The organism is Nocardia sp. NPDC005366 (assembly GCF_040606855.1).
GTDB lineage: Bacteria > Actinomycetota > Actinomycetes > Mycobacteriales > Mycobacteriaceae > Nocardia.
In genome coordinates this window covers 57,672-113,544 of record NZ_JBEXFQ010000001.1, presented here as the reverse complement: position 1 = coordinate 113,544, position 55,873 = coordinate 57,672, and the positions used below count along the sequence as shown (strand labels likewise).

Here is a 55,873-nt window from a genome sequence, read left to right as displayed (position 1 = left end):
TATTCGGGTGCGGGGAACCGGCGTCGCTGGTCGGTGCTGCGAGCCGATGAATAGAGTTCACGCCCCGGCCATTTCCGTTTGGTCACATCGGGACGAATTGGGGATTACCGAGCCCTCACCATCGGCGATGGTCGAATATTCCACGTAATCAATTGCGGCTCAATGGATTCGAGACTTCTCACAAGTGTTGCCGCAGGAGCGTGATCGCCCATGGGTCGTTACCGCGTAATGGATGACCAGGAATTTCGCGCCCTCGCGTTAACACGGACCGCACATGCCGACCGCAGTGCGACACCTCGGCGAAACACAAGGGCCGAGGGTAGATGTCGACGGGCGCGAGGCGCGCGAGTCAGCGATCACCTACGGCCATGATCGACATCGGCGAGCCGGGTAGGGCCGTCCGCGCGCGATGTGCTGGGCGGCCGGACCATGGCTCGATCGATGTTCCGGCCCTGACACGCCGGGCCGCCTCCGTCGCAGTTCGGATAACTACTGGTTTGCTCGATGGGAGCACACCACGCGAAAGGAGCTGTTCGCCGATGACGCGTCTCGTTCTCGCTGCCGCGATCACCGCGTGCGCCCTCGGAATCTGCGCCGCCCCCGCCACCGCGGAACCCGCCCCGGTCCTACCCGCCGATCAGAGCATCTCGGTCACGCCGGTCGCCGGACTCGCGTTCACACTGGTCCGCGCGGGAATCAAGGGGATGGCACTGACCATCGTGCCGATCCACCAATTCCCGGCCTTCGACAATGTCATCACCCGCGAAAGCGGGTGGGATGTGTTCGCCACCAACCCGAGCAGCGGCGCCTACGGGATCGGGCAGGCACTGCCGCCGGAAAAGATGCGCACCCACGGCATCGATTGGCGATTCAATCCGATGACCCAGATCCGCTGGACCTACGACTACATGGTCGACCGGTACGGCAGCCCCGAGGGCGCATGGGCGTTCTGGCAGGAACACCACTGGTATTAGACCGTCGATTCGAGTCGGCTGACCGCGCGGGCCTGTGCGGAGCACGGCATAGCCTTCCGCCCAGAGCGTAATGGGCGCGGCGGGGCGGGCGCTGACCGTACGCTCGGATCATGACCGAGCATCCGAGATTGCACGCGATTCCCGGGGGACGTGACGACCGACCTCGGCAGCCGCGGCGCGAGACCCCGCCGGAACCGCTGTGGCGCGAGGTCCTGGGTGAGCGCCTGCGCGCATTGCGCAGGGAGCAGGGCGAAACTCTCGCCGAAACGGCCACGCGGGCGGGTATCTCACCACAATATCTGTCCGAGGTGGAGCGCGGTCGGAAGGAACCGTCGAGCGAGATGATCGCCGCGTTGACGGGCGCGCTCGGCACCACCCTCGGCGGACTCACCGAGCAGGTGGCCGACGAACTGCGGGCGCGACGCCTGACCGCCGTACCGCAATCGGCGCCCCGGTCGAACGCCGCGCCGACGCTGCGACTGCTGGCGGCCTGACCGTGCGGGATCAGCCGCGCGGCGCCATCACCAGATCGGCCAGCCCGTAGTCGACCGCGGCTTGGGCGGTGAAGACCCGGTCCCGATCGGTGTCGTGACGCAGCCGTTCCGCGGATTGCCCCGTATGCCTGGCCAGGATGGATTCGATCTCCGCGCGCATCCGCACCAGTTCGTCGGCCTGGATGATCAGGTCGGGGATCGCGCCCTGACCGCGCGCGGCGGGCTGGTGCAGAACGACTCTGGCGTGCGGGAGCATGGCGCGATGCCCCGGCGAGCCACCGGCGAGCAGCACCGCGCCGACCGCGATGGCCTGGCCGACGCAGGTCGTGTGCACGGGCGCGCCGATGTGCTGGATGGTGTCGTAGACAGCCAGCATCGACGGCAGATCCCCGCCCTCGCAATTGATGTAGAGCTGGATCTCCCGTTCGGGACTTTCCGATTCCAGGTGCAGCAGTTGGGCGATCAGCGCGTTCGCCACTCCCGAATCGATCGGGGTGCCGAGGTAGACGATCCGCTCGGTGAGCAGATGCGAATAGATATCGGTGATCCGCTCCCCGCCGCGCGGATGCTGGGCGATGACATTGGGAATGGTGTAGCTGCTCATGAGATTCCGATCCGGTGCCGTTGCGGAACGATCTGCGCGAAAGAGTCCACGATGTGGTCGACGAAGCCGTACTCCCTGGCCTGGCTCGCGGTGAACCACCGGTCGTGCAGCGAATCCTCGTACACCCGGTCGAAGGGTTGGCCGGTGTCCTCGGAGATGATGCCGAGGACGGTGTCGACGGTGTAGCGCAGATCGTCGGCCTGCACTTCGACGTCGACGGTGCTGCCACCGATGCCAGCCGAACCCTGGTGCATCAGAATCCGCGCGTGCGGTAGCGCGAACCGTCGCCCGCGATCTCCCGACGACAGCAGGAATTGTCCGGCGCTGCAAGCCAACCCGAGCGCCAGCGTCGACACCTCGCACGGGATCAACCGCATGACATCGCGGATGGCGAGCATCGCGGGCACCGATCCGCCCGGTGAATGGATCCACAGCGAGATCCCCGCCTCGCCGTCCTCGGCGGCGAGGGTGAGCAACTGGGTCATCAGCAGTGTCCCGTTGTCATCGTCGAGCGGACCGTCGAGCACCACTATCCGGCGGCCGAGCAGTTGCTCCCGTGCGCGCCAACTGAACATCGGATTCTTCTCGTCGTGAGCCATGTCTCCACGGTGCACCGCGCGGGTCCGGGAAATCGCCCCGCGCTGCCCACGGCAGATCCGCTCACAGCAGCGAGGAGCGCACGGCGCGACGCTGTTCGGGATCTACCCGCAGACAGCGCCACCGGACGCCGACCCGACCAGTTTGGTGTATTTCGCCAGGACACCCCGGGTGTAGCGCGGCGGCAACGGCTGCCAGTCGACGCTGCGGGCGACCAACTCCGGTTCGTCGACGTCGAGGTCGAGCGTTCCGTTCGCGACGTCGAGGGTGATCCGATCGCCGTCGCGGATGAACGCGATCGGGCCGCCGTCCACCGCTTCGGGGGCGACGTGGCCGACGCAGAGGCCGGTGGTGCCGCCGGAGAAGCGGCCATCGGTCAGCAGCAGCACCTCCTTACCGAGTCCCGCGCCCTTGATCGCGGCGGTGATGGCGAGCATCTCCCGCATACCGGGACCGCCCTTGGGGCCCTCGTAGCGGATGACGACCACGTCTCCGCCGGTGATTGTGCCGTCCTCCAGCGCGTCGAGCGCGGCCCGCTCGCGTTCGAAAACCCTTGCGGTGCCGGTGAATACACTCGAATCGAAACCCGCCGACTTGACCACCGCGCCGCCGGGGGCGAGCGAGCCGCGCAGTATGGTGATGCCGCCGGTCGGATGGATGGGAGAGGTCATGGCGCGCAGCACTTTTCCATCCGGATCGGGTGGGGCGATGTCGGCGAGGTTCTGCGCCACCGTCTTTCCGGTCACGGTGAGGCAATCACCGTGCAGCAGACCGGCATCGAGCAACGCCTTCATGATCACCGGCACGCCGCCGATCCGGTCGACATCGGTCATCACGTAGCTGCCGAACGGTTTCACATCGGCCAGGTGCGGCACCCTCGCGCCGACCCTGGCGAAATCGTCGAGATCGAGCGCGACCTCCGCCTCGTGCGCGATGGCGAGCAGGTGCAGTACGGCATTGGTCGAACCGCCGAAGGCCATGACCACCGCGATGGCGTTCTCGAACGCCTCGCGGGTGAGGATGTCGCGGGCGGTGATACCGCGCCGCAGCAATTCGACGACGGCTCGACCGCTGCTGCGCGCGAATCCGTCGCGGCGGCGATCGGTGGCGGGCGGCGCCGCGCTGCCCGGCAGCGACATGCCGAGGGCCTCGGCCGCGCTCGCCATGGTGTTGGCGGTGTACATCCCGCCGCACGCGCCCTCGCCTGGACAGATCGCGCGTTCGATCGCGTCGACGTCCTCGCGCGACATCAGCCCGCGCGAACATGCCCCGACCGCCTCGAAGGCGTCGATGATGGTGACCTCGCGCTCGGAGCCGTCGGACAGTTTGGCGATACCGGGCAGAATCGACCCCGCGTACAGGAAGACGCTGGCCAGATCGAGCCTGGCCGCCGCCATCAACATGCCGGGCAGCGATTTATCGCAGCCAGCGAGCAACACCGAGCCGTCGAGCCGCTCGGCCTGCATCACCGTCTCCACGCTGTCGGCGATCACTTCCCGCGAGACCAACGAGAAATGCATACCCTCGTGGCCCATCGAGATTCCGTCGGACACCGAGATGGTGCCGAATTCCAGCGGATAGCCGCCGCCTTCGAAGACGCCGTCCTTACACGCCTTGGCCAGCCGGTCCAGCGACAGATTGCACGGCGTGATCTCGTTCCACGACGACGCGACACCGATCTGGGATTTGGCGAAATCGGCGTCGCCCATCCCGACCGCGCGCAGCATTCCGCGCGCCGCGGTCTTCTCCAGTCCATCGGTGACATCGCGGCTGCGTGGCTTGATGTCGGCTCCGGGCCGGTTCGTGGTGGTCATCAGTGCAACGTACCGCCGTCGCACCGGTTCGGAGGCGTTCACCGCCGTCGTAGTGCTGATTCCTCGCCCGTGCCTATCGTCGACTCCATGGCGACACCCGATTTCATCCACACCATCCGCGCGAGCGCGGGCCGACAACTGCTCTGGCTGCCCGGCGTATCCGCGGTCGTCTTCGACGAGGCCGGACGCGTGCTACTCGGCAGGCGCGCGGATTCCGGACGGTGGGCGATCATCGCGGGGATGCCGGAGCCGGGCGAACAGCCCGCGGTGTGCGCGGTGCGCGAGGTCTACGAGGAGACCGCCGTGCGATGCGTCGTCGAGCGCATCGTGCTGGTGCGCGCGCTGCCGCCGCATACCTATCCGAACGGCGATATCTGCCAGTTCATGGATATCACCCTGCGCTGTCGCGCGGTGGACGGCGAGGCCAGGGTCAACGACGACGAATCACTGGAGGTCGGCTGGTTCGATCCGGCCGCGATGCCCGAACTGGCCGCGCACGACCGGTTCCGCGTCGAGCAGTCGCTGACCGAGGAACCCGCGTGGTTCGAGCCCGCGAGCTGAGGCGGGTTTGCGTCGCGGCCGGTAGCCGGCGCGCGACGAGTCAGTCGTGAGCGTGGATCCGCGCCTGCACCTCGGGCCTGCGCAGTGGCGGGATCGTCTTGGGCGGCATCTTCCGCTCGGGTAACCGGGCGAGCAGCCGGTTGGTCGCCGCGGCGATCTCGGCGACGGCGTCATCGACAGCGGGGCGCGTGGCCTCGGAGATACTCGACAGACCGCCGACCTTGCGGACGTATTGCAGGGCCGCCGCGGTGACTTCCTCGGGTGTCGCCGCAGGCTCCAGCCCGCGCAGTGGGGTGATATTTCGGCACATATCCCGAGGCTAGCGCGGTCGACGTTGCCTCGCCCATGCTCGCGACACCGGGCGAACACGTTCGGCGGAGGTTCGTATCCGGCGTCAGCACACGCGCAGCGCCGTCACCTTCCAGCCATCGGCGCGGGTGCAGGCGATTCTGGCGGCCACCGCGAAGTGGCGCGTGCCTCGGTGGTAGCGGGCGTAGACCTCGGCGGCGGCCGGGTCGACCATCGCGATATCCACCCGTGCCAGCACGGCGACCCCGAGTTCGCGCGCGGGGACAAGATCACCGCCGACCAGACTGCGCAGCGCCGCCACGACCGGCGGATACGCGACGGCGCTCAGCTGGCCGACCGGTCTGCGGTGATCGAGTACTTCGAGGACGACGCGCAGCGCTCGCTCGGCGAATTTCCTGGCCGAGGAGTATCCCTCGCCGACCGTCCGCGCGGGCAGCACCCGCTGGCGCGCCGTGCGACGCACCGTCGCGGATCGGCACGGCGCCGCCCGTCCATGCCCCGGCGGCGCGGCGCGGATATGCGCGCCACGCAGTGGTGGTTCGAAACTCGGGGCCGACGACAGCGCCCCATCGCTTTCGGTCAACCGGATTCCCCTGATTCGGATTCGGACCGCACCCGATGTGATCGCGCCGATTCTGCGGTGGGTTCCGATGGCGCACCCGAGTAGCGCACTACCTGATTCGCCCCCACGACGGGCGCGAATCGCTTGCCTTGACGTCGGCGTCAAGCCTTAGCGTCGGTAGCGGACGCGGAAATGCCGCGCCGACAACGGAATGCGGGAGACATCATGCTGCGAACCGAGGCCGTCACGACGGTGACCGATGCGACCTTCACCCGGGAGGTCATCGAGTCCGGAATTCCGGTTCTCGTCGAATTCACGGCATCCTGGTGCCCACCGTGCCGGATGATCGCCCCGATACTGGCCGAGATCGCCGAGGAGCAGCTGGGGCGGCTGAAGGTGGTCGCGCTCGACGTCGACGCGAATCCCGAAACCACCGCGGCATACCGGGTGCTGTCCATGCCGACGCTCATGGTCTTCCGCGACGGCGAACCGGTGCAAGCCACCGTCGGCGCGCGTGCCAAGCGACGCCTCATGGCGGATCTGGCCGACGTGCTCTGAGACGAGCTCAGATCTTGCGCGCGACACCGCCGTACGCGCCCGACTCCCACGCGTTCTCGCCGACATCGGACGGATTCTCCGGACGCCACAGCGGCAGATGCACGAGGCCGGGTTCCACCAGCGACCAGCCGTCGAAGTAGGCGGCGATCTCGTCATGGGTGCGCAGCACGATTTCGGTCGAGGTCCGCCCGGACAGCTTCTGCGCCTCCAGCACCTCGGCGGGCTGGCCGTCGGCGGTGGCGTGCGTGATCGCCAGGTAACTACCCGGTGCCACGGCGTCGCGCAGCACCGCGACGCATCCGGCGGGGTCCGCCTCGTCCGCGACGAAATGCAGGACACCGAGCAGCAATACGGCGACGGGTTTCTCGAAATCGATCAGCGCGCGCACCTGCGGGTCGGCCAGGATCCGCGCCGGCTCGGCCGCGTCGGCGTGGATGACGGCGGTATTCGGATCACCGTCCAGGATGGCGCTGCTGTGCGCGACGGCGACCGGATCGATATCGACGTAGACCACCCGCGCCGAGGGATCGACGGCATGGGCGACCTCGTGGACGTTGCCGACCGTCGGAATACCCGAGCCGATGTCGAGGAACTGGTCGATCCCCGTTTCGGCGAGGAAGCGCACGCAGCGGCGCAACAGTTCCCGGTTCGCGCGCATGGTCTCGGCGATATTCGGGGTGAACGCGGCGATCTGCTGTGCGAGAACGCGGTCGATCTCGAAGTTGTGCATGCCGCCGACGAAGTAGTCGTACACCCGGGACGCGCTGGGCCGATCCAGGTCGATCCCCTCCGGAGCCCAGCTCGGTCTGGTCATGGATCCCCAAATCCTCTCGCACCGACCCTGTTTCGCCGAACACCATGTCGGCGGGTGCATCGTATCCCAGCTCAGCGCGATACGGGCTTCGTCCACTAGTATCAGGCCCTATGGGTTGGGATGCCGGGCCCGCACCACATCCTCACGGCCCGCACGCCGATCTCGCCGACAGATGGGCCGCAGCACTCCGCATGGGGGCTCGCGATCACATCGTGCCGATGAGTACGGCCGAAGCGCGCCTGCTGCTGGTCGAGCTGGCCGGCGAACTCGGCGATGCCGCGAGCAGCTCCCCGCTGCCCACCGCCCGCGTCGCCGCGGTCGGCGCTCGTCTGGCCCGCTCGCATTTCATCGGCAACGACGTGCTCGGACGCAGCGTCGCCGTCCTCATCGAGTATTTCGGCAGTGCCGCAGGGGAATTACTGGCCGCGTTCACCACCGGTTACCTACGGGCCTTCCGCAGTTGGCTGCTGGCCGAACAGGAAAGCGTCAGATCGGCCGAGATCGCCGCGCGACGCGACGCGCAGGAACAGCTGCGCGCCAGCGAGGCCAGATTGCGCGCGGTATTCGCCCAGGCCGGGGTCGGTACCGGAATATCGGATATGACCGGGCGGATCATCGAGGTCAATACCGCGTTCGCGCATATGCTCGGCTACGAACCCGCCGACATGTGCACGCTGTCGGTCACCGACCTCACCCATCCGGACGACCCACCGGCGATGTGGGAGGTCTACGCGGCGCTGATCCGCGGCGAACACGACAACGTCCAGGTGGAGAAGGCCTACACCCATCGCCTCGGCCATGCCGTGTGGACCAACCTCAACGTCTCGCTCATCCGCGACGCGGACGGCGCACCGCAGTACACACTGGTGCTGGTCGAGGATATTTCCGAGCGTCGCGCGCTGCGCGAGCGGTTGCACTACCGCGCCCACCACGACCAGCTCACCGGACTGCCGAACCGGTCCCGGTTCTTCGACGCGCTCTCGGTGGCCTTCGCCGACCCGTCCGCAGCGGTCGGCCTCTGCTACGTCGACCTCGACCATTTCAAGAGCGTCAACGACACCTTCGGCCACGCGGCCGGTGACGAACTGCTCGTCCAGGCCGCCGCGCGCCTGAGCGCCTGCGTCTCGCTCCCCGAGGATCTGGTGGCCAGGATGGGCGGCGATGAATTCGTCGTCCTCGTCCCGCGTCCGCGTGGTCTCGGCGAGGTCACCGGATTGGCCCGCCGCGTACTCGACGCGCTGGCACGGCCTTTCGATATCCACGGCAACCATGTGACGATCACCGCCAGCATCGGGGTGATCGAGGACCGCGGCCAGCACACGTCCGCCGACGAGATGGTGCAGGCCGCCGATACCACCATGTACTGGGCCAAAGCGGCGGGACGCGACTGCTATTCGGTTTTCGACGCCGACCGCGGCAGGCGGGAGAACACCAGGGCCGAACTCTCGGCGGCCATGCCCGCGTCCTTCACCCGTGGCGAATTCTTCCTCGACTACCAGCCCATCGTCGCACTCGGCGATCAACGCCTGGTCGCGGTCGAGGCGCTGGTGCGCTGGCGACATCCCGAACTGGGGGTGCTCCCACCCGGCCGGTTCGTCGATCTCGCCGAGGACAACGGCCATATCGACGCGCTCGGGGCCCTGGTACTCGAATTGGCCTGCCGCGACAGCAGACGGTGGCACGACCTGTTCCCGGAGCAGACACCGACGGTGAGCGTGAATGTCTCCGCCGCCGAGGTAGCCGATCCGAACTGGTTGGCACGGGTACAGCGGATCATCGCCGATACCGGGATCCCGCCGAACCGATTACAGCTGGAACTGACCGAACGCACGTTCATGGAAGCCGAGGGGTTGCCGCTGCAAGCGCTGCGCACCCTGTCCGAAACGGGCGTCCGCATCGCCATCGATGATTTCGGCACCGGCTACTCCAATCTGGCCTATCTCGGCCAGCTTCCGCTGCACGTGGTCAAACTCGCGGGCCCGTTCGTGCAGCGCATCCGCACCCCGGAGACGGTCAACGGCACCGATCTGCTCGTGCTGGACACCATCATCGGGCTCACTCACGCACTCGGACTCAGCGTCACCGCCGAATGCGTGGAAACCGCGTACCAGGCCGAACGCCTGCAGGCCCTCGGCTGCGATACCGCCCAGGGCTGGCATTTCCATCGGCCGATGCCCGCGCACCGGATCACCGATCTGCTCGCCGAGCCCGCGATCGATCATTCGCGGTGATGGGGCCGGGACCGGCGGTCGGGAAAACCCGCTGGGCGCGGCGGCCCGCGCACTGGCATCCTGACTAGGTGAACGCCGGGGAGATCACCATCGACTTCGCGCCCGAGCAGGATCTGTTCATCGGCGCGGCGCGAAGGGGTGGGCAATCCGCCGCCAGGATCGACGGAGTTTCGACACTCGGGCACCTGGTGGAATCGCTCGGGGTGCCACTCACCGAGGTCGGGGCGCTGCTGGTGGACGGTCGGGCGGTCCTCGCCTCGCACGTGCCCGTCGCGGGCGAACGGATTTCGGTGCGGGCGGTCACACGTCCGCAGCGGCGTGCCGAACCGCTGCGATTCCTGCTCGATATCCACCTCGGCACCCTGGCGCGGCGACTACGACTGCTCGGCATCGATGCGGCGTACGAGAATCCCGATATCGGTGACGCGGCGCTGGCGACCCGGTCGGCGACCGAGCGCCGCGTGCTGCTCTCCCGTGATCGCGGCCTGTTGCGGCGGCGCGAAATCTTCGCGGGCGCGTACATCTACAGTCACCGGCCCGCCGATCAACTCGACGATGTGCTGTCCCGCTTCGCCCCTCGGCTCGCGCCGTGGACCCGCTGCACCGCGTGCAACGGGGCTCTGCGCGCCGCCGACAAGGAGTCCATGCGCGGGCAACTGCCAGGCAGCACCGAGCAGACCTACGACACTTTCGCACAATGCGTGGAATGCGGGCAGGCGTATTGGAAAGGCGCCCACCACGCGCGCCTGGACGAGATCGTCGCGAACGCCGAGGCGAAATTCGGTATCTGACCGGCTATTTCGTCGACGACTACGGACCGGGTTCCGCACCGCCGAGCCCGGACGACATCGCATGGATGGGACCGGTTCGCCGCCGCACCGGAATTTGCTGAGCCCACTCACACCCAGGGATGACGAACCAGACATCCGCGTTATAACATCGGCGCGCTAAGCACATCGCACAAGGCGGGACAGAACGTGACCAGTGGTGTTCAACGGGCCGCGTCGTCGCGCCGAGACCGTCAGCGTCGTCGGACGACGGCACCGGCTCCGACGCTCGCGAGTTTGCTGGCCGCCGCGGCCGAGGCGAATCCCGATGGGATCGCGGTGCTGTGCGACGGCGTCACGCTCACCTACCGCGAGCTCGACGCGCGCTCATCGCAATTGGCCCGAATGTTGCTGGAACGCGGCGCCCGCCCCGAATCCGCCGTCGCGGTGGCATTGCCGCGATCCATCGATTCGATTCTCGCGGTGTGGGCGGTGGCGAAGACCGGCGCGGCGTTCGTCCCGATCGATCCCGGTTTTCCCCGGTCCCGCATCGAATTCCAGGCGCGCGACTGCGGCGCGTTGCTCGGCCTGACGCTGACCGAGTACCACCCCACGCTGCCCTCGGAGGTCGACTGGCTGGTCCTCGACGATCCGCGTCATCTCGCGCGGGCCGCCGACCAGCCCGCCAATCCGCTGTCGTATCTGGATCAAGCCGTACCGTCGCGGCAGGCGAATCCCGCGTACGTCATCTACACCTCGGGTTCGACCGGCAGGCCGAAGGGTGTCACCGTCACCCATGCCGGGCTCGCCGCGCTCTGCGCCGAGCAGATCGCCCGCTTCGGCCTCACCGATACGGCCCGGATCCTGCATTTCGCCTCGCCGAGTTTCGACGCGTCCATCCTCGAACTGCTGCTCGCCTTCGGTTCGGCGGCCACCCTCGTGATCGCGCCACCGACAGTATACGGCGGCGCGGAACTCGCCACCCTGCTGGCACAGCACGAAGTCACCCATGCCTTCCTGACCCCATCGGCCCTGGCCTCGATCGACCCGGCCGGGCTGAACACACTGCGGGTGGTGATCGTCGGCGGTGAGCCATGTCCCCCGGCGCTGGTGCGACGCTGGGCCTCCGGCGGCCGTCGTTTCCACAACGCCTACGGGCCCACCGAGGCCACGATCGCGGCGACGATCAGCGGGCCGCTGACGGCCATGATGCCGGTGACGATCGGCTCGGCGGTCCCGGGTACGCGCCTGCAGGTTCTCGACACCCGGCTGCGCCTGGTCGGCGTCGGGGTGGCGGGTGAGCTCTACATCTCCGGCCCCGCCGTCGCACGCGGCTACCGGGGCCGCCCCGATCTGACATCGCAGCGTTTCGTGGCCGACCCGCACGGTGGGCCCGGCGCGCGTATGTACCGCACCGGCGATCTGGTGCGCTGGACGACCGGGGGCGAACTCGAATATCTCGGGCGCGGCGACGACCAGGTCAAGATCCGCGGCTTCCGTATCGAACTCGGCGAAATCGACGCCGCGCTCACGGAGTTGCCCGGGATCAGATCGGCGGTGACCGTCGACCGCAAGACCCCGGCGGGTGACGCCGAATTGGCCTCCTTCGTCGAGACCGAATCCGGGTACGCCCCCGACCCCGCCGAACTCGCGAACGCGCTGGCCGGTCGGCTGCCCCGGTTCATGCTGCCGAGTTCGATCACCGTCGTCGACCGGATTCCGCTGACTCCGACCGGTAAGACCGATCGGGCGGCGCTGCGAGCCAGGGTCATCGAGCAGCAGACCTCGCGACGGCTGTCCGGCCTCGGGGAGGAACTGGTCGCGGCGGTCTTCGCCCATGTCCTCGGGCGGGAACTGGTCGGCGCGGACTCGGATTTCTTCACCGCGGGCGGCAATTCGATCCTCGCGACCCAGGTCGCGGCGCGGCTGAGTGAGACCTGCCGACTCCAGATCCCGGCCCGGCTGGTTTTCGACCATCCCACCGTGGCGACCTTGGCCAAGGCCATTCAGTCGCAGCGATTCGACACCGCCCGTCCGGCCCTGCTCGCCCGTCCCCGCCCCGACCGGGTTCCGCTCTCACCCTCGCAGTTGCGGTTCTGGCTGCGCAACCAGTTCGACACCGACTCGGCCGTGGACAATATCGGCTTCGCCATGCGGGTATCGGAGGAACAGTTGGAGGTCGCCGCGTTGCGGGCCGCCTTCTCCGACATCATCGTTCGCCACGAGGCGTTGCGTACCCGCTATCCCGCCGACGCCGACGGACCCCGCCAAGAGGTGCTCGGGGCCGACAGTGTGATCGGCGATTTCGCCGTCGAGGAGGTCGCCCCGGAGGCGGTGGACGCCAGGGTCGCGGAAATCCTCGGGCGTGGTTTCGATGTCGCGGCCGAGGTGCCGCTGCGCATCGGGTTGTTGCACAACGCCGACGGGTACGTCCTGGTTTTCACGGTGCACCACATCTGCGCCGACGGATCGTCGCTGGCGCCGCTGGCGGGCGATATCGCGACCGCCTACGCCGCGCGCCGCGCCGGTGCGGCGCCGAGCTGGCGACCGCTGGACGTGCAGTACGCCGATTACGCCCTGTGGCAACAGGAGGTACTCGGCGACCGCGACGACCCGCAGTCGGCGCTGTCGCGTCAGCTGGACTACTGGACGAGCGAACTGGCCGGGCTGCCCGATGAACTCGATCTGCCCGCCGACCGGCCGCGCCCCCCGGTGGCGACGCTGCGCGGAGCGGCGGCGCAGCGCAGCACCTCCGCCGAACTGCATCGCGCACTGCTCGCCGTCGCCCGGTCGAACCAGGCGACGCTGTTCATGGTGATGCGCACGGCGCTCGCGGTCCTGCTGGCCCGGCTCTCGGGAACCTCCGATATCGCCATCGGCGTGCCGATGACCAATCGCGCCGAACCCGCGCTCGACCATCTCGTCGGCATGTTCGTCAACACCACGGTGTCCAGGACCAGAGTCGAATCCGACGAGAGTTTCGCGGATCTGCTCGCGCGCGCGCGGGATCGCGATCTCGCCAATTTCGCCCACGCCGAAGCGCCGTTCGAACATATCGTCGACGCGGTGGACCCGGTCCGCTCACCGGGACGTCATCCGCTGTACCAGGTCGGTTTCGCCTTCCAGAATTTCGCGCAGGCCAGCCTGGAACTGCCCGGTCTGAGTTTCTCCTTCGTCGACGTCGACGCCACCACAGCCAAGACCGATCTGCATATCGTCGTGGTCGACACCGTCGGGGTTGACGGCGGACCCGGCCCCATCATCATCCGATTCTGCTATGCCACCGACCTTTTCGATGAGCCGACGGTGCAGCGATTCCTCGACGGGTATCTACGGGTGCTGCAGGAGGTGGCCGCCGATCCGGCCGCCGCGGTGGGCGATCTCGATATCGTCGACCCGGCGCAGCGGCAGCGGCTGCGCGCGTGGTCGACCGGACCCGAGGTCACGGTGGCACCCGAACTGCTGCATACCGCCCTCGCACGGCAGGCCGCCGCGACCCCGGACGCGGTGGCGGTGGTGTTCGGCGCCGATTCGGTGACCTACGCGCACTTGCACGCGCGCGCGAATCGACTGGCGCGCTGGCTCATCGAACAGGGGGTCGGTCCGGAGACGGTCGTCGCGGTGGCCATGCGCCGATCGATCGACCAGGTGGTCGCGCTGTACGCCATCGTGGCGGCGGGCGGCTGCTGGGTGCCGATCGACCCGGATCATCCGGCCGACCGCATCGGTTACGTACTGGAGGCCGCCGCACCGCGCTGCGTGCTCACCACCGTCGCGGACGCGATGCCGGGCGCGCAGCCGGTGGACGCCATCGACCTGTCTCGCTTCGACGCCGAACCCGTCGGCGACGCCGAACGCCGCGCCCCGCTGCGCGGCGACCACCCCGCCTATGTCATCTTCACCTCCGGGTCGACCGGTCGACCGAAAGGCGTCGTGATCAGCCACGACGCGATCGTCAACCAGTTGGCCTGGATGCACGAGACCTACCGGGTCGATGCCGAGGACAGATATCTGCAGAAGACCCCGGCGACCTTCGATGTCTCGCTGTGGGGCTATTTCCTGCCGCTGCGGGCGGGCGCGCGGCTGGTGCTCGCGGGTCCGGACGAACATCGCGATCCCTCGGCGCTGTGCCGGTTGATCGCCGAACACCGCATCACCCTCACCGATTTCGTTCCCTCGATGCTCTCGGTTTTCGCCGCGCACGCCCCGGCCGCCGAATTGGTCTCGCTACGAGCCATTTTCGTGATCGGCGAGGCGCTGCCCCCGGAGACGGCGAGCGCCTTCGCCGCGATCAGCGACGCCGAGACGCACAATCTGTACGGTCCCACCGAAGCCGCGGTGAGTATCACCGAGCATCGGGTGCGGCCCGCCGATACGATCGCGAACGCGGTGCCGATCGGTGTGCCGGAATGGAATTCGCGTTGTTTCGTCCTCGACGGGCGGCTGCGGCAGGTGCCCGTCGGCGCGGTCGGCGAACTCTACCTGGCCGGAATCCAGTTGGCCCGTGGCTATCACGCGGCCCCGGGACTCACCGCGGGACGTTTCGTGGCGAATCCGCTCGATCCCGGCGGCGAGCGCATGTACCGCACCGGCGATCTGGTGCGCTGGAATTCCGGGGGCGCCCTGGAATACCTCGGGCGCACCGATTTCCAGGTGAAGGTGCGCGGGCATCGCATCGAACTGGGCGAGATCGAGACCGCGTTGCTCGCCGACCCGACGGTCGGCCAGGCCGCGGTGGCGGTCCAGCCTTCCGACAGCGGTGACCGCCTGGTCGGCTATGTGGTGCCGGTACCGGGCGGCTCGGTCGATCCGGAGGCGTTGCGGCGCTCGGTCTCCCGGGTGCTGCCGAACTATATGGTTCCCGCGGCGGTACTCGAACTGCCGTCGTTCCCGGTCAACACCAGTGGCAAACTCGATCGAAAGGCGTTGCCGCAACCGGTTTTCACCGCGCGTGAGGGCGCACCGCCGACCACCGCGCTCGAACGCGATATCGCCGAGGTGTACGCCGAGGTCCTCGCGGTGTCACCGATCGGAGTCGAGGACGATTTCTTCGCCCTCGGCGGCTCCTCGCTCCTCGCCTTCACCCTGCATCAGCGGCTCTCGGCCCGAATCGGGCGCGCGGTGCCGATGTCGGCGCTGCTCGCCCATCCCACCGTCGGGGCGCTCGCCGGATTCCTCACCGGGGCCGCGGCCCCCGACCGCGAGAACGGCCCGGCCGAGGACGCCGTACTCGATCGGGACATCACCCCGGAGCACTGCGCACCGGCCGTCACCGGGAACCCGCGCGAAATCCTGCTCACCGGCGCGACCGGATTCCTCGGCGCCCACCTGCTGCGCGAACTCCTCGACACCACCGACGCCCGCGTGTGGTGTGTGGTGCGCGCCGACAGCGCGGAGGCGGGCGCGAACCGCATCCGGCGGGCCCTGACGCGTTTCCGGCTCTGGGACGGCGAGAGCGCGGATCGGATCGTGGCCGTGCCCGGCGATATCGCCGAGCCCCGGCTCGGACTGTCCGCGGCGGATCACGACCGCCTGGCTTCGACGATCGAGGTGATCTACCACAACGGCGCACGGGTCAACCATGTCGATCCGTACCCCCGGCTGCGCGACGTCAATGTCGAGGCGACCAGGGAGATCCTGCGGCTGGCGACCACCCATCGGCTCAAGCCGGTGCATCACGTCTCCACCATCGGCGCCACCGTCGGCACCGCGCCGGTCTTCGGCCCCATCGAGGAGTCCGTCCGCCTGCGCGCCGACCAGTTGCCCGATAACGGCTATGCCCAATCCAAGTGGGCCGCTGAGGAATTGGTCCGGGAAGCGGGGGCGCGCGGAGTTCCGGTCGCCGTCTATCGCCCCGGCACCATCTGCGGCGATCCGCGATCCGGGGTGAACAGTCCCGACGATTCGTTCTGGAATATGATCCGCGCCGCCGCCATCCTCGGAACGGCCCCCGAGGTCGGGGATACCACCGTCTCGATCGTGCCGGTGAGCTACGTCGCGCGCGCGATCGTCGCCATCTCTCGCACCGAACGGCACGACACGGTCTACCACCTGGTCAACCGTGTTCGCGTGCCGGTGCGCGAGGTCTTCGACAGTCTGCGCGAACACGGCCTCCCGGTGGCGACGGCGTCATTGGAGACGGTACAGGCCGCTCTCGACCGCGAATCCCGGCTGCGCAACAGCGCCGGTGACGATTCACTGGTCCGGGCGGCCCTGCTCACCGCCGATTACGAGGCATTCGCCGCGCAGTTCGAATGGGCCGACGAACGCGCCAGGTACGCGCTGCGCGGCACCGATATCGAATGCCCCGCGGTGGACCGACGGGCGCTCGATGCCTATATCCGGGAATTCCTGGTCTCCGGATTCCTCCCGCAGCGGTGATCCGGGGCTTCAGAACACGCGGTAGCGGCTGGTCGGCACCACATCGAGATTCCGGTCCGCGCCGAAGGTGGCGACGCTGCGCATCATGCGCTGGATGCGACGGGTCAGTTCGTCGGGGTCGCCGCCACTGCCGTAGAACGCGTGCGGATCGGTGAGGGCTTCGATCGGGAACTGTTCCTCCACGATGGCGGCGATCCCCGAAACCCCGGCCGCTTCCGGTGTCAGGCAGGCGAGGACGCGGTTCTGCACGTAGCCGACGGTGGCCTGGGTCTCGATGGCGACCGGGGTGTGGCGGACCCGCCAGCACTCCAGCCATTCGTCGTAGGACTGGATTTCGGGCAGACGCAGGAAGGCGATATTCGCGAGTCCGGGTGTGCGCTCCCCCGGCGCGGTCGCCGGAAGTTCGAGGGGGACGCGCTCCTCTACCCGCCATCCCGCGCACCGATCCGCGTGCGCGCCGATCGCCTCGATCACCGCGCCGGGAGCGCCGTCCTCGGGGAGCCAGAGGCAGACGACAGCGTCGATCGGATCATCGAAGGTGGTCAGGCGCAGCATCGCCGGGGCCACCGCCGCGTCGGCGACGTTCACCTGGAACCGCCGCGCGCCCGCATCGCGACAGGCCTCGGTCAGGTCGGACCCCAGCGGGTCGCGGGCGCCCCAGAGTGCGAAGACGAGTTTTGTCGAAGCCACCGAGCCACCCTCGTTCTGTAACACGTTTCAGTTTGCTCGGGCAGCCTAGGACGCGGCGCGGCGGTGGTCAACGGGCGAACCCGCTACCGCAGGTACGGAGCCCGCGCCGCGCGGGCGGCCTCGATGAACGCCGCCAGCGTCTGGGGCCAGAACAGCTCATCCACACAGGAGTATTTCGGCAGGAAGCCGCGACAGGGCGCGTCACCGCGCGGCCCGACCTCGACCACAAGCGCCGCGACACCGAGCGCGCCGTATGCCTGGTCGGAACTGGTTCCCGATACCGCGTAGCCGACCGTCTCCTGCGAGGTGCCGACCTCGTAACCCGGCGGCGCGATCCGTTCGGCCAGGCGGCGCAATTGCCCGGCGTCACCCGGCCCCGTCCCCGTCGGGATCACGACGTAATCGCCGAAGGAATGCAGGTCGATGACCAGTCCGGCGGCCGTGTCCGGCACCTCGATATCGGCCGATCCGCCACGCTGATCGGCGAAGAGGCGCGACATCAAACCCTCGAGCGCCCCGGTCTCCGGTTCGGAGGCCGGATACGGTCCGCGATAGTCGTCATCGCACGGATCGGCGCCCGAACCGGGTTCGCCCCAGCGCGCGGTGAAATTCCGTTCCAGATCGACGCCCTGCCGGTAGTAGCGCACCACTCCGGTGTGGTCGCGGCACGAATCCGGCGCGAAATCGAGATTCTTGCGCTGGAATTTCGGCTCATCACCGCCGGAGGACACCACATCGACACCATCGGGATTGGCGACGGGCACGACCCAGATCTCGTTCTCGTCCAGGATCTCGGTCGCCACGGGATCCACGCCGTAGCCGTCGGCGAGATAGTCGATCCAGCGCCAGGCCAATTCGCCCGTCACGATCTCCCTGGCGTGTATCTGGGCGATCAGCAGCGATCTCGGTTTGCCCGACGCGAACGACAGATCGCAGCCCTCGGGCCGGAACACCCCGAGCCCGGTTTTCGCGACCGCCTTGACCAGGGCATCCACCCGCGGTGCGACGCCGGTGAGGCAGATCGCCCGCAGTTGATGGCCGCCGCGTCCCTCGGCCGCCGTCCACGATTCGCCGATGCCGTGCACCGTGGCGATTCCGGGATACCCCTGGCCGACGGCGTCGACGTGGCGCAGCATATCCGCGGCGGTGCGGTATCCGCCGTAATAGGTCGGCCCGTACACCGTGCAGACGATCCCGGAACACGCGATCGACGGAATCGGATCCCGCGCCGCCGCGGTACCCGATGCCGTTGCTGCCAGCAGCGCCGCCATGATTACGGCGATCCCCGCGCGCGATATCGCCACCGCCATCCTCTCCTCGCATCCGACAGCAGGTTCACCTGACCATGAGAAGCATTGGGGCTGTTCATAATCCGCGTAGCCCATGACCGAGCACCACCGCCACGACCAGCACCGGCGTGGCCGTCACCGACGCTATGGGCGGGATTCGGCTCCGTCCTCACACGTTCCGGATGAGAAACCGGGGACGGCGAAATCACGGGAGACCCGCGCGGGTGAATTCGCGATGTCGATTGGCCCACCATGACGTTATCGCTGTCACCGGGCCGCGAGATCGCTGTATCGTCGTCCCACGCCGAACTCGGCGTGAGACGACAACGCAGGTGCGGGAGAAAGGCAGATGCCCGCCGGAGACCGGGTAGGCGTCTGCGGGATGTGGCGATGGGCACGCGACACCCGCCAGCCCTGCGGCGAGCAGTGCTGAACGAGCGAATAGGTGACCGCCATGATCGCGGAGGCGAAGACGCCGGAACAGTGGGCCCAACTGTACGTGTCCTGCGGCCTACCCGGAACACATTCGACGACACCGGGATTCGTGGTCCTACCGCTGACCGGCGAGGTGACCGCCGTGAATACACCCGGCGCACTCGGGGACCGGATCGTGGCGCTGATGCCGACCCGCCATATCTACGGGCCCGTGCTGGCCCGACCGGACCCCGCGCGCTACACCTTTCTCACGTACAACGACCGCGGCACCGAACCGGAAGTGGATGAGGCGCTCACGCGCAACGGCGTCGACGTGGGGCCGCACCGGGCCAATGTCATCCTGCCGACCGGCCTCGGGCCCATCACCCGTGAGGAGCGGTACTGGCTGTGCTCGCCGCGCCCCGACGACCCGCTGCCCCCGCTCACGACGCTGCTGGAAGTGGTGACGGCCTGCCTGGACGCGCCGCGGTGATCGCTTCCGGCTCGGCTTCCGTCCTGGGTTCGGACTCCCCGCGGCCGTACATTGAATAGCAGGACGTGACGCGGGTCACGATGAACTCGACGAGGAGGCGCGGGTGCCGGAACAGGATTGCTTCGACTACGTGATCGTCGGCGCCGGTAGCGCGGGCTGCGTACTGGCCGACCGGCTGAGCGCGGACGCGGATGTCTCGGTACTGCTGCTCGAAGCGGGCGGCGAAGACGACGCGGACGAGATCCACATCCCCGCGGCCTTCGCCAGCCTCTTCAAGACCAAATGGGACTGGAACTACGAGACCACCGAACAGAAATATATGGACGGGCGCAAGGCGTACTGGCCGAGGATGAAGGCGCTCGGCGGGTGTTCGTCGATGAACGCCATGATCTACATCCGGGGCAACCACGCCGACTACGACGGCTGGCGCGACAACCACGGCGCGAAGGGCTGGGGTTACGACGATGTCCTGCCCTACTTCGCGCGCTCGGAAGCGAACACCCGATTCCACGACGCCTACCACGGCACCCGGGGCCCGCTGCACGTGGAGGACCGGCGCTACACCCACGAACTCACCGACGCCTGGGTCAGGGCCGCGGTCGCCTCCGGTCTCGAATCGAACGACGATTTCAACGGCGCGGCGCAGGAGGGCGTCGGCAGGTATCAGGTGACCTGCAAGAAGGGCCACCGCTGGTCCACCGCTGACGGCTACCTGCGCCCCGCTCTCGACCGCCCGAATCTGACGGTGCGCACCAACGCCTTCGCGACCGCGGTGCTGCTGCGCGGCACCAGGGCGACGGGCGTGCGCTACCGGCGCGACGGCGTCGAGCACACCGCCCACGCCGAGCGGGAGGTCATCCTGTCCGGTGGTGCGATCAATTCGCCGCAGTTGCTGATGCTTTCGGGTATCGGACCTGCCGCGCACCTGCGCGAGATGGGTATCGACGCGGTCGCCGATCTGCCCGGCGTCGGCGAGAATCTGCACGATCATCCGGTGGTCCCGATGCTGTGGTACACCAAGGGCACCTCGGATCTGTCCGGCTTCGCCAACCCCGGCCGCCTGGTGCAGTGGCAGGTGGCGGGACGCGGCCCCCTGTGTTCCAACGTCGGCGAGGGCGGTGGCTTCTTCGCTTCCCGCGACGATCTGGGCGCACCCGATATCCAGATCCACGTCGCGCCGACCGGCTTCTACGACAACGGTTTCCGCGAGCCGATCGCACCGATGTTCACCGCGGGGGTCACCCTGGTCAACGTCGCGAGCCGGGGCAGACTGCGACTGCGCTCGGCCGACCCGGCGTGGAAGCCCGCGATCGATCCCGGCTATTTCGCCGACCCGATCGATATGCGCGCGACCATCGCGGGCGCACGCCGCGTCATCGAGATCTCCGAGGCGTCCGCGATCGGAAAGTACCTCGACCGGCCCTATATCCCGGCTCGTGTGGCAGGGGTCTCCGACGAGGATCTGGCCGACCATATCCGGGCGTGGGCCCAGACGCTGTACCACCCGGTCAGCACGTGCGCGATGGGCGTCGGCGAGCGGTCGGTGGTCGATACGCGGTTGCGGGTCAACGGATTCGACGGCCTTCGGGTCGTCGACGCCTCGGTGATGCCGGAAATCCCCCGGGGCAATACCCATGCCCCCACCGTCATGATCGCCGAGAAGGCCGCCGACCTCATCCTCGGACGCACCTCATAGTCCCGAACTCCCGAAGAAAGGAGAAACGAATGACCACGGCTCCCGAAAACGTCACGACGGCAGAGACATTCGATTCGCTCGACCCCGCCACCGGCGATATCGTCGGCACCTACCCGGTCTATGACGCCGAGCAGGTGAACGCCGCGGTCGCCACCGCGAGGGACGCCGCGGCCTGGTGGGCCGGGCTCGGCTTCGCCGAACGCGGAAAACGACTGCGCGCCTGGGCCGGCGTCCTCACCCGGCGCATCCACCAGTTGGCCGATGTGGTGCACGCCGAGACCGGTAAACCGCATTCGGACGCGACACTCGAGGTCGCGCTTGTGCTCGACCACATCTCGTGGGCGGCCAAACACGCGCCGAAGGTGTTGGGCCGCAAGCGCGTATCGACCGGACTGGTGATGTCGGATCATTCGGCGTCGGTGGAGTACCTGCCGCTCGGTGTCATCGGCGTGATCGGCCCGTGGAACTACCCGGTGTTCACCCCGCTCGGTTCCATCACCTACGCGCTGGCCGCGGGTAACGCCGTCGTCTTCAAGCCGAGCGAGTACACCCCAGGGGTCGGCGCGTGGCTGGTCGACGCTTTCGCCCAGGTCGTTCCGGAAAAGCCGGTGCTGCAACTGATCACCGGATTCGGCGCGACCGGTGAGGCGCTGTGCCGTTCCGGCGTGGACAAGATCGCGTTCACCGGATCACCCGGCACCGGCCGCAAGATCATGCACGCCTGCGCCGATACCCTCACCCCGGTGGTGATCGAGGGCGGCGGCAAGGACGCCCTGCTCGTCGACGCCGACGCCGATATCGCCAAGGCCGCCGACGCCGCGGTATGGGGCGGGTTCGCCAACGCGGGACAGACCTGTGTCGGTGTCGAACGTGTCTACGTGCACGAGCGGGTCTACGACGAATTCCTCGGCAAGGTCACCGAATTGGTCGAACCGCTGCGCGCGGGCCCGGACGCGGGCGCGAAGATCGGGCCGATGACCATGCCGACCCAGGCCGAGGTTGTCCGCCGCCATATCGCCGACGCGCTTGAACGCGGTGGACGGGCGGTCATCGGCGGACTCGGCGCGGTCGGCGAGCGGTTCGTACAGCCGACGGTGCTGGTCGACGTGCCGAATGATTCGCTGGCCAATACCGACGAGACCTTCGGCCCGACCCTCACCATCGCCAAGGTCGCGAATATGGACGAAGCGGTGGACCTGGCCAATGATTCCCGCTACGGACTCGGCGCCACGGTCTTCGCCAAGAAGCGCGGTAAGGAACTGGCCAGGCGCATTCGCTCCGGGATGACAGCGGTGAATTCCGTCATCGCCTTCGCCGCTATCCCGTCGCTGCCCTTCGGCGGTATCGGCGAATCCGGTTTCGGCCGCATCCACGGCCCGGACGGGCTGCGCGAATTCACCTACGCCAAGGCCGTCGCCAGTCGCCGAATGCCCGGCCTGATGAATCTCACCAGTTTCGCCCGCACCGCCGCCAACGACAAGAACCTCACCACCCTCGCCACCCTGTTGCACGGACGGGGCTGAGCGGGCGGCAGCACGGCGTGTTCAGGGGGCGGACGGCCCCAACGCGGCATCCGGGCGCGGAGCGCCTGGCCGGGGTTCCTTGAGCTCGATGAACAGCGAGTGCGTTGCCGTCCGGCCGACATTGCGGCCCTGATGCTCCTGCGCGTCCAGCCAGCGAACCTGTCCCGCCTCCAGGTCGACCGGGACCTCCCGGCCGCCGGAGGAGATCACCCGCTGGAATGCGGTCAGAGTCACCATGACGCTGTCCGGATGGGCATGCAGATGTGTCGCGTCGCCCGGCACATCACGGTACTCCAGCACCCGCACACGTTCGTTCTCCCACACAACCCGGTACAGCTCCGGGTCGGTGACAACAGGATCGTTCATGGGACTAGAGTACCATGATGGCATGGCAGTACCATATGAGTCGAAGGGGCGAATCCGGCAGAAGCAGCGCACTCGCGACGCCCTCATCGAGGCCACCCGGTCCCTGTTGGAGAGCGGACGCACCCCGACCGTGGACCAGTCGGCCGATGCCGCCGGCATCTCCCGCACCACGGCATACCGCTACTTCGCCAACCAGAGACAACTGCTCCTGGCCGCGATGCCGACCATCGATCGGCCCAGCCTGCTCGAGCCGGACGCATCCGACGACGTCCACGTTCGCCTCGACCTGGTCATAGCCGAGCAGACGGAGATCTTGCGCAGGTGGGAGCCGCAGTTGCGGGCCGCGCTGCGGCTGTCGCTGGATCAGGAACCGCAGACGCCGCGCGACGGCCGCCCGGTGCTGCGACAAGGCAGGGCCATTACCTGGATCGAGGACGCGTTGACACCACTGACCGAGTCGCACCCGCATATCGATCGCAGACGGCTCGCCGTCGCCATTCGCGCCTGCTGCGGAATCGAATCGTGGGTCTGGATGGTCGACATCGCCGCCGTGTCACGCACGGAGGCCGCGACCCTCATGCGCGAGTCGGCACAAGCCCTGCTGGCCGCGGCCCTGGCACAACCCGGCGGACCCGCACAGCACTAGCGTTGCCGGATCGCCAGAAGTTCCGCGCTGACGACACGCAGCGCCTCATCGATCCCGGCACGGACGCGCAGCTGGGGCATCAACGCGATGTCGTTCATCACCGTCTGTGCGGCCTGGACCCGGATGCGGGTTGTCACCGGATCCCAGCCCGGGTGCACCTGGCAGGCCAGGTGCACCCATTCGGCGATGTAGGTGTGCTGGGTGGTCTTGGCGCGCTGCCGGTCGGTCGCGGGCAGATTCGCGGTTTCGGCGACCAGCAGCTGGAGCAGATCCGGATTCTCCAGGACGAATCGGCTGTAGCTCTCGACCAAGCGGCGCAATCCGTCGCGGGCGTCGGTAGCGTGGGCGAAGACCCGATTCATCTCCATCCGCAGCCATTCGTCGCCGCGGTACATCACTGCGGCGAGAATCTCGGTTTTCGCGGTGAAATGGTTGTACAGACTCGGGCCCGCGATACCAACGCTCGCGCCGATGTCGTCCATGCTGACGCCCGCGAATCCCTTGCGCGCGAACAGCCGGGTGGCCTCGACCAGAATCGTCTCGCGCCGCGATTGCATGGTGAGCGTCCGCGCGGGCGACGCGGACGGGACCGGAGCGGGCAGGGTGATCGGGGCATCGATGACATCGGTGACCAATTCGGCGAGCTGCCTGGCGAATCCCGGCTCGGGTAGCGAAAGGCTGTGGAAGGAAACACTTGTCACGGCGGCCAGCGCGCACCATGGCAGCAGCGCTGCCTCCGCGGGGCCGAGGCCGGGACGGCGCTGCCCGATCAGCACAGCCAGCCGGGCGCCGATGCGTTTGGTCACCGTCCGCAATTCGTCCCGGTGTTCCGGGGAGAGATGGCGCGCCTCCCGCTGCCACAGCACCCCGACCCGCCGATGTTCGAGGGTGACCGCCGCCAGCCGTTCGGCGATATCGTCGGGACCGGCGTCGGCCAGCACGGCCTCCAGCGTGCGCACCGCGTCGACGACGACGGTGACCAGCAGATCCTGCTTGCCACGGAAATGCCGGTAGAGCGCCGACGGCCCGATCGCCACCGCCTCTGCCACGTCGCCCATGCCGACCTTGGTGTAACCCTTGCGGTAGAACAGATCCGCGGCCGCCCGCACGATCAACTGGCGCCGATTGGCGGGGCGGGTACCGCGTGCGGGGCTGCGTAGCGCCTGCCCGTCCGTCCGGACCATCTCCTCCTCCGATCCTCGCCCGGCAGCGAGCGATCATTCCAGCATCGATACCGCGACCCCGGACGAATGTCCGCACGGCCCGGCAGGTTTCGCACACGCGCCACGGCCGCATGCCGTCGGATCGGGCGAAGGCGGCTTCCGAGCCGGATGTCCCAGGCTATCTCTTACTATTTGCTATTCACTTACCGCAGAGTACTCGGCCTCGACCACTATCGTTGCGACATACTGCGCCGGAAATTGGCGGTAGCGGACGTATCATCCACGCGAGACGTTCCGATAGTGACCCCTGTTACACTATGGCCGGTTCACTTCAGCGGAGATGGAGCGACCGGTCACCGCCTGCGACCAGACAGACCGCTGTAGGTCACGACACGAAGGAAGTTCGCCGATGTACCTCACCCAGGGCCTGCACCGCGCCGTGCAACAGAATCCGGACGGCATCATGACGATCCACGGCGATCGGACCAGGACTTTCCGGGAGACGGCCGAGCGGGTGGCACGGCTGGCCGGCGGATTGCGCGGCCTCGGTGTCGGAGAAGGCGATCGGGTCGCGATGCTCGGACTGAACTCCGACCGTTACAGCGAGTACCTGCTGGCCGTGCCGTGGGCCGACGCGGTGCTGAATCCGGTCAACATCCGGTGGAGTCCGGCCGAAATCATCTACAGCTTCCAGGATTCCGGCACCAATGTGCTGTTCATCGATGACGCGTTCGCGCCGATGCTGCCCGCCATCCGCGCCGCCTACGACGGATTGATCGCGGTGATCCACTGCGGCGACGGACCCACCCCCGAAGGCGCCCTGTCCTACGAGACGCTGGTGGCCGAATCCGAGCCGATCGAGGACGCGCGCCGCGGCGGCGACCAACTGGCCGGACTCTTCTACACCGGCGGCACCACCGGATTCCCCAAGGGCGTCATGCTCAGCCACGCGAATCTGTTCGCCTCGACGCTCGGATCGATTTCCACCGGCTACCTGTTCGGACCCGGCGGCCGGTACCTGCATGCCGCGCCCATGTTCCACCTCGCCGACCTCGCGGGCTGGATCGCGCAGACCACCCTCGGCGGCACCCATGTGTCGATCCCCGCCTTCGACCCGGTCGCCACCATGAAAGCGATCGCCGCCCATCGCATTACCGGCTCCCTGCTGGTACCTGTGATGATCCAGATGCTGGTCGACCACCCCGAGATCACCGAACACGATCTGTCGAGTGTCGAGCAGATCATGTACGGCGCTTCGCCCATCGCCGAGGCGGTGCTGGAACGCGCGATGAAGGCATTCCCCAACGCCCGGTTCACCCAGGCGTACGGGATGACCGAATTGGCCCCGGTCGCGACGCTACTCGGCCCCGACGAGCACAGGGGCGCTCTGCTGCGGTCGGCCGGACGCGCCGCCCCGCATGCCGAGGTCCGCATCGTCGCCCCGGAGGGCAACGAGGTCGCGCGCGGCGAGGTGGGCGAGATCGCGGTGCGCGGCGACAATGTCATGCTCGGCTACTGGAACCGGCCGGAGGAGACCGCCGCCGCGATTCGCGACGGCTGGATGCACACCGGCGACGGCGGTTACATGGACGAACAGGGTTTCGTCTTCGTGGTCGACCGGATCAAGGACATGATCGTCAGCGGCGGCGAGAACGTCTACTCCGCCGAGGTCGAGAACGCCGTCGCCGCGCATCCGAATGTCGCCGCGTGCGCCGTCATCGGCGTGCCGGACGAGGAGTGGGGCGAGCGGGTGCACGCGGTGATCGTCTGCGTCCCGGGCACTTCGGTGACCGTCGAGGAGATCCGCGAACACGCCAAGACCAAGATCGCCGGGTACAAGGCGCCGCGCAGCATCGAACTGGCCGCGACCCTGCCGGTTTCCGGTGCGGGCAAGATCCTCAAACGAGAACTGCGCAAACAGTATTGGGACGACGCCGAGCGTCAGGTGCACTGACGTCGCGGTCGGACGGGCGTGGCGCCGGAGTTCGTGGATTCGCGAGCTCCGGCGCCGCGCCCGCTCAGAACAAGGTCATCGGCTCGGTCGGAATCGGTTCGGGCAGCGGGTCGAGTCCGGGAACGAGCTCGCGCACCGCGTCGTGGAACCGGCGGGCAAGCGGCAATGCGCTCGCGTTATCGGGCGTGTGGATGAAAACCGTCGGTGACCGGCCTTCGCGCAGCCACGCGGTGACCACATCCAGCCACGGTTCCCACCCCTCGATGGTGCGCAGCTGATCGTCACGCCCGTGGTAGCGCACCATCGGGAATTCGGTGAGGGCTCGGGTGCGACGCGCCACCCTCGGCTTCTTCGACCACGCCTCCTGTTCGGCCGCGCTGGCGGGCAGTCCGTCGAAAAGGACCGTGGTGTCGAAGGTGACCCATTCCGCGCCGACCCGGCCGAGGACCCGCTCCAATTGTTCGGCGGCGCGGCGATCATCGAAGAAGGCCGGATGGCGCACTTCGACAGCGGCGCGGCACGACGGCGGCAATCGGCGCAGGAATCCGGCGAGCGCCCCGAGATCGGTCGGGCCGAAGGATCCCGGTAGCTGCACCCACCAGGCGTGCACTCGGGGGCCGAGCGGCGCCATCGCGTCGAGGAACGCGCGCAGTTCGGCGTCGACCTCGGTGAGCCTGCGCTCGTGAGTGATCGGCTTCGGCAGTTTCACCACGAACCGGAAATCCGGATCTGTCTGCGCCGCCCAGGATTCCACGCTCCGGCGCGACGGCGTCGCGTAGAAGGTCGTATTGCCCTCCACCGCGTTGCACGATCCGGCGTAGACCCGCAGCGCCTCCGTCGCGGGCAACTGCCCTTCCTGCCAGGCAGCATGGCGCCACATCGCGCATCCCACGTGAAGCCGCATATCGCGACGCTAGCGCACCGCGTATCGCGTGCGCTCTCGGCGGTGATCATCCGCGGTGGGTCCTCATACGCCGCCGCTCACCATGCTGGACGGCATCGGCACCGGGTCGGCGATGACGATGCGGCGTCGCCCCAGCAAGAGCAGACCGCACGCGCTCCCGACCGTGATCAACACCGCGGCGATACCCGGCGTCGAGTTGTTCAGGATCAGATCCGGGTCGGCGTTGAAAACCCTGCCGCGCATCGCGATGACCACGCCGGGGACGAAGAAGGTGGCGAGGGCGAGCATGATGCTCGAACTCTGGCCTGGCAGCGCCGCGCCGAAGCTGTATCCGGTCAACAACGACAGCGTCACCGTCGCGACGATCGCGGCGCCGGGCACCGCGGACTGCGGACCCGCGGCCGACACCGCGAAAATCGCGAGCATCACCATTCCCGCCATCGCCGCGACCGGGTAGGGCCGCAGCAACCCGTACCACAATCCGACCGCCATGCTGGCGATGAGCACCGGAACCAGCCACGCGGACAGCGGAACCAGGACGATCGAGCCGCCGATCGCGGAGATCGCGGCACAGAGCTGGATCAACACGCCGTCACGACCCGGCAGCAACCCGCCGACAACCAAGGCCGTGAGCACAGCCGAGCCCGAAACCAGCACGATCTCGACAGTGGTGTGGCCTTTGCTCATCAGCCATTCGGCACACAGGACCGGTGAGCTGACGCCGATGACCGCGGCCAGAATCGGCCGGATCGGCAACTCGACGCTGATCGTGAGGTAGCGCCGCCCGGAGCGGAATCGCAGCCCGCACCAGATGACCAGCGCCGTCCCCGGCCAGAGCAGCCACAGCGACGGCGAGTCGATGATGAACCAGGCGATCGGCGCATACCGCGCGGTGTCGCCGTCCGCACCGGAGGACATCGTGAGATCACCGACGATGACGCTGCTGAGCGCGCCGAGAATGAAAGCGAGAATCATCGACAGACGGACAGCCGCCGCGGCCACCGAACCGCCGAGCACAAGCCCGCCCGCCAGCGAATCGATGTAGTTCAAGGTGGTGAGCGGAGCCGTCTCGGAGAAACCGCGTCCGAAGAGGTGATTGGCCAGCAGCACGATCATCCCGCACAGCGTCGCCGCCCATGGCGCCATCAGCGACTCGGCGGTACTGGTGAAGACCGCGATCACCACGGCCACCAGGCATCCGATGGCCGCGGCGCGCGGCAGGCTTGCCGCCAGCAACTCCGTCTGCAATGTCGCGGTACCGCGCACCCACGACCGCGAGACGGGGGTGGCGAGCGCCAGGCCACCGATCACGGCGCATACGAATGCCGTGATTACTTCGCCGAGCCTGGTGCCGTAACGCACCGTTTCAACCTAACCGACCCAAGATCGCTTGCTAGCCGTTTGCTCAGTAATCGGTCATTTTTTCCAAACCCGACGCACCCCCCTCGTCGTCACGCCGACGGCCGTAGCGCGCGCAGCAGCCGGGTCGGGTGAGATCCCGCGGCTCATGAGGGCTCCCGCGACCAAGGCGATAGGGAGCATGGCGATGCCGTACACCCCAGCGGGGACGGCCATGCGGATATCGTCGAGCACACTGATGGCTATCGTCATCGCCAGGGTGCTGTTGTGGATGCCGATCTCCATCGAGCACGCGACGGCCTGGGCGCGGGCGACACCGGCCGCGGCGGGCACCCAGAACCCGAGCGCCAGGCTCGTCACCGCGAACGCCAGCACCACCACACCGACATCGAACAGGTAATCGAGGATGTTGGCGCGTTCGGCGAAGACGGCCGCCACGGTGACGATGGCGAGGAAACCGATCGACACAATCCGCACCGGGCGGTCCATCCCGCGCGCGAAATCCGGGGCGGCGCGTCGGGTCAGCATTCCCACGGCGACCGGAACGAGCACGATCGCGAAAACCTGGAGCACCTTGGTGAGTTGCAGTCCGAGTTCGTCACGGCCCGCGGGCGCGAAATAGGCCAGTGCGATATTGGTGAGCACCGGCAGGGTGACGACCGAGAGGACGGAGTTCACCGCCGTGAGGGTCACGTTCAGCGCGACATCGCCGCGGAAGAGATGGCTCAGCAGATTCGCCGTCACCCCGCCCGGCGACGCGGCGAGCAGCATCACCCCGACCGCGAGTTGGGGTTGCAGGTCGACTAGGACCACCAGCCCGAACGCGATGGCGGGCAGGACGAGCACCTGACAGCCCAGTGCGATCAGCACGGCCTTCGGGAAGCGCGCCACGCGAGCGAAATCATCGACGGTGAGCGCGAGACCGAGCCCGAACATGATGAGCGCCAGCACGATCGGCAGCGCTACGGTGACCTGCCAGCCTGCCATCGGCGACCCCTCACCCCTTCGTAGCCACCGGGGCCGACGGCCTCCGGAGGGCAGTGTGCACCACACCAGCCCGAAACGATCGCGGACACGGATCGAATCACGATGTCGGCGAACATAATTCAGCTCACGATTCGCACCGGCCCGCGCAAGGGGACGATACACTCATTTACAGGCCAGATCTCCTATCAAATAATCGACCAGAGAAGACACAGGACTTCGCCGCCGGGAACAGCCCGTTCTGTTCCCGGAAAGATTGGGAGGCAAGGTGATCCATCGCAGCGGGAAGGACGCGGATCTCGCGCCGCCCGAGGACCGTCACCGGAGGTGCAGGATGATCGAGGGTTCGAACGCGTCCGAGGCGGAGGACGGCGCCGAACCTCGTGACCGTCGCGCCCCCGACGAACCGGCGGGGCGCCTGCCCGCGAATCGAATGTGGACCGTCTCCGCGGTGGTCGTCGAAGGTGACGACCTCGAACCACGCCACGGCGTCGTCGCCGCGGCCGACCTCGGTGACGCCGCCGAACAACTCTGCGAATACCTGCCCGAAACCCGGCCCGACGACGGCGACTACTACCTCGTGGCCAGGGAGGTTCCGTTGATGGCGCGCGGCAGGCGCAGCGGGAGACAGCATCCGCGCCCCACCTGGGTCAGTCCGATCCGCCGCGATGACGACACCGGGCAGACCACTTACGGCCGCTGGATGGTCGCCGACGATCATCCGCATTTCCGCGATCACGGGCCCGGCTATCTGAACTGAGCCGCCGCACTCCGGTGGCGGCTCCCGGAGCGAGCGCCGTCGAATCGGTCACATCGGCGGCCACGCCGGTGCGGAAGGTGGTTCACGGCGGGCAATAAATGCAGACATGCGCATGTCTGCACAATCGGTTAGGCTGTCCCGAGTAACCGAGTCGACGAGAGGGCGTTGTGGTCATGGGAGACCAGTGCGTGTCGCCGAAGCAGTCCGCCGGAGACGTCCCGACCCGGACCGCCGAGCCGGGGCATTCCGCCGAACACGAGCACGACCATGATCACAGCCACCGGGGCGGGCACGGCCACCATCACGACCACGGCGTGTCCGCCGATTCCGATCCACGCTGGCTCTCCATCGCACTCGCGCTCATCGTCACCTTCATGGCGGCCGAAGTGGTCGTCGGCATTGTCGCCGATTCCCTCGCGCTGATCTCCGACGCCGCGCATATGCTCACCGACGCCGCGTCGATCGTGCTCGCGCTGGTCGCCATCCGACTCGCCAAACGTCCCGCCCGTGGGCAGTACACCTACGGATTCGAACGCGCCGAAATCCTCTCGGCCCAGGCCAACGGCATCACCCTGCTGCTACTCGCGGGCTGGTTCCTCTACGAGGGTGTCGACCGGCTGATCCATCCGCCCGCTGTCGAAGGCCCGCTGGTGCTGGTGACCGCGCTCGTCGGCATCGTCGTCAATATCGCCGCCGCGTGGAGTATCAGCCGCGCCAGCCGTACCAGCCTCAATGTCGAAGGCGCCTTCCAGCACGTACTCAACGACCTCTACGCGTTCATCGGAACCGCCATCGCGGGCGCCGTGGTGTGGCTGGCGGGCTATCCCCGCGCCGACGCCATCGCGGCGCTGGTGGTCGCCGCCCTCATGGTGAAGGCGGGGTGGTCGCTGGTGCGCGAATCGGGACGCATCTTCCTCGAAGCCGCCCCCGCCCACCTGAATCCCGACGATATCGGCGCTCGCATCGTCGGCATCGCACAGGTCGTCGAGGTGCACGACCTTCATGTCTGGCTGATCACCTCGGGGCAGCCGTCGCTGTCGGCGCACATCCTGGTGGCCGACGGCGCGGACTGCCACGCCGCGCGATCGACCATCGAGCAGACATTGCACAGCGAATTCGGGTTGGCGCACACCACGTTGCAGGTCGATCACATCGGCGATGTCGATCGGCCGCATCAGGATGCGCACTGCGCCGACGCGCACGGCCCGGTGCATCGGGCCTGAGCACAGGGCGCCCCGCCCGACTCGACCCGCCCGGCTCGACCCGTCCGGCTTGACCTTCGACTTACCTGAAGGCCCATGCTGAGGCGGTGACGGGCGGCGAGGCGGACGAGTTGATCACGATCGGAACGATGGCGCGGGCCAGCGGACTGACCACGAGCGCGCTGCGTTTCTACGACGACGGCGGACTGCTGATTCCCGCACGCGTCGACGAGACCACCGGATATCGGTACTACACGCGGGCGCAGAGCGAACGAGCGGTGCTGATCCGGCGGTTACGCGGGGTCGGCGTCCCGCTCGGCGCGATCGCCGCGATTCTGGCGGGCGACCCGGACGAAGCCGAACGCCTGCTCGACCACCACGTCCGCGAACTCGAGCGGCGCGCGCAGGAGGCGGCGCGGGTGGCCGCGGCGGTCAAACACCTGCTCGGCGCGCGCCGGCCCGCCTCGGTATCGGGGGCGACACTGGCACACGCGATCGGACAGGTGGCGGGCGCGGCGGCGCGCGACCATGACATACCGGTGCTGGCGGGGGTTTTCGTCGAGGTGAATCCGAATTCGGTGACGCTGACGGCGACCGACCGCTACCGGTTGTCGACCCGCACCCTGGTAGCGGATCAGCACGACGGCGGCACCTGGTCCGCGGTGGTCGAGACGACCGATCTCACCGGACTCGACGGGTGGCTGCGCCGGATCGCCGTGGTCGGCGTCGCACGCACCGACCACGGGGTCGTCCTGCGAGGTGACGGCGTCGAGAAACAGTGCGCGACCATCGAGGAGACCTTCCCTGACTATCGCGCGATGCTGGCGGACCTCGCACCGGTGACGACCAGGATCGTCGTGGGCAGGGCGGCATTGCTCGACGTGCTCGACGCGGCCTCCGATCCCCTGATCTGCGCGACGGGCGACACCGCGTTGTCGGTGTCCACCCCCGGCGGCGCGGTACACACCATTCCCGCCTCGGGAACCGGACCTCGTGTCGATCTCGCCTTCACCGCGACCACCCTGCGTCCCGCCGTCGAGGAAGCGCTCGGTCCCGACATCATGTTCGACATCTCCGGCCCCGATCAGCCCGTCGTCGTCCGATCCGCGACCGACGGCGATCTGACCACCCTCGTCATGCCCCGAGCCATTGCGGCCCCCACCGAGAATGAGGACACCCGTTGACATCCACCGACGCGACCATGAACGCCATCACCGAGGCCGTCGCCCTCGGCCGCTCGGGGCACAGGACAGCCGCGAGAACGGCGCTCGGCGAGCTCTGGACATCCATCGGGCCGCTGGGCGATCCGCTGCACCGCTGCACACTCGCGCACTATCTCGCCGATCTCCAGGATGACGCGGCACAGGCGCTGGCCTGGGATATCCGAGCCATCGACGCCGCGGACGGTCTCACCGACGACCGTGCGAGGCGCCATGATCGGAGTCTCGACGTCCGCGGCTTCTACCCCTCGCTACACCTGAACCTCGCCGACAACTATCGCCGTCTCGGCTCGTTCGATGCCGCGCGGCGCGAGATCGACACGGCCCGAACCCACCTGCACACCCTCGGCGACGACGCCTACGGCACGATCATCCGCTCCGCGCTGGACGGCGTCGAGGCGGCGATCCGAGCGGGCGACACCGCGCCGCGCGACACCGCGCCGTAGGCCGGGGTCAACTCGGCACAGCGGGTACCGGGCTCGGCTCGCGCACCGTCACGAGGACAACGACATCGCCGTCGAGAGCGTCACGCTGGACAAGTCGACGAACGAACCGCACCAGGGGAATTCGCCACCGATACTTGGCGTCGATCTCGGACCGCACATACGGCAGCAGCGTGCCCGCGGTCACCAACTGGGCCTGCCCTTGGCGCTGATGTGATCCGAGGGCGGGATTGCCGCGCCAATCACCCGGTTGGACGATCACGCGGCTGTCGTGCGCGAACTGATCGGCCTCGGCAGACTGCGACGACACGCCGAACGCGAGTTGGGTCTCGCCGATCGGGACCACCAACCGCGGCACGGTCACGACCTGCCGGGGACCGGTGGACCGCGCCACCAGCACCGTCTTCGCCTCCCGCCACGGGGTCGCCGTGTCCGGGTGTCCACGACGGCCGCGCGCCTGCCTCGGGGCGTGCGCGGGCCGCGCGATCTGCTCGCGGCCGACTGGAACATCGACCAGGGTATTCGTCATCGAGTTCGATCCTTTCCGGTGACATATCGGTGTCGGGTTGCGCGAATCGGGCGATCGGCCCCGTCGCCGATACGCGTTCGCTCCTCGGGGCGACCCGACCACCCGTGTCCCGGGCAGCCAAAGACGAACGCGAAACCCGCGATCCCCCATTGGATTCACCGCACACCCCTACGTCGACAGCCATACCCCGATGCCGCCCGGCCAACCACCTGTGCCACCCACGGTGGACAACCCGGCCCCGAGAACAGGAAGATCGGGTCATGAGTGGACGCATCCCCAGCCGATGGGAGGACATGACGGCCGCGGACCCGGCGCATTCGGCGTGGTACGTGCAGCGATTCCGGACGCTGGCCGAACAGGGGCAGGACATCGTCGGGGAAGCACGGCTGATCGACGCGATGCTCGGCCGGGGCAGTCGGGTTCTCGACGCGGGGTGCGGCGCGGGTCGGCTCGGCGGCTACCTGCACGGTGCCGGTCACAGCGTGGTCGGCGTCGATGTCGATCCGGTATTGATCGCGGCGGCCGAACAGGACTATCCCGGCCCGACCTGGCTGGTCGGCGACCTCGCCGAATTGGATCTGCCTGGCCGCGGGGTCGAGGCCGATTTCGATGTCATCGTGTGCGCGGGCAATGTGATGACCTTCCTCGCGCCGTCGACGCGGGAAGCTGTGCTGGCCGGGTTCGCCCGGCATCTCGCACCGGCGGGCCGGGCCGTCATCGGTTTCGGCGCGGACCGCGGCTACGAGTTTCCGCAGTTCATGGCCGACGCGGCAGCCGCCGGTCTGACGCCGGATCTGCGACTGTCGACCTGGGATCTGCGCCCGTTCACCGACGATTCCGAATTCCTCGTCGCCGTGTTCTCACGCGCGAGCTGACCGCGAGGGCTCGGCCTCAGTGCTCGCCGATCAGATGGCCGACGAGTTCGCCCATCGTCGTGTCACTCGGCGCGTACGGCTGATAGAAGCAGACCCGGTCCGCGATCGCTCCGACGCGGTCGCGGATCTCGGCGGCCACCCGCGCGGGTTTGCCGCGCGCCGCGATGGTTCCGAGGATGTCGTCATCGATCAATCGGGCCATATCCTGCCATCGCCCGCGCTTGGACAGGGCGTTCAACTCCGATTGGAGATCACCCCACCCGTGCAATTCGAGCACCGGCCGGTACGCGGGCGTCGAACCGTAGAAGCCGAGAAGTCTGCGCGCCGCCGCGTCGGCGGCCTCCTGCTCCTCGTCGGTATCCCCCACCGCGACGATGACTTCGGGAAGAATCGCGAAGTTCGCCGGATCACGGCGACCGGCCGCGAGCCCTTCCTGGACCGCGGGCAGCACCCGTTCACGGAGGAAGCGCCCGGAATTGAAGGGCATCACCAGCAGTCCGTCGGCCACCTCGGCGGCCATCCTGGTCATTCTCGGTCCCAGCGCGCCGACGAAGATCGGCGGCGGGCCGAACGGGTTCGGCCCCGGATTGAAGGTCGGCGTCATCAGGGTGTGCCGGTAGTACTCGCCGCGGAAATCCAGCCGCGCGCCGGAATTCCAGCAGTCGAAGATGGCGCGCACCGCGGCGACCAGTTCGGCCATCCGGTCGGTTGGACGCCCGAACTCGATGCCGAATCGCTTCTCGATCTGCGGCCTGATCTGCGTGCCGAGCCCGAGCGTGAACCGCCCCGAACTCAGCAGTTGCAGATCGTTGGCCTGGTGGGCGAGATGAATCGGGTTGCGCGGGAAAGCGATCGCGACATTGGTCAGCAGATCCATCTCGCCCACGGTGGAGGCCAGCGTCAACGGCGCGAAGACATCGTGGGGCCCCTCGAAGGTGAACACCCCGCTGACGCCCATATCGCGCAGTGCCGCGGTGCGCTCGGCCGCGTTCAGCGGCCCGTAGATCGCCGTGTAGACCTTCATTCGGCCGGTCCGCGTGGTCGCATAGCCATCCCATACAAGAACACGTTCTAACGAGCGCAAGGTAACACGATCACCCAGGCAGGGGGAGTATCCACCGGAATCTCACAGCGGGCAAACGGAGCGGGGCCGAGCGGGCGCGCGGTGCGCCAGTCGAGGTGTCCGACCGGCTCCGAACAGGAAACCGCGCCGTCGGAGGCCGGGGAAGCAGCCTCCGACGGCGCGAGCACAGGCGGGGTCAGACCGCGTTGGGGTGCCAGGTCGACACAGCCCAGATCACCACGATGCTCAACGCGATGATCAGAATCGACCACCACGGGTAGTACGGCAGGGACAGGAAGTTGGCGATGATCGTCAGCGCCGCGATGATGATCGCGCCGACCTTGCCCCACGTGCTCCCCGTCATCAGGCCGATGGCGCAGAGGACGAGTATGGCGCCGAGGACGATATGGATCCAGCCCCAGCCGGTGGTGTCGAACTGGTAGATGTAGTCCGGTCCGACGACGAACAGTTCGTCTTCGGCGACCGCTGAAATACCTTCGAGGATCTGTAGGACGCCGACGGTGAGAAGTAATATCGCGGCGCCGATGGAGGTACCCGCCGCGATTCCTTGACGGACCGGGCGCTGGCCGGTTTCCGGATTCCGAGTCGTCATTGTTATCCCTTCCACGAAAGAAGAACCTCGGTCGATCTCACCGTGCGAATGCCATCGATTTCCTCACCCGCTACGGGTGATCGGGATTCCCGATGGGCCCGCCTCGCCCGGTTTCCTCGCAGTCTTTCTCGCCGATCAGCGTGCTCACCGTCTGCGGCTCACCCATCTCCGGGGAGTCGCTGCGTCTTTGCTATGCACAAACAGTGCTGTTCGGTCGGTATGCTCAGCAGGTCGGAACGGCCGGCACGTGATGCGGTAGCACCTTCCCAGGAGGCTAGGGTGGACTCTTCGCGGCGACTCCAACTTGTCGATACTCCGGCGGTGATCACCGGTGACGCGACATCGAGCGATATCCCCGCGCCGTTGTTCACCCCGCTCGTCCTGCGCGATATCCACACTCGGATCAATCAGGCCGCCACGACGGATGTCGCCCGCGCGGTACTGATGTGTTCGCCAGCGGGTAGCGGGAAGACGGTTCTCGCGGCCGAATGGCTCCGCCGCCACAGGCGATTACATCCGGACACCAGATTCTGCTGGCTCACCATCAGCGAGACGCTCGACAATGCCGCACGGCTGTGGGCCGCGGTGCGCGCGGAACTCGGCCTGCCCGCCGAACGCGGCCATCAACTCGCCGACCCGATGGGAAGCGCCATCGATCTGGCCCAGGAATTGGCCGGGCAGCAGCCCGCGGTCCTCGTCCTCGACGACGCCCATCTGCTCACCGACCCGCTCGCCCTCGCCGGGCTGGAGCAGTTCCTGAAATACGCGCCTGCCCGGGTGACGACCATCGTCACCGGCCGCTACGAACCGCCGTTGCGCTGGCACGCCCTCGATATCGCGGGCCGCCTGCTCCGCCTCGGCGCGACCGATCTGGCCTTCGGCCCCGAACAGATCGCCTCGGTGTTCGTCGAACACGGTTGCCCGCTGGACGATTCCGAGATCGCCTCGATCCAACAGCTGACCAGGGGCTGGGCGGCGCTGGTGCGCATCGCGGCGATCTACACCGCCATGCACGGCCCCGACCGAGCCGACGCGCTGGCCATGCTGGCGCACGCGCCGCATCCGATCTCGGATTTCCTCGTCGGCGAGCTGATCGAGGCGCTCGACGCGGACGTCCGCGAATTCCTGCTGGTCACCTGCGTTCCTGAATCCTTCACCGAGGCATTGGCCGAGGAGTTGGCCGGGCCCCGCGCGCCGCGGATGCTCGATGATCTGGCGCGCATCAACTTCCCGGTCCAGCACACCACCCACGCGGACCGGATCCGGTACTCCTACCACCCGATGCTGCGGGCCTATCTGCTGGCCGAACTGCAACGTAGCGCGCCACAACGAATTCCGGACCTCCATCGGATCGCCGGGTGCTGGTATCTGTCCGCGGGAACTCCACTGGCGGCGCTGCCACATCTGCTCGCCGAGCCGGGACAACCCCGATTGCCCGAGTTCATCAGGGAATACGGGTTGCATGTCGTCCTCGACGGCGCGGGATCGATCCTGTTCGAGAAATTGGACGCGGCCACCGCGCGTCTGCTCGATGATCCCTACCTGCGACTGTTGCGGGTGATCGACGCGGTCGAACGCGGTGACCACGCCGCGGCCGCCGCGTATCTCGACCAGATCAGAGCCAACGGCCCCGTCGACTCCGTCATCGTCACCGACGCGTGGGCGGCTGCCGCGCGACTGGCCGCCGCCGCCGCCGTCGCGGTGGCGACCGGAATCGAATCGGCCTCCTCGGATGAGCTCGAGTCCGCGCCGCATCGCGCCGAACCGCCGACAACGGGCCAGCCGGACCTCGACTGCTATGTCGCCATCCAACTCGGCACCATCCGCGCGTTCACCGGCGCCGGCGGCGCGGCGTCGCGGATGCTGCACCGGGCGCTCGCCCTCGCCGAACATATCGGCCACCACCGGATGCAATTGCGCGCGGTCACCCGTCTGGCGGCGGCCGCGGCGCTGGCGGGCCAGGTGACGCTGATGCGGGAACGCGCGACGCGCGCGGTCGACCTCGGCGCCGAATACGAACTCACCCATCTCCCCGACCACGTGCAGGCGGTGGCCATCGGCGCGCTCGCCGCACATCTGCAGGGCGACGACATCACGCGCCTCGACCTGGCCGCCCTGTCGCGGACGCGGCGCGGACTCGACGGGGCGAGTGAGCCCATCGCGGGCAGGCACGCCTACATCATCGGCCTGCTGCTGACCTTCGACGAGACCGTCGACAAACACGCGGCGGCCATGTCGCTGCACGCCGAGATGCACCGACTGCTGGCCGAACCTCCCCATCCGCCGCTCGGCGGCCGACTACTGATCCCGGTGGTCGCGATCCTGCTGCGGTTGCACGAGCGCGACGCCGCACAGCAACTCGCCGACGCCGGACACCGCGCCCTGCACGGGGCCCCGGATTCCATCCTCGCTGCGGCGGCGGTGTCGGAAGCGGCGAACAAACCACTGGACACCCTCGACATGGTCGCGCCGCTGCTGAAACGATCCGCGGAATTGCCCGCCTACACCGCCGTCACCGCCTGGCTGCTCTACGCGTCGGCGTGCCATCGGCTCGACCGTCAGGTGAAGTCCTACGAAGGGTTCGCCGAGGCGGTGCGGCTGGCCTCACCGGATCGGCTGGTTCGGCCCTTCTTCGAGGTGCCCGGCGTCCTCACGATGCTGCACGAGCACGCCGGGCGTTTCGGCGCCGACAACGGTTTCGTCGAGACCGTACGCGAGAATTCCGCGGCACGCCCGCAACCGATGAGTCCGGCACTCACCGATGCCGAATTGACCGTGCTGAAACAACTCCCGAGTGGACGCACCGCCTTGCAGATCGCCCAGGATCTCGGCGTCTCCATCAATACCGTGAAAACACATCTGCGGTCGATCTACACCAAACTCGGCAGCAATTCGCGCGCCGACGCGATGCTGCGGGCCCGCCGCATCGGGGTGCTCTGACCCTCGCCCGCCCCGGCCCGGATCTCATCCGCGTCGGGTGAGGACGCCGCGCCACCGGTCGAGGCACTCTCTGTTCGGGGCCCGATCCACCGCCCGAGCCGCGGACAGCCGAAAGGAGTGCCCATGCCGGATCCGATCCGATACCAGTTCATCATCGACGGCAAGCTCTCCGAACGCGCGCTGGCCGCCTTTCCCGAACTCGCCGCGTCCGATCGGGCCCCCGGCGAGGTGACCACCCTCTACGGGCCGGTCACCGACAGCGCCGCGCTGCGCGGCATCATGGCGCGCATCGATTCGCTCGGGCTCACCCTGCTCGAAATGCGGCAGATGCCGGACTGAGACGGCTGTTGCTCAACGCGCGTTCGCGGTGACCTTCGGCCGGGTCGCCGCCGCCGGGGTACCCGCCAGCGTCTTGCCCAGGTTGGTGCGCAGCGTGGTGGCCGAGTCGAGCAGATAGTTCTGGCGGACCTTCCACGGGTGACGGTCGCCCTGCCGGGGGAAGTCGGCGATGGACCGCTGCACGTATCCCGCGGCCAGGTCGAGTAGCGGACGCTGCTCCAGCGCGCCGTCCGGACGCGGTACCACGGCGGCGTAGCCGTGCTTGTCCATGTGGCGCAGCACCTTGCAGACCAGGCGCGAGGTGAGGTCGGCGCGCAGCGTCCACGAGGCGTTGGTGTAGCCGATGCAGACGGCGAAATTGGGAACGCCGGTGAGCATGGCGCCCTGCCAGACGAACTGCTCGGACAGCGGCACCGGGACGCCGTCGACACGGGGGGTGATCCCGCCGAAGGCGAGCAATTGCAGACCCGTAGCGGTCACGACGATGTCGGCGGAAAGCACGCGACCGGATGTCAGTCGAATCCCCTCCGGCACAAAGGTTTCGATGTGATCGGTCACCACCTCGGCCTTACCCTTCTTCATCGCCTTGAAGAAGTCGGCGTCGGGGACGGCGCACAGCCGCTGATCCCACGGGTTGTAACTCGGGGTGAAATGCTCGGCTACGACTTTCTCGTCCTTCAGGATCCGGGTGGTGAGGCCGGTGAGGAGTTTGCGCGCGGATTCGGGCCTGCGGCGGCAGTACTGATAGAAGCCGATCCCGAACAGGATGTTCTTGGTGCGGATCAGCCGGTGCGCCAACGTGGGCGGCAACAGTTCGCGGATCTTGTCGGCCTGTTTGTCGCGACCGGGTACCGCGCTGATCCAGCTCGGGCTGCGCTGCAACATGGTGACGAGTTCGGCCTGCTCGGCCAGGGCGGGCACGAGGGTGACGGCGGTGGCGCCGCTGCCGATGACGACGACACGCTTACCCGCGTAGTCGAGATCCTCCGGCCAGAACTGGGGATGCACCACCCGGCCCGCGAACGAGTCGATACCGGGGAAATCCGGTGCGTGACCGTGGTCGTAGTTGTAATAGCCGGCGCAGGCGTAGAGGAAGTTGCAGGTCAGCGTGGTCTCGATGGTTTCGCCTTCGGGGTCGCGACGCGCCACGGTCAGCGTCCATCGCGCGGTCTCGCTCGACCAGTCGGCGGAGATCACCTTCGCGCCGTACCGGATGTGGCGATCGATCCCGTACTCCACGGCGGTCTCGGTGATGTAGCGCAGAATCGACGGGCCGTCGGCGATGGATTTGGCGTCGCGCCACGGCTTGAACGGGTAGCCGAGGGTGAACATATCCGAGTCCGAGCGAATCCCCGGGTACCGGAACAGATCCCACGTACCACCGAGTGTGTCGCGGGCTTCCAGGATCGCGTAGCTCTTGCCGGGGCATTCGGTCTGTAGCCGGTAGGCCGCGCCGATGCCGGACAATCCGGCGCCGACGATGACGACATCGAGGTGATCGGGGACGACGGCTGACTCGGTCATGGTTCCAGTCTGCTGCGTATCTCGCTCGCACTCTTGACTTCAGGCGACAAGTATTTGATCCTGAGCGACATGTCGGTCATCAGGTCCGCGGGATTGCGCGGATTCCGCGCGACGGTGGCGGAGCTGGGCGGCGACGCCGAGGAGTTCGCACTCGCCGTGGGACTGCCGATCGCGGCGCTGGACGCCGACGATCTGCTCGTCCCCGACGAGGCGGTGGCCGCGGCCATGGAACTGGCGGCGGCCCGGCTCCACCGTCCCGACCTGGGACTGCGGATCGCCTATCGGCAGGATCTGGACATGCTCGGTCCGCTGGCCCTGGCTATCCGCAACTCCCCCACCCTGGCCGATGTCCTGGAATGCACGTCGCGCTACCTGTTCGTCCACGCCCGCTCGCTGAGTCTGACCCTCGAGTCCGATCCGTACGGCGATCGAGGGGTGATCGGATTGCGCTACGGCGTGCGCCCCGGACGGGCGACGCCGATTCAGGGCACCGATGTCGGCCTCGGTTTCGTCCACCGCGCGATCGCGCGACTGGCAGGCGATCGTTACGGCCTGCGTTCGGTCGAATTGCCGTACCGCCCGGCCGCGCCGCTCGCGGCATACGAGGAGTTCTTCGGCGCGCCGGTGCGGGTGAACCGGCCTTCGGCCATGCTCCGCGTGCCGAGCAGGCTGGCCACCCAGCCGCTGTCCGGCGGCGACAAGAATCTGCACCGCCTCGCGATGGCGTTCCTCGCCGAGCAGACCGACGACGCCGGAGTCTCCCTCGTTCCGCACGTGCGGGCGACATTGCGGCAGTTACTCGGGACGACGCCGCCCGAAATCGGCGTCGTCGCCGCTCTGCTCGCCATGCACCCGCGCACCGTGCAGCGCCGCCTGGCCGCCGAGGACACCACCTTCGCCGCCATACTCGACGACGTCCGCCGCCACGAGGCTCGCCGCTACCTCGTCACCACCGATATGCCGATGAGCCAGATAGCCTCCCTCATCGGCCTGTCCGAACAGGCCACGTTCACCCGATGCGCCCGCCGCTGGTGGGGCGCGACCCCCACCGCCGTGCGCCGTGACGGCATCGGCTGAACCGTCAGGCGGCCTTGCGCACCTTGTCGACGGCGGCGGTGAACAGCTGGGTGAAGGCGGATTCGTCGGCCACGTCGCTCAGCGTGGTCACGCGGACCATGACGGTGACACCGCGCAAGGTGGCGATCCCCGAATACTCGCTCATGGTGAGCGGGGCGTCCCCGCCGACGCTGGAGGAGGAGGTCGAACGGTAGGCGATGGCCTCGACGCCCTTCAGCCCGGCGGGGGCAGTCCGGTTTTCGATCGTGCTCTCGGCATTGATCTGCGCGCCTTCGAACGACGCGGCGTAGGTGTACGCGGCGCATCGCTCATTGAGGTCGGCGATGCGCCGCAGGTCACCGACGCCCTCGGTGACGTACTCCACATACATCACGCCGGATTTCCCGGAGGCCGCGGCCACAGCGGACCGGCCGAACAGTTCCTTCATCGCGACGCCCAGATCCTGCTGGACGCCCGTACATTCCTGAGGGGTGAACGTGGCGTCGCGCCCGGCGCCCGCGAGATCGGCCGACATCGTGTCGATCCGGTCCTGCGGCAGGTCGACTTTCGAGCTGCCCGCCGGGAATTCGTCCTGGGCCAGTAGCAGCTGCTCGCGCGGGGTGCTCGGGGCCGAGGTCGGTCCGCCCGCCGAATCGTCATCCGTCCCGCATCCGGCCGTCAGCAGCGCGCCCACCGCGATAGCCACCGCACACCGTGCGCCCATCCCGCGCAGATTGATCATGCCGGTCAGCATGCCAGCCGCTACCGGCCGAGCCGAAACCGCCACTGGGCGAGGCCAGTTGACGGGAATCGGGACCGGACGCGCCCGGCCGTGGCACGAACCGGTCCGGACGCGCCGAGCAGCCACGACCGGTGACCGTCCCCGCACCGGGCTCGCCTGTAGGAATCACCCGATCCACGTCTTAGACTTCACGACCGGATATCGACTCGGAAGGGGGCCGGCATGGATACGGTCAGGGCGGTCGCCGAAGAGGGCAAACGGCTGATCGATCGGACCTGGCTCGGCGAGTTGACCCGGGATGAGGCCGTACACCGGTTCGTCCAGGTCGGCGACGGCATGGTCGGCCGGGACACCGCGGGCGAGATCATCGACGACGGGGTGCGCTGGCTGGAGGCCAACGCCACCCGGCTGCGCATCCTGTCCTGGTGCGCACTGGTCGAAATCCCGCTCCTCGGCGGGTTCGCCACGCTGGCCTTCGCTTTCGGCGATTACCTCACCTGCCTGGCATCGGCGGCGCTGCTCGCGGTCCTGCAAGTGGTCCACCATCGGCTGATGCCGAATCCGACGGTGACGCACCGAGGACGACGCGTCAGGCGCTGAGCCGCGCGGCGCTGTCACCTCCCTGCCCGTTCGCGACACAGGCGTCACCAGGTCGGCGACCACGCCGAAGGCACTATTGTTCGACGCATGGTGGACTCGACCGGAACAACCCCCGACCCGCACCCGCACGAACCGCATTCGGGCGGTCTGGCGTCCCGGCTCAATTGGTTGCGGGCCGGGGTGCTCGGCGCGAACGACGGCATCGTCTCCACCGCGGGACTCGTCGTGGGCGTCGCGGCGGCCACCACCGAAACCGATCAGATCTTCACCGCGGGTATCGCGGGCTTGACGGCAGGCGCGATCTCGATGGCGGTCGGAGAGTACATCTCGGTGAGCACGCAGCGTGATTCGGAGCAGGCGTTACTCGCCAAAGAACGCAGGGAACTGCGTGACGAGCCGGATTTCGAGCTAGAGGAACTGGCAGGCATCTACCGGGGCAAGGGCCTGTCCGAGCAGACGGCGCGCCAGGTGGCCGAGGAACTCACCGCGCACGACGCGTTCACCGCGCACGCCGAGGCCGAACTCGGCCTCGACCCGCGTGCGCTGACCAATCCCTGGATGGCGGCTTTCTCCTCCGCGGTCGCCTTCACCGTCGGCGCGCTGCTGCCGCTGATCGCGATCCTGCTCCCACCCGTGGCAGCGCGTATCCCGGTGACCTTCGCGGCGGTCCTGGTCGCCCTCGCGCTCACCGGCTCGCTCAGTGCTCGTCTCGGGGGCAGCAGACGCGCTCGGGCGATCCCGCGCGTGGTGATCGGCGGCGCGCTGGCAATGATTGTCACCTACGGCATCGGACAGCTCTTCGGTGTGTCCGGGATCTGATCTGGACGCATGCCCAGCCAATCCACCTGCGAAACTGCGTTTCGCGCCACAGAAGGCGTAAAGTACGAGTTCTCAACGGGTCCCGATGGCGTGGCTCCATATCGCCGCGGTACTCGACTGAGGAGGACCGACATGCCTTTCCACGACCGCCGCGATGCGGGCCGTCGCTTGATCGAGCGACTGAGGGGATTCCGCGCCGACGACGTCGTCGTCCTCGGGGTGTCAGGCGGTGGCGTCCCGGTCGCCTACGAGGTCGCCACCGCGCTGCGGGCGCCTCTCGACGTCGCGGTCGTGCGTAAGCTCCCGGTTCCGTTCCAGCCGCGTCTGGCCTTCGGAGCCATCGGGGAGAACGGAATTCACGTCATCGATGATGAAATGGTCCTGCGGACCTTCATATCCGACGACGAGCGGGTGCGAGTAGCGGCCGAGGCGCGAGAAGATCTGGCCCGCAGCGCACTTCGCTATCGCGCGACCCACGCGCCGATCCCGCTGACCGGCGCCACCGTGATCGTGGTGGACGACGGCGTCGCCAGCGGAGTCACCGCGCGTGCGGCGTGCGCGGTCGCTCGCGCCCAGGGGGCGAGCCGGGTCGTGCTCGCCGTGCCCGTTGGGTCGCCGCGGGCGATCCGGATATTGGCCAGATACGTCGACAACGTCATCTGCCTGGAAACTCCCCAGTTGTTCCATTCGATCGCGCAGTGGTATCAGGATTTCGACGACGTCACCGACGGGGAAATCGTCGGCCTTCTCGACCGCGCCGCCGCCTTTCGCGGCGTATCCGACCTCACCACGCCCCCCGTCGGATACGCGACACCCCCGGTCGGATAACGACCGGGGGTGATATCGACGAGAGTCGATATTTGTCGAGATCAGTAATAATGACGTCGGCCGCCGACGGGGCGTCCCACCGATCCCGCGATCCACAGCACCGCTCCGACGAGCAGGACGACGATACCGGCGGTGGTGAGCAACGGAATTCCGACGAGCCAGCCGACCAGCAGCAAGATGAGTCCGAGAACAATCATGACCTTTTCCTTCTTCCGACGATCGAGGGTCGATCGTTATTTCGAGGCGGGAACGTCGGCCGCGGCGCGGCGTGACGTCGATACCGAGGCGGGCTCGGACGATTTGGGCAGGAACCGATTCAGGCTCCATACCGGTTTCTGAGCCGGCGCGGGTGCCGAGATCTGCTTTTTCGGCTCGGCGGGCGCGGCGGCGGGCGCATTACGCTCGGCGGCGGCCTGCTCGCGCCGTGACCTGCGTAGTTCGCGTCGCGCCTCGCTACTGCGCCGCGAAGTACGCCACAGCCCGGCGAGCAGCAGACTCAGTCCGAGCATGCCGATCGCGCCGATGGCCATTCCGTAGAGGAACAGCTCGCCCGCCGAGGCGGTGAAGTGGTAGTCGAATACTCCGAAATCGCTGGTGTCGGTGCGTACTTCGCCGCTGTTGGCCGTGACTCCGGCAACACCGACGACGACCGCGGCGATCAGGACCAACAGTCCGATAAGTATGATCATGACAATCCCGTTGCGCTGAAGTTGTGTGACAAGACCGCAATTCCCCGCGCTTCGGGATTCAAACTCTCCGAATATCGAAAATCGTTCTACGCCGCCGGATCCGACCCGCTTTCACGTTCAGAGCCGGCGCGGAAGACCGAGCGGTAGCGACGGTTCCGCGCCCGCGCGCAGGGGCACCAGCTGCCACCAGGTGACACAGCGCACCATCCATTCGAGCGGGCCGTAGCGGAACCAACGCAACCACAGCAGGCTGACGACCATCTGGAGCACCACGATCGATCCCGCCAACAGCGGCACCACCCCGTAATCGGTCGAACCGGGAAGACCGAGGCGAGCGCCCGCGACCAGGATCAGGCCGGTCGCCGCGACGTAATTCGTCAACGCCATGCGGCCCATGGGCGCGAGCATTTCCGTCACCGACGCCCCCGCCCGCGTACGCAGCAGCAGGAGTAATCCGGTCAGATAGGCCAGCGCGCCCGCCAGGCCGGCGAGGGCGGGCGCCGAACTGGCCAGCAGGTCCAGGTACGGGACGTGGTATTCCCAGAGCGCCGCGGCCACCGCGACGGGCGCGGCGACCGCGAAGACGAACGTGATCTGCCAGGTCCGCTCACGCAGCGTCGCCGGGATACCGAATCGGGCGGACGCGAGACCGAGCAGGAACAGCCCGGGCGCCAGGCCGAGTCCGCCGCCGAGCGCCACCGCGACGCCGACGGTGCCGATCAGGCCGAGGATCAGCAGCGTCCATCGCGACAGCCCGGCGGCGGGAAGCAGGATCATCAGTCCGACGACGGCATAGGGCAGTAGCGCCTCACCGGGCTGGAACTGCTGATGGATCAGGCCGAGCACCCCGAGTGCCGCCAGTCTGCGAACCAGGACCAGCCGGGGACGGTCCGTGCGGTCGGCGGCGCGCTCGAGCATGAGCGCGAAGCCGATCCCGAACAGGAACGAGACGATCGGGAAGAAACGCCCTTCGACGAGCACGCTCAGGATATGCCGCGTCGGATCCATCACGCCGGGCGCGGCGGTCGCGGACATGCCGGTGCTCTGCCAGATGTCGACGACCAGAATCCCGCACAGGGCGAACCCGCGCACCGCGTCCAGTTCGGGGACGCGCGCGGGGGCGTTGACCTCGGACCGCATCCATCCACGCTATCGAGCTTCCCCAGGCCCGGACCGCAGCCGCGTGCAGATGTCGCGTTCGCGCCGTCCCACCTGTCACCGAGTGGCGACGCGGCACCTCGGAGAGTTCGCGCACACATACTTAACGCACTAACTATTAATACACTAATCTCGAGGGATGACCCGAGAAGAACCGGCGCGGATCGATGACCCGTTGCGCCTGGATCGGCAGGTATGTTTCGCGCTGGCCGTCGCCAATCGCTCGGTCTTGGCGGTGTACCGGCCGCTGCTGGAACCACTCGGACTGACCCATCCGCAATATCTGGTCATGCTGGCGCTGTGGGGTGACGCGCCGATGTCGGTGAAGGCCATCGCCGAGGCAGTCCAACTCGACTCCCCCACACTCTCCCCGCTGCTCAAACGACTGGAATCGGCCGGTCTCATCACCCGCGAGCGCGACCACCGTGACGAACGCAACCTCGTGGTGAACCTGACCGACGCCGGGGCCCGGCTGCGTCGACAGGCCGAGCGGATTCCGCCCGCCGTCGTCGAACGCCTCGGTGTGACCATGGCCGACCTCGAGGAGTTGCGCGATGTGCTCACCCGCGTGAACGAGGCCGCCCGCCATTCATTGCTCACCGAGGCCCCCTCCGAGACAACAGGAACGAGCGCATGAGAAAACAACGCCGCCGTCCGGGTCCGCTCCAATGGATCGGCTATGCCTTCGGCCGCCGCCTCCCGGATTCGATGCGGGACTGGGTTCGCGCCGACCTCATCGGAAATCATGCGGCTACCCGTCACATGGTGCGCGGCCTCGTGCCGTTCACTCCGCTGTTCGTGGTCTTCCTGCTCTTCCCCGGCGAACTGTGGTTGCGCGGCGCGATGGTCCTGCTCGCACTGCTGCTCGCCCTGTTCTACACGGTGGCCTTCATGCCGATGAACCGCGCGCACCGATTGGCGAAGCACGGACTACCCGCCGACCTGGAGAATCCGCGCCGGGCACGGCAACGCGAACTGGAACGGGCCCGCTACGCGGCGCGGTACCCACACTGAGCACCCGCCTCGGCGCGGCGGGACAGGTCAGCGGTAGCGGCGGCGCACCGCTCGCAGACCGATGGATCGTCCGGGCGGTCTCGTCACTGGTGTCCGGAATCGCCGTCGATCCCGCCACGGCGCCTGCGCCGGTCGAGCGATCCGCCGTTCCCGTCTTCGCCACCACATCGCGCTCAGCCCGCCGTCGAGGCGCGGGGCGTCCAGGTGTCGGCGGTGGTCGGGCATCGGGTGGAGAAGGGGGCGGGATCGATCACGATTCGAGCATCCCAGCCACGTCCAGCGAATTTTCCCCTCGTTCGCGCTGGCGGCGTTCTCACGGGGGTGGCGGCAGCCACGGCAGCGGCGGCAACGGAATGAAGATGACCGGCGGCGGCGCCGGGGCGGGCGCGGGAGCCGGGGCGGGTGCGGGAGCGGGAGCGGGCGCTTCCTCCGTCGGTATGTAGACCTCGGCGGGCGGCGGCGGCACATAGGTGTTCGCGGGTGGCACGCGTACCTGCGGGGCCGAGGGCACATAGGTGTCGGACGGTGGCGCGAACGTCTCGGCGGGCGGCGCCTGAACGGGGGCGGGCTCGACCGGCTGCGGCGCACAGATCCAGCGGCCGAGGGGGAATTCCCATTTCGCGACGATGCCGTCGTGTGAGCAGTCCTCGCCCGGCCGGTGCGCGTCGCGGACCTGATCGCGCGCCACGCAGTTCAATTGCCCGTCGCGCATATCCCATTGCGCGGAGATCCCGCCCGCGGAGCAGTCGCCGCCGACCTGGTACGTGGGCGCGGGCAGCGCGGCGGATACGCCGGGCGTGACGGCCGCGGGCCGGGTCTGCGTCGCCTCGAGATTGGTGCGCACCATGAATCCGATCGCGACGACGAGCCCGAGGAAGGTGGACGCCCCCATCGCAATGGCGAGCACTCGGCCGCTCCTGGAATTGTCGACATCGCTCGTCGTCCTGCCGGTTTCCATCATCGAACCGCCTTCGCTGTCGATCAGGAAGAACGAAAGTCAGCGGCCTCCCGCCGTAGTCGGCGCCGAAGTCGCGGGGACGCAGACCCAGCCCCGGCCGGTCACGACATCCCACCGGCCCATCTCGCCGTCCACCGAACAGCCGTCGCCGACCTGGTGGGCGGGCTGCGTCGGCAGCGGGGAGATGCCGGTCGCGGAGATCGCCGGGCGCGCGGTGGTCCGCGCCGTAACCGTCTCGGCCAGTGACATGCGGGTCGTCGACGGGACCGGAGCATCCTCCTGCCCCTGATTGGTGCGAATCAGCAACCCGATAGCGACCACGAGCGAGAGCACGGCGGCGATGCCCGCCGCGATGGCAAGAACCCGGGTGTTGTTCTCGGGCGCGCCACCGTCGTCGGGTGGAGGCCCGCCGCCGGATTCCACCATCGCATACCGCCTTCGCTGCTCGAGCAGGGAATACCGTGACGAAAGTTGATCTTTCTCGGAGGCTACCCGAAGGTAGCCACGGAAAAGATCACCATTGGTGAACGATCTCCGACCCGACAGCAAAGATATAGCTATCGCGCATAGTCACGCAATGCCGATGGTGGAGCGCCTTCCACAACCGCGCGGGGTGATCGATGGACAACCCGCGGCTGACCGGTCAATCCTCGAGGTCGACGCGCAGGGTGAGCAGGTCGGTGCCGACCGCCCGCACCGCCGCGCTGTTGCCGGACGGCAGCTCGCGCAACCGCGCCCGCGGATCGTCGTCGGGCAGCAGATGCGCCGTCCCGGAATGCCAGTGCCCACGCAGGCGGACCCGAACCCTGCTGTTCGCCTTGATATTCCGAACGTACTGTGACCGTTCGCCGAATTCCGAGACGAACCAGAATTCGTTTCCGACCCGACGTCCGCCGATCGGGGTGATCCGCGGCTCACCGCTCACCCGGCCGATGGTCTCCAGCAACTGCTGTCCCGGCAATCTCCGCAGGATCGGGTTGCCGACCCGGCGTTGGAACGTCGTGACGAGGCGGTGCTGCACATCGTTCTTGGAGGGCACATGTCGACGGTAACACCGAGCGACGCTCCCGAAAATGGTTCGCGCCGTCGCGGGCACTGCGGATATCGTCGGCTCCGAACGGGGGGTTCGGCGCCCGGGATGGTGGGCGTAGCTCAGTCGGTCAGAGCGCCTGGTTGTGGTCCAGGAGGTCGCGGGTTCGATTCCCGTCGCTCACCCTGTCGCGATCGGATTCGCGATCATCGCCGGTTACTGGAGTGTCACCGGTGCGATCCCATCGTCGATCGGCAGGAAACCCTCGACGAAGGCGTTCACCCACATGTTGTTGATGTAGATCTCACCGCCGTGATTGTCGAGGAACGCCGCGTCCGAGGCGTCGCGGCCGGTGGCGATACGGACGAGGGTGGAGCGCGGGGCGAGACCGGTCGCGTCGAAGACCTGCCAGACGCCGTCGACACAGGCTTCGGTCACCGCGTGGAAATCCATCGGGAACAGGCCGGGCGCATAGGCCGCGGCCAAGCGCGCCGGCACCTTCAACGCGCGGAGCAGCGCGACCGTCAGGTGGGTGAAATCCCGGCACACACCCGCGCCGGACAGCAATGTCTCCACCGCCCCGTCGGTGTGATCGCTACTGCCCGCGGCATAGCGCAACCGCCTGGCCACCCAGGCGGATACCGCCGCGGCGCGCTCCATCTCCGTTGCGGCGGCGTCGAATTCGGAGGCGGCGAACGCGTGTAACCGATCCGATTCGGCATAGCGGCTCGGACGCAGGTAGAGCGCGCGATCGTAGTCCGACAGCGGCTGCCGCGGGGCCGTGCCGAATACCGTCGCGCGGTAGTCGGCGCGCAGTGTGCCCGGTCCGGCGTCGAAGCGGTGGATCCTGGTGCCGTGCGGTCCCGCGATCTCGGTGGGAGTCACCGCCGCGCCGTCCAATTCGAAGACGAGGGATTCCGACACGTCGAGCCCCGGCTGCCGGGCCACGGCGATCTGGAATTCGAGGGTGGTAGGTGCGGAGATCGCGACCTCCAGATGAGCCGAGACATCGCGCTTCACCGGCACCATCCTGCCGCAATATCGTGTTGTCGGCCCGCGATGTTCGCACCGAGGCGGCAGCCGGGTGCGATTCGTCTACTCGCGGACGCCGCGATAGGAGAGAATCTGCGAGTGCGGATCCAGTTCACCCACGAGCTCGTCGCGTTGACCAATGATCTGACGCTGATGTGCCGAGTCGCCCACGACGCCGTAGAGCGCGTGATCGACGCCCTCGTCGACGCCGATCTCCAGGCCACCTACGAGGTTTTCGCGCTCGATGAGCAGTTGCAGAAGATGTACGGCGCGTGCGAGGCGAGGACGGTGGTGCTGCTCGCGCTGCAGGCGCCCGTCGCCCGTGACCTTCGTCACGTGGTGACCGCCATCCAGATCGCGAGCGAACTCTCCCGCATCGGCTGGCTCACCAGCCGGGTGGCCGATCGGATCTACCGCAGCCACCCGGGGCATGTCGGACCCCCGGCCGTCCTCGACATCCTCGCGGCGATGGGACGTCTCGCCGCGCACCGCACCGCGGTATCCGGTGAGGCCGTCTCGACCGGGCACCACACCGACGACGCCCAGCCCGCCGGGGCGTCGATGGAGGAATTGCGCCTGCGGCTGCTCTCGGCGCTCACCGAAGCCGATCCCACCCAGTCCACCGCCGCCGCCATCGATCTGGCCCTGCTCGGCAGCTATCTGGAACGCTGCGTCGATCACACCGACCGCATCGATCGGCTGATCCGCTTCCTCGACACCGGAATTCCGCCGACGGCGCAACCACGCGACGATCCCGACCCCGGGGAATGAGCGCGTCACCGGAATTCGCGGCGACAGGCGATGGCGTACAGATCACGGGCGGGGCCGGTGAGCCGCTCTCCCGTCGGCCAGACGGCGCGCAGGGTGCGGTCGAGATCGAGATCGGTGATCGTGGGGGACGTCAGGGTGCCCGCGGCGATTTCGGCGGCGACCGCGAGCGAACTCAGCACGGCGGGACCGACTCCCGCGGCCACCGCCGTCTTGATGGCCGTGGTCGAGGAGAGTTCCAGCGCGATATTCGACTGCCGCCCCGGCATGTCACGGGCGACGGCGTGCTCGAACCAGGTGCGGGTGCCGGAACCGGGTTCCCGCTGAATCAGCGGGGTTTCGGCGAGTTCGTCCGGTCCGATGGCATCGCGGCGCGCCCACTCGTGCTGCGGCGCGACAACGACCACCAGCCGGTCACGCGCCACCGGGTGACTTTCCAATCCCCGAAATCGGCCGGGACTCTCGACGAAACCGATACCGGCCCTTCGGTCGAGCACCGCCTGCGCGACCTCGACCGAGTTGCCCGACTCCAGCGCGATGGTGGTGTCGGGGGCCGCGGTTCGTAATGTCATCAGCCATCCGGGAAACAGGTATTCGGCGATGGTCTGGCTCGCGGCGACCCGGAGCCGGGAATGACGTTGCGCGCGCAGGGTGTCGATACCCAGGTCCAGCTGTCCTGCCGCGTCCACCACCGCCCGCGCCCATTCGATGATCAGGGCACCGGCCGGGGTCGGCCGCGATCCGAGCGTGGTCCGTTCCAGCACCGGCACCCCGACCAATTTCTCGAGGTATCGGATGCGCGAGGACGCCGACGGCTGGCTGATGCCGTGCGCGTGCGCCGCGCGACCGATACTACCCAGTTCGACCACCGAGACCAGCAGATCGAGTGCGGCCAGATCGGGGACACGCGGGGATAACGGCATAGAACCACTCTATGCATTCATAGGCGAGCGGCGGCTACGCGACCGGCCCGGACGGCGCGAGGCTTGATCCATGACCGCCACCGTGCTGTTCGAGGGAGCCCCGCGACAGATCTGCGCGACCCCGCCGCGTCGATCCGGCGCACGCACCGGCGACCGCCTGCGCCACCTCGGCCCGAACTGGTTCGCCACCGTGATGGGCACATCGATCGTCGCCAATGCCGCGGCCACTCTGCCGCTGCGGTTCCCCGGACTGCGCGCGGCGGCGACCGTCGTGTGGATGCTGGCGGCGCTGGCGCTGGTCACGCTCGCCGTGGCGTGGATCGCGCACCGGATGCGCTATCCCGAGACGGCCCGCGCACATCTCGACCATCCCGTCATGGCTCATTTCCACGGCGCTCCCCCGATGGCACTGGTGAGCGTCGGCGCGGGCGCGCTGCTGCTCGGCGGTGACGTGATCGGCATGGGGGCCGCCGTCGCCATGGACTGGGCACTGTGGACGGCGGGCACCGCGCTCGGCCTGGTGACCGCCTTCGCGATCCCCTATCGGATGATCACCCGCCCGCGCGGCGATACCGACGCCGCCGCCTTCGGCGGATGGCTGATGCCGCTGGTCGCGCCCATGGTGTCGGCGGCGCTCGGCGCGCTGCTCGTCCCCCACACCCCCGCGGGGCAATGGCGGCTGACCATGATCCTGCTCTGCCTGGCGATGTTCGGGCTGAGTCTGATCGCCGCCCTGATCACCATCACCATGATCTGGTCTCGCCTGATGCACCACGGGGCGCCGCGCGCCGGCATGGTGCCCACCCTGTGGATCGTGCTCGGCCCGCTCGGGCAGTCGGTGACGGCCGCCGGACTGCTCGCCGATGCCGCGCCCATGGCCCTGCCCGCTCCGTACGCCGATGGCCTGACCGTGTTCTCCGTCGTCTTCGGCGTCACCACATGGGGTTTCACGATGTTGTGGCTGGCGCTGGCCGCGGCCCTCACCCTCGGTACCGCCCGCGCGGGTGCGTTGACGTTCGGCCTCACGTGGTGGGGTTTCACCTTTCCGCTCGGTACCTGTGTCACCGGGAGCACCGTGCTCTACATCCACACCGGGGCCTACCTGTTCGCCGGTGCGGCGGTGGCGATGTCGCGGCGCTCGTCGGCGCGTGGTCGGTGGTCGCGACGCGCACCGTCCTCGGACTGGTCGACGCGACACTGCTGCGGCCCGTTCCCGCCCCTGTAGCCGTTCCCGCCCCTGTAGCCGGGTCCGCCGCGTGAGGTTCCGATCTCGCCCGAGTCCGCACCGATTAATCTGCACCGCGGGCATCGTCTGTGTTGGCGAGGCTTCCGATCCACCCGCGATCGGAATCAGATGAGACAGAAGCGAGGTCGGCAATGGGCAAGATCGTGGTGGCGGAATTCGTATCGGCGGACGGTGTCATCGAGGAACCCGTCTGGACCGCACCGTATTGGAACGACGGCATCGCGGCATTCAAGAACCCCGAGGTGTTCGATGCCGACGCACTGCTGCTCGGCCGCACCACCTACGAGGGCTTCGCCGCGGCCTGGCCGAATCACCCGGAGGAGGGCGATTACAAGGAGCGGATGAACAGCATGCCCAAACATGTCGCCACCACCACGCTCTCGGACCTCGAGTGGAACGCGACCCCGATCACCGGCGATCTCGCCGATGGCATCGCCGCACTGCGCGCCGAACAGAACCTGCTGGTCTTCGGCAGCGCCACACTGGTCGAATTCCTGCGGGCCCACAATCTCGTCGACGAATACCGGCTCGTCATCTATCCCGTCGTCCTCGGCTCGGGCGCCCGGCTGTGGAGCCCCGTCGACGCCGAGGCGACGCTGGCGCTCGAGTCGTCCGAGGTGCTCGACAACGGGGTGATCCTCGCGACCTACCGGGTCACCGAAACCAGCGTGAAACGGCCGTCGTTCGGCTGACCGGCGGCGCACGGTCGGTCACGATCTCCGACCGCCGCGATACCGATGGCGGGGCGAGCGGCGCGGCGGCCTTCGATCAGCGCGCGCCGACACCCGCGCTGGTCAGGGCAGACGTGTACATCCGCAGTACCGGGCGGTAGAGATCGGCGTCGTCGAGTTCGGACGCGAGCATGATGCTGTCGCTGGTGGCGATGATCAACTGGGCGAAGGTGGTCACCGGGATCGTCAGTGTGAGACCGAGTTCGGCGGCACTGGTGGAGACGAACTCGACCAGCGATTCGAGGATGCGGGCACGTTGATCGGCGACCCGCGCCCGCGCCTCGGGATTGCGAACCAGATACAGCGAGAATTCATGGCCGAGCGCGGCATGGCGTGCGCCACCGTTGCGGGCGAGCTGTCGCCAGCGGTCCGCGAGGTCGTCGAGCGCCGCGTCATCGAGCTGGGTGACCGCGGCGAGCGCTTCGGTGAAATTGGCGAAATACCGCCGCAAGTACCGGTCGCTGACCGCGAGGAACAGATCTTCCTTGGCGGTGAAGTGCACGTAGATGGCGCCCCTGGTGTATCCGGCGACCGCGGCGATGTCATCGAGGCTGGCCGCGCCGAAACCCTTGCGCGCGAAAACCTCCTCGGCCGCGTCGATGAGCAGGGCGCGGGTGCGCTCGA

The 55,873-nt window shown here is 68.0% G+C and carries 55 protein-coding genes and 1 tRNA gene (1 of these 56 running past the window's edge); 29 read left to right on the top strand and 27 right to left on the bottom strand.

Annotation, left to right across the window (positions count from 1 at the left end; genetic code table 11):
- Window positions 1-539 precede the first annotated feature (539 nt).
- Window positions 540-974 carry a lytic transglycosylase domain-containing protein gene (locus tag ABZS43_RS00525; RefSeq protein WP_355033655.1) on the top strand — a complete coding sequence of 145 codons (435 nt, stop codon included), beginning with the start codon at window positions 540-542 and terminating at the stop codon, window positions 972-974.
- Window positions 975-1,084: 110 nt separating this feature from the next.
- The gene (locus ABZS43_RS00520) at window positions 1,085-1,468 is read left to right on the top strand and encodes a helix-turn-helix transcriptional regulator (protein ID WP_355033654.1); all 384 of its coding nucleotides are present in this window, start codon (window positions 1,085-1,087) and stop codon (window positions 1,466-1,468) included.
- 10 nt (window positions 1,469-1,478) lie between these two features.
- Here the strand turns inward: ABZS43_RS00520 and ABZS43_RS00515 are convergent, their stop codons facing one another.
- The 3 genes from ABZS43_RS00515 to ilvD all read right to left on the bottom strand — a co-directional run bounded on the left by ABZS43_RS00515 (window position 1,479) and on the right by ilvD (window position 4,483).
- On the bottom strand, window positions 1,479-2,072 hold the full coding sequence (locus ABZS43_RS00515) for an ATP-dependent Clp protease proteolytic subunit (protein ID WP_355033653.1): 594 nt from the start codon (window positions 2,070-2,072) through the stop codon (window positions 1,479-1,481).
- Window positions 2,069-2,671: an ATP-dependent Clp protease proteolytic subunit gene (locus ABZS43_RS00510; RefSeq protein WP_355033652.1), complete on the bottom strand. Its 603-nt coding sequence runs from the start codon at window positions 2,669-2,671 to the stop codon at window positions 2,069-2,071. Before ABZS43_RS00510 ends, ABZS43_RS00515 begins: the two co-directional genes overlap by 4 nt.
- 102 nt (window positions 2,672-2,773) lie before the next feature.
- Window positions 2,774-4,483, bottom strand: coding sequence for a dihydroxy-acid dehydratase (ilvD, locus tag ABZS43_RS00505; protein ID WP_355033651.1), 1,710 nt, complete (start codon window positions 4,481-4,483; stop codon window positions 2,774-2,776).
- A gap of 87 nt (window positions 4,484-4,570) precedes the next feature.
- Between ilvD and ABZS43_RS00500 the strand changes: the two genes are divergently transcribed.
- Window positions 4,571-5,044 (top strand): NUDIX domain-containing protein, encoded by a 474-nt coding sequence (locus ABZS43_RS00500; RefSeq protein WP_355033650.1) that lies wholly within the window; start codon window positions 4,571-4,573, stop codon window positions 5,042-5,044.
- A 40-nt stretch (window positions 5,045-5,084) separates the two neighbouring features.
- On the opposite strand, the gene ABZS43_RS00495 is transcribed toward ABZS43_RS00500, so the two are convergent.
- Both ABZS43_RS00495 and ABZS43_RS00490 read right to left on the bottom strand, forming a co-directional pair.
- Window positions 5,085-5,354 carry a DUF2277 domain-containing protein gene (locus ABZS43_RS00495; protein WP_355033649.1) on the bottom strand — a complete coding sequence of 90 codons (270 nt, stop codon included), beginning with the start codon at window positions 5,352-5,354 and terminating at the stop codon, window positions 5,085-5,087.
- A gap of 84 nt (window positions 5,355-5,438) precedes the next feature.
- Window positions 5,439-5,936: an Rv3235 family protein gene (locus tag ABZS43_RS00490; RefSeq protein WP_355033648.1), complete on the bottom strand. Its 498-nt coding sequence runs from the start codon at window positions 5,934-5,936 to the stop codon at window positions 5,439-5,441.
- A gap of 204 nt (window positions 5,937-6,140) precedes the next feature.
- Here ABZS43_RS00490 and trxA point away from each other — a divergent pair, with 204 nt between their 5' ends.
- Window positions 6,141-6,473, top strand: a complete 333-nt coding sequence (gene trxA / locus ABZS43_RS00485) for a thioredoxin (protein WP_355033647.1) — start codon at window positions 6,141-6,143, stop codon at window positions 6,471-6,473.
- A gap of 7 nt (window positions 6,474-6,480) precedes the next feature.
- Here trxA and ABZS43_RS00480 read toward each other — a convergent pair whose 3' ends face one another.
- Window positions 6,481-7,287, bottom strand: a complete 807-nt coding sequence (locus tag ABZS43_RS00480) for an SAM-dependent methyltransferase (protein ID WP_355033646.1) — start codon at window positions 7,285-7,287, stop codon at window positions 6,481-6,483.
- Between the two features lie 218 nt (window positions 7,288-7,505).
- Between ABZS43_RS00480 and ABZS43_RS00475 the strand changes: the two genes are divergently transcribed.
- From ABZS43_RS00475 to ABZS43_RS00465, 3 genes are all read left to right on the top strand, one after another.
- Entirely contained in the window at window positions 7,506-9,518 is a 2,013-nt protein-coding gene (locus ABZS43_RS00475; RefSeq protein WP_355033645.1) for an EAL domain-containing protein, read from the top strand.
- A gap of 68 nt (window positions 9,519-9,586) precedes the next feature.
- On the top strand, window positions 9,587-10,309 hold the full coding sequence (locus ABZS43_RS00470) for a Mut7-C RNAse domain-containing protein (RefSeq protein WP_355033644.1): 723 nt from the start codon (window positions 9,587-9,589) through the stop codon (window positions 10,307-10,309).
- Window positions 10,310-10,495: 186 nt separating this feature from the next.
- Window positions 10,496-16,666: an amino acid adenylation domain-containing protein gene (locus ABZS43_RS00465; RefSeq protein ID WP_355033643.1), complete on the top strand. Its 6,171-nt coding sequence runs from the start codon at window positions 10,496-10,498 to the stop codon at window positions 16,664-16,666.
- Between the two features lie 9 nt (window positions 16,667-16,675).
- On the opposite strand, the gene ABZS43_RS00460 is transcribed toward ABZS43_RS00465, so the two are convergent.
- Window positions 16,676-17,356 carry a hypothetical protein gene (locus tag ABZS43_RS00460; protein WP_355033642.1) on the bottom strand — a complete coding sequence of 227 codons (681 nt, stop codon included), beginning with the start codon at window positions 17,354-17,356 and terminating at the stop codon, window positions 16,676-16,678.
- Between the two features lie 83 nt (window positions 17,357-17,439).
- On the bottom strand, window positions 17,440-18,660 hold the full coding sequence (locus tag ABZS43_RS00455; RefSeq protein WP_355033641.1) for a M14 family zinc carboxypeptidase: 1,221 nt from the start codon (window positions 18,658-18,660) through the stop codon (window positions 17,440-17,442).
- Between the two features lie 430 nt (window positions 18,661-19,090).
- Between ABZS43_RS00455 and ABZS43_RS00450 the strand changes: the two genes are divergently transcribed.
- From ABZS43_RS00450 to ABZS43_RS00440, 3 genes are all read left to right on the top strand, one after another.
- Window positions 19,091-19,552, top strand: a complete 462-nt coding sequence (locus ABZS43_RS00450; protein WP_355033640.1) for a hypothetical protein — start codon at window positions 19,091-19,093, stop codon at window positions 19,550-19,552.
- Between the two features lie 103 nt (window positions 19,553-19,655).
- Window positions 19,656-21,248 carry a GMC family oxidoreductase N-terminal domain-containing protein gene (locus tag ABZS43_RS00445; RefSeq protein ID WP_355033639.1) on the top strand — a complete coding sequence of 531 codons (1,593 nt, stop codon included), beginning with the start codon at window positions 19,656-19,658 and terminating at the stop codon, window positions 21,246-21,248.
- Between the two features lie 29 nt (window positions 21,249-21,277).
- The gene (locus ABZS43_RS00440; protein WP_355033638.1) at window positions 21,278-22,771 is read left to right on the top strand and encodes an aldehyde dehydrogenase family protein; all 1,494 of its coding nucleotides are present in this window, start codon (window positions 21,278-21,280) and stop codon (window positions 22,769-22,771) included.
- A 21-nt stretch (window positions 22,772-22,792) separates the two neighbouring features.
- Here the strand turns inward: ABZS43_RS00440 and ABZS43_RS00435 are convergent, their stop codons facing one another.
- Window positions 22,793-23,137, bottom strand: a complete 345-nt coding sequence (locus ABZS43_RS00435) for a cytoplasmic protein (protein ID WP_355033637.1) — start codon at window positions 23,135-23,137, stop codon at window positions 22,793-22,795.
- 22 nt (window positions 23,138-23,159) lie between these two features.
- Between ABZS43_RS00435 and ABZS43_RS00430 the strand changes: the two genes are divergently transcribed.
- Window positions 23,160-23,783 (top strand): helix-turn-helix domain-containing protein, encoded by a 624-nt coding sequence (locus ABZS43_RS00430; RefSeq protein ID WP_355033636.1) that lies wholly within the window; start codon window positions 23,160-23,162, stop codon window positions 23,781-23,783.
- On the opposite strand, the gene ABZS43_RS00425 is transcribed toward ABZS43_RS00430, so the two are convergent.
- A complete protein-coding gene (locus ABZS43_RS00425) occupies window positions 23,780-24,967 on the bottom strand; it encodes a TetR/AcrR family transcriptional regulator (RefSeq protein ID WP_355033635.1) in 1,188 nt (395 codons plus the stop codon). The genes ABZS43_RS00430 and ABZS43_RS00425 overlap by 4 nt on opposite strands.
- Before the next feature lie 388 nt (window positions 24,968-25,355).
- On the opposite strand from ABZS43_RS00425, the gene ABZS43_RS00420 reads away from it, so the two are divergent.
- The gene (locus ABZS43_RS00420) at window positions 25,356-26,900 is read left to right on the top strand and encodes a long-chain fatty acid--CoA ligase (protein WP_355033634.1); all 1,545 of its coding nucleotides are present in this window, start codon (window positions 25,356-25,358) and stop codon (window positions 26,898-26,900) included.
- Window positions 26,901-26,964: 64 nt separating this feature from the next.
- Here the strand turns inward: ABZS43_RS00420 and ABZS43_RS00415 are convergent, their stop codons facing one another.
- The 3 genes from ABZS43_RS00415 to ABZS43_RS00405 form a co-directional block, all read right to left on the bottom strand.
- On the bottom strand, window positions 26,965-27,780 hold the full coding sequence (locus ABZS43_RS00415; protein WP_355033633.1) for a DUF72 domain-containing protein: 816 nt from the start codon (window positions 27,778-27,780) through the stop codon (window positions 26,965-26,967).
- A gap of 87 nt (window positions 27,781-27,867) precedes the next feature.
- Window positions 27,868-29,166, bottom strand: coding sequence for a hypothetical protein (locus tag ABZS43_RS00410; protein WP_355033632.1), 1,299 nt, complete (start codon window positions 29,164-29,166; stop codon window positions 27,868-27,870).
- Window positions 29,167-29,220: 54 nt separating this feature from the next.
- On the bottom strand, window positions 29,221-30,150 hold the full coding sequence (locus ABZS43_RS00405; RefSeq protein ID WP_355033631.1) for a bile acid:sodium symporter family protein: 930 nt from the start codon (window positions 30,148-30,150) through the stop codon (window positions 29,221-29,223).
- Between the two features lie 331 nt (window positions 30,151-30,481).
- Here ABZS43_RS00405 and ABZS43_RS00400 point away from each other — a divergent pair, with 331 nt between their 5' ends.
- The 4 genes from ABZS43_RS00400 (at window position 30,482) to ABZS43_RS00385 (ending at window position 33,775) form a co-directional block, all read left to right on the top strand.
- Window positions 30,482-30,907: a hypothetical protein gene (locus ABZS43_RS00400; protein WP_355033630.1), complete on the top strand. Its 426-nt coding sequence runs from the start codon at window positions 30,482-30,484 to the stop codon at window positions 30,905-30,907.
- 314 nt (window positions 30,908-31,221) lie between these two features.
- Window positions 31,222-32,130 carry a cation diffusion facilitator family transporter gene (locus tag ABZS43_RS00395; RefSeq protein ID WP_355033958.1) on the top strand — a complete coding sequence of 303 codons (909 nt, stop codon included), beginning with the start codon at window positions 31,222-31,224 and terminating at the stop codon, window positions 32,128-32,130.
- Between the two features lie 86 nt (window positions 32,131-32,216).
- Window positions 32,217-33,293 (top strand): MerR family transcriptional regulator, encoded by a 1,077-nt coding sequence (locus tag ABZS43_RS00390; protein WP_355033629.1) that lies wholly within the window; start codon window positions 32,217-32,219, stop codon window positions 33,291-33,293.
- Window positions 33,290-33,775 (top strand): hypothetical protein, encoded by a 486-nt coding sequence (locus tag ABZS43_RS00385; protein ID WP_355033628.1) that lies wholly within the window; start codon window positions 33,290-33,292, stop codon window positions 33,773-33,775. The genes ABZS43_RS00390 and ABZS43_RS00385 overlap by 4 nt, the downstream gene beginning before the upstream one ends.
- A gap of 7 nt (window positions 33,776-33,782) precedes the next feature.
- Here ABZS43_RS00385 and ABZS43_RS00380 read toward each other — a convergent pair whose 3' ends face one another.
- On the bottom strand, window positions 33,783-34,301 hold the full coding sequence (locus ABZS43_RS00380) for a hypothetical protein (protein WP_355033627.1): 519 nt from the start codon (window positions 34,299-34,301) through the stop codon (window positions 33,783-33,785).
- 260 nt (window positions 34,302-34,561) lie between these two features.
- On the opposite strand from ABZS43_RS00380, the gene ABZS43_RS00375 reads away from it, so the two are divergent.
- Window positions 34,562-35,176, top strand: a complete 615-nt coding sequence (locus ABZS43_RS00375; RefSeq protein WP_355033626.1) for a class I SAM-dependent methyltransferase — start codon at window positions 34,562-34,564, stop codon at window positions 35,174-35,176.
- Window positions 35,177-35,192: 16 nt separating this feature from the next.
- Here ABZS43_RS00375 and ABZS43_RS00370 read toward each other — a convergent pair whose 3' ends face one another.
- Window positions 35,193-36,200 (bottom strand): TIGR03617 family F420-dependent LLM class oxidoreductase, encoded by a 1,008-nt coding sequence (locus tag ABZS43_RS00370; protein WP_355033625.1) that lies wholly within the window; start codon window positions 36,198-36,200, stop codon window positions 35,193-35,195.
- Window positions 36,201-36,435: 235 nt separating this feature from the next.
- Window positions 36,436-36,852, bottom strand: coding sequence for a hypothetical protein (locus ABZS43_RS00365; RefSeq protein WP_355033624.1), 417 nt, complete (start codon window positions 36,850-36,852; stop codon window positions 36,436-36,438).
- A gap of 279 nt (window positions 36,853-37,131) precedes the next feature.
- Here ABZS43_RS00365 and ABZS43_RS00360 point away from each other — a divergent pair, with 279 nt between their 5' ends.
- Complete coding sequence (locus ABZS43_RS00360) at window positions 37,132-39,792, top strand: LuxR C-terminal-related transcriptional regulator (protein ID WP_355033623.1); 2,661 nt, start codon at window positions 37,132-37,134, stop codon at window positions 39,790-39,792.
- Window positions 39,793-39,915: 123 nt separating this feature from the next.
- Entirely contained in the window at window positions 39,916-40,131 is a 216-nt protein-coding gene (locus ABZS43_RS00355) for a hypothetical protein (protein ID WP_355033622.1), read from the top strand.
- 12 nt (window positions 40,132-40,143) lie between these two features.
- Here the strand turns inward: ABZS43_RS00355 and ABZS43_RS00350 are convergent, their stop codons facing one another.
- The gene (locus ABZS43_RS00350) at window positions 40,144-41,655 is read right to left on the bottom strand and encodes an NAD(P)/FAD-dependent oxidoreductase (protein ID WP_355033621.1); all 1,512 of its coding nucleotides are present in this window, start codon (window positions 41,653-41,655) and stop codon (window positions 40,144-40,146) included.
- 69 nt (window positions 41,656-41,724) lie between these two features.
- Here ABZS43_RS00350 and ABZS43_RS00345 point away from each other — a divergent pair, with 69 nt between their 5' ends.
- Window positions 41,725-42,732 carry an AraC family transcriptional regulator gene (locus ABZS43_RS00345; RefSeq protein WP_355033620.1) on the top strand — a complete coding sequence of 336 codons (1,008 nt, stop codon included), beginning with the start codon at window positions 41,725-41,727 and terminating at the stop codon, window positions 42,730-42,732.
- A gap of 4 nt (window positions 42,733-42,736) precedes the next feature.
- On the opposite strand, the gene ABZS43_RS00340 is transcribed toward ABZS43_RS00345, so the two are convergent.
- Window positions 42,737-43,465, bottom strand: a complete 729-nt coding sequence (locus ABZS43_RS00340; protein WP_355033619.1) for a DUF5642 family protein — start codon at window positions 43,463-43,465, stop codon at window positions 42,737-42,739.
- A gap of 210 nt (window positions 43,466-43,675) precedes the next feature.
- On the opposite strand from ABZS43_RS00340, the gene ABZS43_RS00335 reads away from it, so the two are divergent.
- From ABZS43_RS00335 to ABZS43_RS00325, 3 genes are all read left to right on the top strand, one after another.
- A complete protein-coding gene (locus ABZS43_RS00335; RefSeq protein WP_355033618.1) occupies window positions 43,676-44,053 on the top strand; it encodes a hypothetical protein in 378 nt (125 codons plus the stop codon).
- A gap of 87 nt (window positions 44,054-44,140) precedes the next feature.
- Complete coding sequence (locus tag ABZS43_RS00330; RefSeq protein ID WP_355033617.1) at window positions 44,141-44,872, top strand: VIT family protein; 732 nt, start codon at window positions 44,141-44,143, stop codon at window positions 44,870-44,872.
- Window positions 44,873-45,004: 132 nt separating this feature from the next.
- Window positions 45,005-45,700: a phosphoribosyltransferase family protein gene (locus ABZS43_RS00325; protein WP_355033616.1), complete on the top strand. Its 696-nt coding sequence runs from the start codon at window positions 45,005-45,007 to the stop codon at window positions 45,698-45,700.
- 41 nt (window positions 45,701-45,741) lie between these two features.
- On the opposite strand, the gene ABZS43_RS00320 is transcribed toward ABZS43_RS00325, so the two are convergent.
- The 3 genes from ABZS43_RS00320 to ABZS43_RS00310 form a co-directional block, all read right to left on the bottom strand.
- The gene (locus ABZS43_RS00320) at window positions 45,742-45,897 is read right to left on the bottom strand and encodes a DUF6131 family protein (RefSeq protein WP_198654093.1); all 156 of its coding nucleotides are present in this window, start codon (window positions 45,895-45,897) and stop codon (window positions 45,742-45,744) included.
- Window positions 45,898-45,933: 36 nt separating this feature from the next.
- A complete protein-coding gene (locus tag ABZS43_RS00315; RefSeq protein WP_355033615.1) occupies window positions 45,934-46,389 on the bottom strand; it encodes a hypothetical protein in 456 nt (151 codons plus the stop codon).
- Window positions 46,390-46,506: 117 nt separating this feature from the next.
- A complete protein-coding gene (locus tag ABZS43_RS00310; RefSeq protein WP_355033614.1) occupies window positions 46,507-47,529 on the bottom strand; it encodes a DUF418 domain-containing protein in 1,023 nt (340 codons plus the stop codon).
- Between the two features lie 157 nt (window positions 47,530-47,686).
- Between ABZS43_RS00310 and ABZS43_RS00305 the strand changes: the two genes are divergently transcribed.
- Window positions 47,687-48,184, top strand: coding sequence for a MarR family transcriptional regulator (locus ABZS43_RS00305; RefSeq protein ID WP_355033613.1), 498 nt, complete (start codon window positions 47,687-47,689; stop codon window positions 48,182-48,184).
- Complete coding sequence (locus tag ABZS43_RS00300; protein ID WP_355033612.1) at window positions 48,181-48,561, top strand: DUF5313 family protein; 381 nt, start codon at window positions 48,181-48,183, stop codon at window positions 48,559-48,561. The genes ABZS43_RS00305 and ABZS43_RS00300 overlap by 4 nt, the downstream gene beginning before the upstream one ends.
- A gap of 313 nt (window positions 48,562-48,874) precedes the next feature.
- On the opposite strand, the gene ABZS43_RS00295 is transcribed toward ABZS43_RS00300, so the two are convergent.
- The 3 genes from ABZS43_RS00295 to ABZS43_RS00285 all read right to left on the bottom strand — a co-directional run bounded on the left by ABZS43_RS00295 (window position 48,875) and on the right by ABZS43_RS00285 (window position 50,558).
- Entirely contained in the window at window positions 48,875-49,468 is a 594-nt protein-coding gene (locus tag ABZS43_RS00295) for a hypothetical protein (RefSeq protein WP_355033611.1), read from the bottom strand.
- 90 nt (window positions 49,469-49,558) lie between these two features.
- The gene (locus ABZS43_RS00290; RefSeq protein ID WP_355033610.1) at window positions 49,559-49,945 is read right to left on the bottom strand and encodes a hypothetical protein; all 387 of its coding nucleotides are present in this window, start codon (window positions 49,943-49,945) and stop codon (window positions 49,559-49,561) included.
- Window positions 49,946-50,162: 217 nt separating this feature from the next.
- Entirely contained in the window at window positions 50,163-50,558 is a 396-nt protein-coding gene (locus ABZS43_RS00285) for a nitroreductase/quinone reductase family protein (protein WP_355033609.1), read from the bottom strand.
- Window positions 50,559-50,660: 102 nt separating this feature from the next.
- Between ABZS43_RS00285 and ABZS43_RS00280 the strand changes: the two genes are divergently transcribed.
- Window positions 50,661-50,734: transfer RNA gene (locus ABZS43_RS00280), tRNA-His, on the top strand.
- A gap of 31 nt (window positions 50,735-50,765) precedes the next feature.
- Here the strand turns inward: ABZS43_RS00280 and ABZS43_RS00275 are convergent.
- Window positions 50,766-51,569: a transglutaminase family protein gene (locus ABZS43_RS00275; protein ID WP_355033608.1), complete on the bottom strand. Its 804-nt coding sequence runs from the start codon at window positions 51,567-51,569 to the stop codon at window positions 50,766-50,768.
- Window positions 51,570-51,680: 111 nt separating this feature from the next.
- Here ABZS43_RS00275 and ABZS43_RS00270 point away from each other — a divergent pair, with 111 nt between their 5' ends.
- Window positions 51,681-52,352, top strand: a complete 672-nt coding sequence (locus ABZS43_RS00270) for a PhoU domain-containing protein (protein ID WP_355033607.1) — start codon at window positions 51,681-51,683, stop codon at window positions 52,350-52,352.
- Between the two features lie 5 nt (window positions 52,353-52,357).
- Here ABZS43_RS00270 and ABZS43_RS00265 read toward each other — a convergent pair whose 3' ends face one another.
- On the bottom strand, window positions 52,358-53,272 hold the full coding sequence (locus ABZS43_RS00265; protein WP_355033606.1) for a LysR family transcriptional regulator: 915 nt from the start codon (window positions 53,270-53,272) through the stop codon (window positions 52,358-52,360).
- 70 nt (window positions 53,273-53,342) lie between these two features.
- Between ABZS43_RS00265 and ABZS43_RS00260 the strand changes: the two genes are divergently transcribed.
- Window positions 53,343-54,497 (top strand): TDT family transporter, encoded by a 1,155-nt coding sequence (locus ABZS43_RS00260; RefSeq protein WP_355033605.1) that lies wholly within the window; start codon window positions 53,343-53,345, stop codon window positions 54,495-54,497.
- 152 nt (window positions 54,498-54,649) lie between these two features.
- Window positions 54,650-55,210, top strand: a complete 561-nt coding sequence (locus ABZS43_RS00255) for a dihydrofolate reductase family protein (protein WP_355033604.1) — start codon at window positions 54,650-54,652, stop codon at window positions 55,208-55,210.
- 76 nt (window positions 55,211-55,286) lie between these two features.
- On the opposite strand, the gene ABZS43_RS00250 is transcribed toward ABZS43_RS00255, so the two are convergent.
- A protein-coding gene (locus ABZS43_RS00250) for a TetR family transcriptional regulator (RefSeq protein WP_355033603.1) crosses the window boundary here: on the bottom strand, window positions 55,287-55,873 show its 3' portion. 31 nt of this gene lie beyond the right edge of the window; 587 of the gene's 618 nt are visible here — the last part of the coding sequence; its start codon lies beyond the right edge, outside the window; its stop codon occupies window positions 55,287-55,289.

Coding starts and splice junctions, on each gene's coding strand:
- ABZS43_RS00305 (WP_355033613.1), top strand. CDS start 47,687: ATGACCCGAGAAGAACCGGCGCGGATCGATGACCCGTTGCGCCTGGAT.
- ABZS43_RS00310 (WP_355033614.1), bottom strand. CDS start 47,529: ATGCGGTCCGAGGTCAACGCCCCCGCGCGCGTCCCCGAACTGGACGCG.
- ABZS43_RS00440 (WP_355033638.1), top strand. CDS start 21,278: ATGACCACGGCTCCCGAAAACGTCACGACGGCAGAGACATTCGATTCG.
- ABZS43_RS00255 (WP_355033604.1), top strand. CDS start 54,650: ATGGGCAAGATCGTGGTGGCGGAATTCGTATCGGCGGACGGTGTCATC.
- ABZS43_RS00520 (WP_355033654.1), top strand. CDS start 1,085: ATGACCGAGCATCCGAGATTGCACGCGATTCCCGGGGGACGTGACGAC.
- ilvD (WP_355033651.1), bottom strand. CDS start 4,483: ATGACCACCACGAACCGGCCCGGAGCCGACATCAAGCCACGCAGCCGC.
- ABZS43_RS00340 (WP_355033619.1), bottom strand. CDS start 43,465: ATGCTGACCGGCATGATCAATCTGCGCGGGATGGGCGCACGGTGTGCG.
- ABZS43_RS00315 (WP_355033615.1), bottom strand. CDS start 46,389: ATGATCATACTTATCGGACTGTTGGTCCTGATCGCCGCGGTCGTCGTC.
- ABZS43_RS00500 (WP_355033650.1), top strand. CDS start 4,571: ATGGCGACACCCGATTTCATCCACACCATCCGCGCGAGCGCGGGCCGA.
- trxA (WP_355033647.1), top strand. CDS start 6,141: ATGCTGCGAACCGAGGCCGTCACGACGGTGACCGATGCGACCTTCACC.
- ABZS43_RS00290 (WP_355033610.1), bottom strand. CDS start 49,945: ATGGTGGAATCCGGCGGCGGGCCTCCACCCGACGACGGTGGCGCGCCC.
- ABZS43_RS00300 (WP_355033612.1), top strand. CDS start 48,181: ATGAGAAAACAACGCCGCCGTCCGGGTCCGCTCCAATGGATCGGCTAT.
- ABZS43_RS00370 (WP_355033625.1), bottom strand. CDS start 36,200: ATGAAGGTCTACACGGCGATCTACGGGCCGCTGAACGCGGCCGAGCGC.
- ABZS43_RS00355 (WP_355033622.1), top strand. CDS start 39,916: ATGCCGGATCCGATCCGATACCAGTTCATCATCGACGGCAAGCTCTCC.
- ABZS43_RS00345 (WP_355033620.1), top strand. CDS start 41,725: ATGTCGGTCATCAGGTCCGCGGGATTGCGCGGATTCCGCGCGACGGTG.
- ABZS43_RS00475 (WP_355033645.1), top strand. CDS start 7,506: ATGAGTACGGCCGAAGCGCGCCTGCTGCTGGTCGAGCTGGCCGGCGAA.
- ABZS43_RS00265 (WP_355033606.1), bottom strand. CDS start 53,272: ATGCCGTTATCCCCGCGTGTCCCCGATCTGGCCGCACTCGATCTGCTG.
- ABZS43_RS00415 (WP_355033633.1), bottom strand. CDS start 27,780: ATGTGGCGCCATGCTGCCTGGCAGGAAGGGCAGTTGCCCGCGACGGAG.
- ABZS43_RS00325 (WP_355033616.1), top strand. CDS start 45,005: ATGCCTTTCCACGACCGCCGCGATGCGGGCCGTCGCTTGATCGAGCGA.
- ABZS43_RS00380 (WP_355033627.1), bottom strand. CDS start 34,301: ATGACGAATACCCTGGTCGATGTTCCAGTCGGCCGCGAGCAGATCGCG.
- ABZS43_RS00515 (WP_355033653.1), bottom strand. CDS start 2,072: ATGAGCAGCTACACCATTCCCAATGTCATCGCCCAGCATCCGCGCGGC.
- ABZS43_RS00405 (WP_355033631.1), bottom strand. CDS start 30,150: ATGGCAGGCTGGCAGGTCACCGTAGCGCTGCCGATCGTGCTGGCGCTC.
- ABZS43_RS00350 (WP_355033621.1), bottom strand. CDS start 41,655: ATGACCGAGTCAGCCGTCGTCCCCGATCACCTCGATGTCGTCATCGTC.
- ABZS43_RS00495 (WP_355033649.1), bottom strand. CDS start 5,354: ATGTGCCGAAATATCACCCCACTGCGCGGGCTGGAGCCTGCGGCGACA.
- ABZS43_RS00260 (WP_355033605.1), top strand. CDS start 53,343: ATGACCGCCACCGTGCTGTTCGAGGGAGCCCCGCGACAGATCTGCGCG.
- ABZS43_RS00375 (WP_355033626.1), top strand. CDS start 34,562: ATGAGTGGACGCATCCCCAGCCGATGGGAGGACATGACGGCCGCGGAC.
- ABZS43_RS00435 (WP_355033637.1), bottom strand. CDS start 23,137: ATGAACGATCCTGTTGTCACCGACCCGGAGCTGTACCGGGTTGTGTGG.
- ABZS43_RS00335 (WP_355033618.1), top strand. CDS start 43,676: ATGGATACGGTCAGGGCGGTCGCCGAAGAGGGCAAACGGCTGATCGAT.
- ABZS43_RS00430 (WP_355033636.1), top strand. CDS start 23,160: ATGGCAGTACCATATGAGTCGAAGGGGCGAATCCGGCAGAAGCAGCGC.
- ABZS43_RS00320 (WP_198654093.1), bottom strand. CDS start 45,897: ATGATTGTTCTCGGACTCATCTTGCTGCTGGTCGGCTGGCTCGTCGGA.
- ABZS43_RS00425 (WP_355033635.1), bottom strand. CDS start 24,967: ATGGTCCGGACGGACGGGCAGGCGCTACGCAGCCCCGCACGCGGTACC.
- ABZS43_RS00365 (WP_355033624.1), bottom strand. CDS start 36,852: ATGACGACTCGGAATCCGGAAACCGGCCAGCGCCCGGTCCGTCAAGGA.
- ABZS43_RS00420 (WP_355033634.1), top strand. CDS start 25,356: ATGTACCTCACCCAGGGCCTGCACCGCGCCGTGCAACAGAATCCGGAC.
- ABZS43_RS00400 (WP_355033630.1), top strand. CDS start 30,482: ATGATCGAGGGTTCGAACGCGTCCGAGGCGGAGGACGGCGCCGAACCT.
- ABZS43_RS00510 (WP_355033652.1), bottom strand. CDS start 2,671: ATGGCTCACGACGAGAAGAATCCGATGTTCAGTTGGCGCGCACGGGAG.
- ABZS43_RS00480 (WP_355033646.1), bottom strand. CDS start 7,287: ATGACCAGACCGAGCTGGGCTCCGGAGGGGATCGACCTGGATCGGCCC.
- ABZS43_RS00525 (WP_355033655.1), top strand. CDS start 540: ATGACGCGTCTCGTTCTCGCTGCCGCGATCACCGCGTGCGCCCTCGGA.
- ABZS43_RS00330 (WP_355033617.1), top strand. CDS start 44,141: ATGGTGGACTCGACCGGAACAACCCCCGACCCGCACCCGCACGAACCG.